55 protein-coding genes, 2 tRNA genes and 1 pseudogene (2 of these 58 cut by a window edge) are annotated in these 56042 nt (G+C 73.7%); 25 read left to right on the top strand and 33 right to left on the bottom strand.

Translation table 11 applies throughout. The annotated features are described in order from the left end of the window. On the top strand, positions 1–909 hold the 3' portion of the coding sequence (locus AB0B02_RS21185) for a diacylglycerol kinase family protein (RefSeq protein WP_281937750.1). The gene continues 42 nt to the left of window position 1, outside the view; 909 of the gene's 951 nt are visible here — the last part of the coding sequence; its start codon lies off the left edge, out of view; it ends in the stop codon at positions 907–909. A 442-nt stretch (positions 910–1351) separates the two neighbouring features. Next, a complete protein-coding gene (locus AB0B02_RS21190) occupies positions 1352–1609 on the top strand; it encodes a WhiB family transcriptional regulator (RefSeq protein ID WP_013288358.1) in 258 nt (85 codons plus the stop codon). A gap of 122 nt (positions 1610–1731) precedes the next feature. Here the strand turns inward: AB0B02_RS21190 and AB0B02_RS21195 are convergent, their stop codons facing one another. From AB0B02_RS21195 to AB0B02_RS21210, 4 genes are read right to left on the bottom strand one after another with little or no spacing between them, the layout of a single operon-like run. After that, on the bottom strand, positions 1732–2469 hold the full coding sequence (locus AB0B02_RS21195; protein ID WP_281937752.1) for a CbiX/SirB N-terminal domain-containing protein: 738 nt from the start codon (positions 2467–2469) through the stop codon (positions 1732–1734). Continuing rightward, positions 2451–3209 carry a phosphoadenylyl-sulfate reductase gene (locus tag AB0B02_RS21200; protein WP_281937753.1) on the bottom strand — a complete coding sequence of 253 codons (759 nt, stop codon included), beginning with the start codon at positions 3207–3209 and terminating at the stop codon, positions 2451–2453. Before AB0B02_RS21200 ends, AB0B02_RS21195 begins: the two co-directional genes overlap by 19 nt. Beyond that, positions 3206–3364 carry an IS1 family transposase gene (locus tag AB0B02_RS21205; RefSeq protein WP_174530537.1) on the bottom strand — a complete coding sequence of 53 codons (159 nt, stop codon included), beginning with the start codon at positions 3362–3364 and terminating at the stop codon, positions 3206–3208. The genes AB0B02_RS21200 and AB0B02_RS21205 overlap by 4 nt, the downstream gene beginning before the upstream one ends. Beyond that, positions 3361–5070 carry a nitrite/sulfite reductase gene (locus tag AB0B02_RS21210; protein ID WP_357302698.1) on the bottom strand — a complete coding sequence of 570 codons (1710 nt, stop codon included), beginning with the start codon at positions 5068–5070 and terminating at the stop codon, positions 3361–3363. The genes AB0B02_RS21205 and AB0B02_RS21210 overlap by 4 nt, the downstream gene beginning before the upstream one ends. A gap of 478 nt (positions 5071–5548) precedes the next feature. Here AB0B02_RS21210 and AB0B02_RS21215 point away from each other — a divergent pair, with 478 nt between their 5' ends. Then, entirely contained in the window at positions 5549–7489 is a 1941-nt protein-coding gene (locus tag AB0B02_RS21215) for a glycosyltransferase family 39 protein (protein ID WP_357302701.1), read from the top strand. Between the two features lie 16 nt (positions 7490–7505). On the opposite strand, the gene AB0B02_RS21220 is transcribed toward AB0B02_RS21215, so the two are convergent. Next, the gene (locus tag AB0B02_RS21220) at positions 7506–9068 is read right to left on the bottom strand and encodes a PAS domain-containing sensor histidine kinase (RefSeq protein WP_281937760.1); all 1563 of its coding nucleotides are present in this window, start codon (positions 9066–9068) and stop codon (positions 7506–7508) included. Between the two features lie 24 nt (positions 9069–9092). Next, positions 9093–10121: an SIS domain-containing protein gene (locus AB0B02_RS21225; protein ID WP_281938589.1), complete on the bottom strand. Its 1029-nt coding sequence runs from the start codon at positions 10119–10121 to the stop codon at positions 9093–9095. A gap of 187 nt (positions 10122–10308) precedes the next feature. On the opposite strand from AB0B02_RS21225, the gene AB0B02_RS21230 reads away from it, so the two are divergent. Further along, a complete protein-coding gene (locus AB0B02_RS21230) occupies positions 10309–11922 on the top strand; it encodes a tetratricopeptide repeat protein (RefSeq protein ID WP_357302704.1) in 1614 nt (537 codons plus the stop codon). 44 nt (positions 11923–11966) lie between these two features. On the opposite strand, the gene AB0B02_RS21235 is transcribed toward AB0B02_RS21230, so the two are convergent. Next, on the bottom strand, positions 11967–13556 hold the full coding sequence (locus AB0B02_RS21235) for an MDR family MFS transporter (protein ID WP_357302707.1): 1590 nt from the start codon (positions 13554–13556) through the stop codon (positions 11967–11969). Positions 13557–13675: 119 nt separating this feature from the next. Between AB0B02_RS21235 and AB0B02_RS21240 the strand changes: the two genes are divergently transcribed. Continuing rightward, positions 13676–14245, top strand: coding sequence for a helix-turn-helix domain-containing protein (locus AB0B02_RS21240; protein ID WP_357302710.1), 570 nt, complete (start codon positions 13676–13678; stop codon positions 14243–14245). Between the two features lie 15 nt (positions 14246–14260). On the opposite strand, the gene AB0B02_RS21245 is transcribed toward AB0B02_RS21240, so the two are convergent. Together AB0B02_RS21245 and AB0B02_RS21250 are read right to left on the bottom strand one after the other, a co-directional pair. Beyond that, a complete protein-coding gene (locus AB0B02_RS21245; protein WP_357302713.1) occupies positions 14261–14800 on the bottom strand; it encodes a GNAT family N-acetyltransferase in 540 nt (179 codons plus the stop codon). Next, the gene (locus AB0B02_RS21250; protein ID WP_091068708.1) at positions 14797–15012 is read right to left on the bottom strand and encodes a biotin/lipoyl-binding carrier protein; all 216 of its coding nucleotides are present in this window, start codon (positions 15010–15012) and stop codon (positions 14797–14799) included. The genes AB0B02_RS21245 and AB0B02_RS21250 overlap by 4 nt, the downstream gene beginning before the upstream one ends. 152 nt (positions 15013–15164) lie before the next feature. Between AB0B02_RS21250 and AB0B02_RS21255 the strand changes: the two genes are divergently transcribed. Then, positions 15165–15314, top strand: a complete 150-nt coding sequence (locus AB0B02_RS21255; protein WP_281937770.1) for a hypothetical protein — start codon at positions 15165–15167, stop codon at positions 15312–15314. 113 nt (positions 15315–15427) lie between these two features. Here AB0B02_RS21255 and rsrA read toward each other — a convergent pair whose 3' ends face one another. From rsrA to AB0B02_RS21280, 5 genes are all read right to left on the bottom strand, one after another. Beyond that, a complete protein-coding gene (gene rsrA / locus AB0B02_RS21260; protein WP_107161067.1) occupies positions 15428–15715 on the bottom strand; it encodes a mycothiol system anti-sigma-R factor in 288 nt (95 codons plus the stop codon). Between the two features lie 2 nt (positions 15716–15717). Next, complete coding sequence (locus tag AB0B02_RS21265; RefSeq protein ID WP_281937771.1) at positions 15718–16524, bottom strand: sigma-70 family RNA polymerase sigma factor; 807 nt, start codon at positions 16522–16524, stop codon at positions 15718–15720. A 344-nt stretch (positions 16525–16868) separates the two neighbouring features. Further along, complete coding sequence (locus AB0B02_RS21270) at positions 16869–17483, bottom strand: alpha/beta family hydrolase (protein WP_281937773.1); 615 nt, start codon at positions 17481–17483, stop codon at positions 16869–16871. Between the two features lie 136 nt (positions 17484–17619). Continuing rightward, positions 17620–18012 carry a WhiB family transcriptional regulator gene (locus AB0B02_RS21275; RefSeq protein ID WP_107161005.1) on the bottom strand — a complete coding sequence of 131 codons (393 nt, stop codon included), beginning with the start codon at positions 18010–18012 and terminating at the stop codon, positions 17620–17622. Between the two features lie 211 nt (positions 18013–18223). Further along, positions 18224–18931: an SOS response-associated peptidase gene (locus tag AB0B02_RS21280; protein ID WP_357302720.1), complete on the bottom strand. Its 708-nt coding sequence runs from the start codon at positions 18929–18931 to the stop codon at positions 18224–18226. Between the two features lie 102 nt (positions 18932–19033). On the opposite strand from AB0B02_RS21280, the gene aroA reads away from it, so the two are divergent. From aroA to AB0B02_RS21300, 4 genes are all read left to right on the top strand, one after another. Then, on the top strand, positions 19034–20335 hold the full coding sequence (gene aroA / locus AB0B02_RS21285) for a 3-phosphoshikimate 1-carboxyvinyltransferase (protein WP_281937777.1): 1302 nt from the start codon (positions 19034–19036) through the stop codon (positions 20333–20335). A gap of 204 nt (positions 20336–20539) precedes the next feature. Then, complete coding sequence (rsgA, locus tag AB0B02_RS21290) at positions 20540–21439, top strand: ribosome small subunit-dependent GTPase A (RefSeq protein ID WP_281938591.1); 900 nt, start codon at positions 20540–20542, stop codon at positions 21437–21439. A 60-nt stretch (positions 21440–21499) separates the two neighbouring features. Then, entirely contained in the window at positions 21500–22318 is an 819-nt protein-coding gene (gene hisN / locus AB0B02_RS21295) for a histidinol-phosphatase (protein ID WP_357302724.1), read from the top strand. Positions 22319–22378: 60 nt separating this feature from the next. Next, positions 22379–23332 carry a hypothetical protein gene (locus AB0B02_RS21300; RefSeq protein ID WP_357302842.1) on the top strand — a complete coding sequence of 318 codons (954 nt, stop codon included), beginning with the start codon at positions 22379–22381 and terminating at the stop codon, positions 23330–23332. Here AB0B02_RS21300 and AB0B02_RS21305 read toward each other — a convergent pair. Then, positions 23233–24483 (bottom strand): glycosyltransferase, encoded by a 1251-nt coding sequence (locus AB0B02_RS21305; protein WP_357302727.1) that lies wholly within the window; start codon positions 24481–24483, stop codon positions 23233–23235. The two genes, AB0B02_RS21300 and AB0B02_RS21305, sit on opposite strands and share 100 nt — an antisense overlap. 192 nt (positions 24484–24675) lie before the next feature. Between AB0B02_RS21305 and AB0B02_RS21310 the strand changes: the two genes are divergently transcribed. The 3 genes from AB0B02_RS21310 to AB0B02_RS21320 all read left to right on the top strand — a co-directional run bounded on the left by AB0B02_RS21310 (position 24676) and on the right by AB0B02_RS21320 (position 27058). Further along, complete coding sequence (locus tag AB0B02_RS21310; protein WP_357302730.1) at positions 24676–25677, top strand: SDR family oxidoreductase; 1002 nt, start codon at positions 24676–24678, stop codon at positions 25675–25677. Next, positions 25674–26405, top strand: coding sequence for an ATP-binding protein (locus AB0B02_RS21315; protein ID WP_357302733.1), 732 nt, complete (start codon positions 25674–25676; stop codon positions 26403–26405). The genes AB0B02_RS21310 and AB0B02_RS21315 overlap by 4 nt, the downstream gene beginning before the upstream one ends. 80 nt (positions 26406–26485) lie before the next feature. Then, positions 26486–27058, top strand: a complete 573-nt coding sequence (locus tag AB0B02_RS21320) for a DUF5709 domain-containing protein (protein ID WP_281937787.1) — start codon at positions 26486–26488, stop codon at positions 27056–27058. 1 nt (position 27059) lies between these two features. Here AB0B02_RS21320 and AB0B02_RS21325 read toward each other — a convergent pair whose 3' ends face one another. Together AB0B02_RS21325 and AB0B02_RS21330 are read right to left on the bottom strand one after the other, a co-directional pair. After that, on the bottom strand, positions 27060–27707 hold the full coding sequence (locus AB0B02_RS21325) for a response regulator transcription factor (protein ID WP_107161025.1): 648 nt from the start codon (positions 27705–27707) through the stop codon (positions 27060–27062). Next, a complete protein-coding gene (locus tag AB0B02_RS21330; protein ID WP_357302738.1) occupies positions 27704–28828 on the bottom strand; it encodes a DUF5931 domain-containing protein in 1125 nt (374 codons plus the stop codon). The genes AB0B02_RS21325 and AB0B02_RS21330 overlap by 4 nt, the downstream gene beginning before the upstream one ends. 115 nt (positions 28829–28943) lie before the next feature. On the opposite strand from AB0B02_RS21330, the gene AB0B02_RS21335 reads away from it, so the two are divergent. Continuing rightward, a complete protein-coding gene (locus AB0B02_RS21335; protein WP_281937792.1) occupies positions 28944–29411 on the top strand; it encodes an ATP-binding protein in 468 nt (155 codons plus the stop codon). 63 nt (positions 29412–29474) lie between these two features. On the opposite strand, the gene AB0B02_RS21340 is transcribed toward AB0B02_RS21335, so the two are convergent. Then, positions 29475–30413 carry a ribose-phosphate pyrophosphokinase gene (locus AB0B02_RS21340; RefSeq protein WP_281937794.1) on the bottom strand — a complete coding sequence of 313 codons (939 nt, stop codon included), beginning with the start codon at positions 30411–30413 and terminating at the stop codon, positions 29475–29477. A gap of 65 nt (positions 30414–30478) precedes the next feature. Here AB0B02_RS21340 and glpK point away from each other — a divergent pair, with 65 nt between their 5' ends. After that, positions 30479–31963 carry a glycerol kinase GlpK gene (gene glpK, locus AB0B02_RS21345; protein WP_357302743.1) on the top strand — a complete coding sequence of 495 codons (1485 nt, stop codon included), beginning with the start codon at positions 30479–30481 and terminating at the stop codon, positions 31961–31963. Further along, a complete protein-coding gene (locus tag AB0B02_RS21350; protein ID WP_357302746.1) occupies positions 31964–32473 on the top strand; it encodes a GNAT family N-acetyltransferase in 510 nt (169 codons plus the stop codon). Between the two features lie 108 nt (positions 32474–32581). Here the strand turns inward: AB0B02_RS21350 and AB0B02_RS21355 are convergent, their stop codons facing one another. Then, positions 32582–33319 (bottom strand): VOC family protein, encoded by a 738-nt coding sequence (locus tag AB0B02_RS21355; protein ID WP_357302749.1) that lies wholly within the window; start codon positions 33317–33319, stop codon positions 32582–32584. A gap of 60 nt (positions 33320–33379) precedes the next feature. Continuing rightward, positions 33380–34213 (bottom strand): phosphoribosylaminoimidazolesuccinocarboxamide synthase, encoded by an 834-nt coding sequence (locus tag AB0B02_RS21360; protein WP_357302752.1) that lies wholly within the window; start codon positions 34211–34213, stop codon positions 33380–33382. Between the two features lie 120 nt (positions 34214–34333). On the opposite strand from AB0B02_RS21360, the gene AB0B02_RS21365 reads away from it, so the two are divergent. Continuing rightward, positions 34334–35671, top strand: a complete 1338-nt coding sequence (locus tag AB0B02_RS21365; RefSeq protein WP_357302755.1) for an extracellular solute-binding protein — start codon at positions 34334–34336, stop codon at positions 35669–35671. Positions 35672–35732: 61 nt separating this feature from the next. Here the strand turns inward: AB0B02_RS21365 and AB0B02_RS21370 are convergent, their stop codons facing one another. From AB0B02_RS21370 to AB0B02_RS21390, 5 genes are all read right to left on the bottom strand, one after another. Next, on the bottom strand, positions 35733–35984 hold the full coding sequence (locus AB0B02_RS21370; RefSeq protein ID WP_281937804.1) for a hypothetical protein: 252 nt from the start codon (positions 35982–35984) through the stop codon (positions 35733–35735). Between the two features lie 105 nt (positions 35985–36089). Continuing rightward, positions 36090–36163 (bottom strand) — tRNA-Met (locus AB0B02_RS21375). A gap of 161 nt (positions 36164–36324) precedes the next feature. Further along, positions 36325–36398 (bottom strand) — tRNA-Met (locus AB0B02_RS21380). Positions 36399–36524: 126 nt separating this feature from the next. Then, entirely contained in the window at positions 36525–39506 is a 2982-nt protein-coding gene (locus tag AB0B02_RS21385; RefSeq protein ID WP_281937805.1) for a UPF0182 family protein, read from the bottom strand. Between the two features lie 127 nt (positions 39507–39633). Next, complete coding sequence (locus AB0B02_RS21390; RefSeq protein ID WP_357302760.1) at positions 39634–40647, bottom strand: PDZ domain-containing protein; 1014 nt, start codon at positions 40645–40647, stop codon at positions 39634–39636. Positions 40648–40762: 115 nt separating this feature from the next. Here AB0B02_RS21390 and AB0B02_RS21395 point away from each other — a divergent pair, with 115 nt between their 5' ends. Next, positions 40763–42034, top strand: coding sequence for a zinc-dependent metalloprotease (locus AB0B02_RS21395; protein WP_107161047.1), 1272 nt, complete (start codon positions 40763–40765; stop codon positions 42032–42034). 552 nt (positions 42035–42586) lie between these two features. On the opposite strand, the gene AB0B02_RS21400 is transcribed toward AB0B02_RS21395, so the two are convergent. Both AB0B02_RS21400 and AB0B02_RS21405 read right to left on the bottom strand, forming a co-directional pair. Then, entirely contained in the window at positions 42587–43189 is a 603-nt protein-coding gene (locus AB0B02_RS21400; RefSeq protein WP_357302763.1) for a hypothetical protein, read from the bottom strand. Positions 43190–43291: 102 nt separating this feature from the next. After that, complete coding sequence (locus tag AB0B02_RS21405; protein WP_107162024.1) at positions 43292–43813, bottom strand: M48 family metallopeptidase; 522 nt, start codon at positions 43811–43813, stop codon at positions 43292–43294. A gap of 475 nt (positions 43814–44288) precedes the next feature. Here AB0B02_RS21405 and AB0B02_RS21410 point away from each other — a divergent pair, with 475 nt between their 5' ends. The 3 genes from AB0B02_RS21410 to AB0B02_RS21420 all read left to right on the top strand — a co-directional run bounded on the left by AB0B02_RS21410 (position 44289) and on the right by AB0B02_RS21420 (position 47105). Further along, positions 44289–44456 (top strand): DUF5679 domain-containing protein, encoded by a 168-nt coding sequence (locus AB0B02_RS21410; RefSeq protein ID WP_007464795.1) that lies wholly within the window; start codon positions 44289–44291, stop codon positions 44454–44456. A gap of 179 nt (positions 44457–44635) precedes the next feature. Beyond that, the gene (locus tag AB0B02_RS21415) at positions 44636–45748 is read left to right on the top strand and encodes a TOMM precursor leader peptide-binding protein (RefSeq protein WP_357302767.1); all 1113 of its coding nucleotides are present in this window, start codon (positions 44636–44638) and stop codon (positions 45746–45748) included. A 10-nt stretch (positions 45749–45758) separates the two neighbouring features. After that, positions 45759–47105, top strand: coding sequence for an AarF/ABC1/UbiB kinase family protein (locus AB0B02_RS21420; RefSeq protein ID WP_281937815.1), 1347 nt, complete (start codon positions 45759–45761; stop codon positions 47103–47105). A gap of 307 nt (positions 47106–47412) precedes the next feature. Here the strand turns inward: AB0B02_RS21420 and AB0B02_RS21425 are convergent, their stop codons facing one another. The 3 genes and pseudogenes from AB0B02_RS21425 to AB0B02_RS21435 all read right to left on the bottom strand — a co-directional run bounded on the left by AB0B02_RS21425 (position 47413) and on the right by AB0B02_RS21435 (position 50449). Continuing rightward, on the bottom strand, positions 47413–47778 hold the full coding sequence (locus tag AB0B02_RS21425) for a WhiB family transcriptional regulator (RefSeq protein WP_107162030.1): 366 nt from the start codon (positions 47776–47778) through the stop codon (positions 47413–47415). 128 nt (positions 47779–47906) lie between these two features. Next, positions 47907–48161 carry a hypothetical protein gene (locus AB0B02_RS21430; protein ID WP_281937817.1) on the bottom strand — a complete coding sequence of 85 codons (255 nt, stop codon included), beginning with the start codon at positions 48159–48161 and terminating at the stop codon, positions 47907–47909. 124 nt (positions 48162–48285) lie between these two features. Further along, a pseudogene (locus tag AB0B02_RS21435) lies at positions 48286–50449 on the bottom strand (ATP-dependent DNA helicase UvrD2). A gap of 91 nt (positions 50450–50540) precedes the next feature. On the opposite strand from AB0B02_RS21435, the gene AB0B02_RS21440 reads away from it, so the two are divergent. Next, a complete protein-coding gene (locus tag AB0B02_RS21440) occupies positions 50541–50783 on the top strand; it encodes a mycoredoxin (protein ID WP_281937819.1) in 243 nt (80 codons plus the stop codon). A gap of 61 nt (positions 50784–50844) precedes the next feature. Here AB0B02_RS21440 and AB0B02_RS21445 read toward each other — a convergent pair whose 3' ends face one another. Next, on the bottom strand, positions 50845–52113 hold the full coding sequence (locus AB0B02_RS21445) for an MFS transporter (protein WP_281937821.1): 1269 nt from the start codon (positions 52111–52113) through the stop codon (positions 50845–50847). Positions 52114–52315: 202 nt separating this feature from the next. On the opposite strand from AB0B02_RS21445, the gene AB0B02_RS21450 reads away from it, so the two are divergent. The 3 genes from AB0B02_RS21450 to AB0B02_RS21460 all read left to right on the top strand — a co-directional run bounded on the left by AB0B02_RS21450 (position 52316) and on the right by AB0B02_RS21460 (position 54043). Beyond that, on the top strand, positions 52316–53287 hold the full coding sequence (locus tag AB0B02_RS21450) for a helix-turn-helix transcriptional regulator (protein WP_281937824.1): 972 nt from the start codon (positions 52316–52318) through the stop codon (positions 53285–53287). Between the two features lie 62 nt (positions 53288–53349). Further along, on the top strand, positions 53350–53577 hold the full coding sequence (locus AB0B02_RS21455) for a DUF397 domain-containing protein (protein ID WP_107162043.1): 228 nt from the start codon (positions 53350–53352) through the stop codon (positions 53575–53577). Positions 53578–53773: 196 nt separating this feature from the next. Next, the gene (locus AB0B02_RS21460) at positions 53774–54043 is read left to right on the top strand and encodes a hypothetical protein (protein ID WP_281937826.1); all 270 of its coding nucleotides are present in this window, start codon (positions 53774–53776) and stop codon (positions 54041–54043) included. A 240-nt stretch (positions 54044–54283) separates the two neighbouring features. Here the strand turns inward: AB0B02_RS21460 and nudC are convergent, their stop codons facing one another. Then, complete coding sequence (gene nudC / locus AB0B02_RS21465) at positions 54284–55231, bottom strand: NAD(+) diphosphatase (RefSeq protein ID WP_357302777.1); 948 nt, start codon at positions 55229–55231, stop codon at positions 54284–54286. Then, positions 55228–56042: the 3' portion of a pitrilysin family protein gene (locus tag AB0B02_RS21470; protein WP_281937830.1), read on the bottom strand. The gene runs 520 nt beyond the window's last position; 815 of the gene's 1335 nt are visible here — the last part of the coding sequence; its start codon lies off the right edge, out of view — the gene reads right to left on this strand; it ends in the stop codon at positions 55228–55230. The genes nudC and AB0B02_RS21470 overlap by 4 nt, the downstream gene beginning before the upstream one ends.

Here is a 56042-nt window from a genome sequence, read left to right on the forward strand (position 1 = left end):
AGTGAGCGCAGCCGGGACGTACTGGTCCGGGCGTTGCGTAGTGAAGTCGACCTGTCGGTGCGCTACACCCGCCGGCGGGGCCACGCCATGGATCTGGCCCGGGAGGCCGCCCAGGAGGGCGTCGACCTGGTGGTCACGCTCGGCGGTGACGGCACCGTCAACGAGGTGGTCAACGGGTTGATGGCGGCGGAGCCGCCGACGTTCCGCACCGGGCCGACCTCGGCCGAGCGGCTGCCGGCGCTGGCCACCGTGCCAGGTGGTTCGACGAACGTCTTCGCCCGCGCGCTCGGGCTGCCGCGGGAGTGGCCGGACGGCACCAGCATGATCCTGGAGGGGTTGCGCCTGGGCCGGTCCCGCACGATCGGGCTGGGCCGGGCGGACGACCGCTACTTCACGTTCTGCGCGGGCTTCGGGTTGGACGCGGCCGTCATCCGCCGGGTGGAGCAGGCCCGTAAACGGGGTCGGGTGTCCACTCCGGCGCTCTACTTCCGGTCCACGGCGAGCCAGTACTTCGTCGGCTCGGACCGCCGCCACCCGTCGATCACGTTGGAGCGTCCGGGTGAGGCGCCGGCGACGGAGCTGTCCACCGCCATCATCCAGAACACCGCGCCGTGGACGTACCTCGGCGACCGGGAGATCAACCCGAACCCGGAGGCGTCGTTCGACCTCGGGCTGGATGTGCTCGCGCTGCGACAGCTCAAGGTGGCCAGTACGGCACGGACAGTGACGCAGTTCTTCTCCCGGCAACCCGATCCGCACGGCAAGCAGGTGCTCCGCCTGCACGACCTGTCGGAGTTCACACTGCTCACGGCGCGTCCGCTGCCGTTCCAGCTGGACGGGGACTACCTCGGCGAGCGGGAAAAAGTCAGATTCACCTCCGTACCCGCCGCACTGAGAGTAATCTGCTAGGCCTCGGGTATCCCCGTCGGTTGACGCGGACCCCACCGCAAGGGTGAGGGCCGCCACGCCGAGGAAGGATGCCGGAAATGTCAGCAACGTCACGCAGACCGTACTATATTGATCCTCGACTGTGGCACGCCGGGTAACGAGAGCCCTCGCAAACCCGGACAAACGGGTGGTGAGGCCGCTCACTGTTCGGAGTTTTTCCGAGCGTCACCCTTGACATCGCTGTAGTTCGTGAAAGTATTCACAAGCGAACTCGTGTTACCGGGACATTGCCTGGATATGCTCGTCAGGTTGAGCTGTTCCAGCAGGTCCAGGGGCCCGCAGCCTGCTCACGCAGAGCCGAATTGGCGGATGCTGACCGTCACCGATCGGCAATGCGGATGCATATAGGAATAGCAACGAAGCGTTATCTGGCCACCCACTAAGAATGAGGAGTGTTGCCGCCATGGACTGGCGCCACGATTCGGTCTGCCGCGACGAGGACCCGGAGCTGTTCTTCCCGATCGGGACGTCCGGCCCGGCTCTCCTGCAGGTGGAGCAGGCCAAGGCCGTCTGCCGGCGCTGCCCCGTGACCGACCAGTGCCTGCAGTGGGCGCTGGAGTCCGGTCAGGACGCCGGAGTCTGGGGCGGGATGAGCGAGGAGGAGCGCCGCGCGGTCAAGCGCCGCGGCGGTCTCCGGGTGCTGCGCGCTCACTCCGCCTGACCCACTCACGCCGCACGCCCCGGCCGGGATCCCGGCCGGGGCGTTCTGCTGTCCGGAAGCCGGTCAGGCCGGGGCGGCTGCTCTCCGGGCTGCTCGACGAGTGCGCCGACGACGAGCGCCGGTCAGGCCGCCGCCGTCACCCGCCGCCACACCAGTTCGGCAAGCTCCGGGAGGTCGGCGAGCGGGTCGGCGACCGCCACCGCGCCGGCTGAGCGGGCCGCCGCGCGTACCCCGTCGTGGAACCGGCCCGGCGCCAGGAAGTAGGCGGCCACCGCGACCCGGCGGGCGCCCGCCGCGCGCAACCGCCGCACCGCGCCCCCCACCTCCGGAGGCGCCGCCGAGGCGTACGACACCCGGCAGGGCACGCCCAGCCCGGTGCCGAGCGCCGCGGCGACCCGGCCCACCGAGGCCCGAGCGGCGGGATCCCGGGTGCCGGCCGCGGCCAGCACCACCGCGTCCGCGTCCGCCCCGGCGGCCTCGCCCAGTCGGCGCCGCAGGCCGGCCAGCAGCCGACCGTCGACCACGCAGCCGGTCGGCCCCAGCACCTCGGTCACCCGCACGTCGAGGCCCGCGCCGGCCGCCGCGACCGCCGCCGGGATGTCCACCTTCCGGTGGTACGCGGCGGTCAGCAGCAACGGCACCAGGACCACCCGGGAGTGCCCGTCGGCGGCCAGTCGCCGCAGCACGTCGGCCGGCCCGGGATCGGTGTGGTCGAGCCAGGCCGGCAGCACCGGCCGGCCGGGACAGCCGACGCCCACCGCCCGGGCCAGCGCCCGCGTCGCCTCCGCCGCGCGCGGGTCACGGCTGCCGTGCGCCACCAGCACCACCGGTGACGCGTCGGTCAGGTGTGCAGGCCGCACTCGGTCTTCTCGAACATCGCCCAGCGCCCGGCCCGCGGGTCCTCCCCCGCCTTCAGGCGACGGGTGCACGGCCAGCAGCCGATCGAGCCGTAGCCCTTGGCGAACAGCTCGTTCACCGGGATGTCGTGGCGGGCCACGTACGCGTCCACCTCACGCTGCGTCCAGGCGGCGATCGGGTTCACCTTGACCTTGCCGCGACGCGGGTCGAACCCCACCACCGGCGTGTTCGCCCGGGTCGGCGACTCGTCCCGGCGCAGCCCGGCGGCCCAGGCGTCGTACCCGGCCAGCGCCCGTTCCAACGGCTCCACCTTGCGCAACTGGCAGCAGTCGTCCGGGGACCTGTTGAACAGGCGGGGCCCGTACTGGCCGTCCTGCTGGCCGACGGTCATCCGGGGGCGGATCGAGCGGACCCGCACCGGCATCCGCCGGGCCACCTCGTCACGCACCCGGAGCGTCTCCGGGAAGTGCAGCCCGGTGTCGAGGAACACCACGTCGACGCCGGGCGCGACCCGGGAGACCAGGTGCGCCAGCACCCCGTCGGCCATCGAGCTGGTCACGCAGAACCGCTCGCCGAACGTCTGCACCGCCCAACGGGCGATCTCCAGCGCGGGCGCGTCCGCCAACTCCCGCCCGGCCTCCTCGGCCAGCGCACGCAGCTCCGCCGGGTCCCGCCGGGCCGGGTCGGCCGGAGCGGCGCCGCCGACCAGACCCAGGCCGGCGGCGGAGACCAGGCCGGTCACCGGGCCACCGCCCGGCCCAACAGCCCGGTGAACTTCACCGAGAAGACCCGCGCGCAGGCGTGGCACTCCCAGGCACCGTGCCCGGCCTCGTGCGGTCGCAGGTCCTCCTCCCCGCAGTACGGGCAGTAGAGAGGCGCAGATCGAGCGTCACTCACCGAAGCTCCTCCTCGTCGACTCTGATGACCCAGTTGGCGAAGCTCTCGCCGTCGGTCCGGCCGGCCAGGTAGCGGCGGGCCAGCCGTTCCACGTACTCCGGAAGCTCGTCGGCCGTGGTCTTCAGGCCGCGCAGCTTGCGGCCGAAGCCGGCGGTCTGGCCCTGCGCCATGCCGAGGCCGCCGCCCAGGTGCACCTGGAAGCCCTCGACCTGCCGCCCGTCCGGACCGACCACGAGCTGGCCCTTGAGCCCGATGTCCGCGACCTGGGTGCGGGCGCAGGCGTTCGGGCAGCCGTTCAGGTGGATGGAGATGTCCGCGTCGAAGTCCCGCAGCCGCTCCTCCAGCCGGGCCACCAGCTCCTCACCGCGCCGCTTGGTCTCCACGATGGCCAACTTGCAGAACTCGATGCCGGTGCAGGCCATCGTGCCGCGCCGCCAGGCCGACGGCCGGGCCTCCAGACCGATCCCGCGCAGCGCCGTCACCAGCTCCTCGGTCCGCTCCGGCGCGACGTCCAGCACCAGCAGCTTCTGGTACGGGGTGAGCCGCACCCGGTCACTGCCGTGCGCCTCGACCACGTCGGCCAGCGCGGCGAGCTGGGTGCCGGACACCCGGCCCACCACCGGGGCCGCGCCGACGTAGTTCGCGCCGTCGCGCTGCGGGTGCACGCCGATGTGGTCGACCGGCTTCGCCGGCAGCTCCGCGGCCGGCCCGTCCAGCAGCGCCCGGCCCAGGTACTCCTTCTCCAGCACCTCGCGGAAGTGCTCCACGCCCCAGTCCGCGACCAGGAACTTCAGCCGGGCGCGGTTGCGCAGCCGGCGGTAGCCGTAGTCACGGAAGATGCCGACCACGCCGGCCCACACGTCCGGCACCTCGTCCAGCGGCACCCAGACGCCGAGCCGCTTGGCCAGCATCGGGTTGGTGGAGAGCCCGCCGCCGACCCAGACGTCGAAGCCGGGGCCGTGCTCCGGGTGCTCGACCCCGAGGAGCGCGATGTCGTTCGCCTCGTACGGCGTGTCGACCAGCCAGGAGATCGACGTCTTGAACTTGCGGGGCAGGTTGGAGAACTGCTTGTCGCCGACGTACCGGCGGACGATCTCGTCGATGGCCGGGGTCGGGTCGAGCACCTCGTCCCGGGCCACGCCGGCGACCGGGCTGCCGAGCACGATCCGGGGGCAGTCGCCGCACGCCTCGGTGGTCTGGAGGCCGACCGCCTCCAGCCGGCGCCAGATCTCCGGCATGTCCTCGACCCGGATCCAGTGGTACTGGATGTTCTGCCGGTCGGTGATGTCGGCGGTGTCCCGGGCGAACTCGCGGGAGATCTCCGCGACCACCCGGAGCTGGGCCAGGCTGAGCTGACCGCCGTCCACCCGCACCCGGAGCATGAAGAACTCGTCCTCCAGCTCGTGCGGCTCCAGCACGGCGGTGCGCCCGCCGTCGATGCCGGCCTTGCGCTGGGTGTAGAGCCCCCACCAGCGGAACCGGCCGCGCAGGTCCTGCGGGTCGATCGAGGCGAAGCCCCGGTGGGCGTAGATGTTCTCGATCCGGTCCCGCACGTTCAGCGGGTCGTCGTCCTTCTTGATCCGCTCGTTGGGGTTGAGCGGCTCACGGTGCCCGAGCGCCCACTGGCCCTCGCCGCGCGGCCGGCGGGGCGCCCGGGCGACGGGAGCCGAAGCGTCCGAGCGGGTGGGGGTGCTGCTGACCGCCATCGCGGCGTCCTCCGTTGTCTGCTGCGGTGCCTGGGAGCGCGGACGCGGCGGCCGGCCCTGGGAGGGCCGTGGACGGCGGTGTCGCTGACGGCCGGCGCGGAGCGCCCGAGACAAATGGGTCGGGCGTCGTCAGTGGGCCGGACAGATCGCGCTGCGCACGCGGCCGTAGTCAACGTGGCGACGGGCCACGAAGCGGCGGACGACAGCGGCGGTCATGCGCATCATGCTGCCACACCGCCGGACCACCGGCTAGCGGCCGACCCGCTGATCCCACATCACGGGCGTCCCATCTCAATCGACACCCGTCCACCTCTCACCCCCCGTGACCAGCATCACTCCCCCCAACCCGCACTTCTCCCCCACCCGACCCATCCCGCCCACCCCGCCCCACCGCCCCGGCCCTCGGTGGGTGGCCCGACCCGGGTGGAATCGGTGGAGCGGGGCGGCGGGGGCGGGCGGGCGTGTGACGCTGCGGAGTGTGAGCGCGTTCACCGAACCCGCGCCGGGCCGGACCCGGCCCGGTTGGCCGGTGTGGGCGGTCCCCGGGCCGGTCACACTGGCGATCACGCTGGTCGGGCTCGGGCACGCGCAGCCCTGGCGGGACGAGTTGGCCACCTGGAGCGCCGCCACCCGCCCGCTGCCGGACCTGGCCCGGCTGACCCGCACCATCGACGCCGCCACCGGGCCGTACTACCTGCTGATGCACGGGTGGACCGCGCTGGCCGGCACCTCCCCCGCGGCGCTGCGGCTGCCCTCCGCGCTCGCCATGGCGGCCACCGCCGCGCTGACCGCCCGGCTCGGCGCGCGTCTCGCCGGCGACCGGGCCGGGCTCCTGGCCGGCCTGCTGTTCGCCGTCCTGCCGGCCACCTCGCGCTACGGCCAGGAGGCCCGCCCGTACGCGCTCGCCACGCTGCTCGCCGTGCTCGCCACGCTGCTGCTGGTCGACGCGTTGTGCCGGCCGTCCCGGCGGCGCTGGGCCGGGTACGCGGTCGCGGTCGCCGCCCTCGGCCTGCTCCACCTGATCGCGCTCACCCTGCTCGCCGCGCATGCCGTGGCGGTGCTGCTGACCGCCGCCCGCGGCCCGACCGCCGCCGGCCTCGGCCCGCCCCCACAGTCCCGCCGCGAGATCCTCGACGCGCCCCCGCCCAGCCGCGGACACCCACGGCGTTCCACCCACGCCGGAGATCGACCGTGGGTGGAACCCCATGGGTGTCACGGCGCTCCCCAGACACCCATGGCGTTCCACCCACCGGCGACATCGACCGTGAGTGGAACGCGATGGGTGTCGCGGCAGCCGGTGAGCGGCGAGCACGAAGCGCCACCCGGTGCGCCCGGGGTGGAACCGTGGCAGGTGGCCGGCGCGGTGCCGGTGCGCACCGGGTGCGCACCGGCACCGCGCCAGCGGGTGTTCGCATGGTGGCTGCTCGCGCTGGTCCCGGCCGTCGTGCTGGTCGCGCCGCTGGCGCTGGCGGCCCGCGGTCAACGCGGCCGGCAGCTCGACTGGGTGGACCCGGCCCGCCTGCCGGACCTGGTGTCGCTGCCGGGCGGGCTGGCGCAGAGCGGCGTGGTGGGTGGGTTCCTGCTGGGACTCGCCGCCCTCGGGGTGGTCCGGCTCGGTCGGCGGGCGCTGTTGCCCGGGGCGGCGGCGCTGCTGCCGGTGCTGCTGCTCTTCACCGCCGGCACGCTGGTCCCGCTCTGGGTGACCCGCTACCTGCTCTTCATCGTGCCGTTCGGCTGCCTGCTGGCCGGGGCCGCACTGGCCGCGGCGACGCCGGCCGGCAGCCGACCAGCCGTGGCGGGGCCACTCGGATCAGCGCCGCCCGAAACAGCACCACCGCGAGCAGCGCTGGCCGAGACAGGGCAGCCCGGGGCAGCACCGCCCGAAACAGCGCCGGGCGGAACAAGGTCGGGCGGAACGAGGCCGGGCGGAGCAGCCCCGGCTAAGACCGGGCTCGGGGCGGCGCTGGCCGTGATCGTCCTGGCCGGGCTGCTCGGGCTGCCCGATCAGGCGGCGTTGCGGCGTACCCACGAGTGGCCCCGCAGCGCCCCGGTCGACTACGCGGGCGCGGCCGGGATCGTCGCCGCCGGTGCGCGGCCGGGCGACGCGATCGTGTACTCCCCCCGGGACGGCTGGCTCTTCCCGGATCTGGGCCTGGCGTACCACCTGGGGTCGCGGCTGCCCCGCGACGTGCTGGTGGTCCGCGACCAGCGGGCGGACGCGAGCCTCTGGGCCACCGAGTGCGGCGACCCGGCGCGCTGCCTGGCCGGCGTGGACCGGGTCTGGCTGGTGGTCACCGGCCGTCGGGCGGACCCGCTGGCGGCGGTGCCCGGCGCGAAGGGCGAGGCGTTGCGGGACGGCTTCACGGTCCGCCAGGTCTGGCCCCGTCCGGGGCTCACGGTGGCGTTGCTCGCCCGGTGAGGCGGTCGCGCGGGCGTCAGGGCGGCCCCGCCCGGCCGGTGAGACGATCGGTGGTGCCGCGCGCCAGCGGGACGACGAGCACCGCCTCGGTGCCACCGGCGGGGCCGTTGCGCAGCTCGATGGTGCCGCGCAGCTCGCCGGTGACCAGCGCCCGGACGATCTGGAGCCCCAGGTTGCCGCCGCGCTCGGCGTCGAACTGCTCGGGCAGGCCGCGACCGTTGTCGGTGACCGAGACGTGAAGCTGCTTGCGGTGCCGGTGCACCGAGACCACCACCTCGGGTCGCGGCGCGTCCGCCGGGGCGGGGGCGACCTCCTCGTCGGCCGGCGGGAAGCCGTGTTCCACGGCGTTGAGGAGCAGCTCGTTGAGCACCATCACCAGCGAGGTGGCGATCTCGGCGGGCAGGACGCCGAAGCTGCCCCTGCGACGCATGCCCACGGTCACCTCGGTGGCGGCCACCTCGGTCGCGGCGCTGGCCACCCGGTCCACGATGCCGTCGAACTCGACCGCCTCGTCGCTGGACATGGAGAGCGTCTCGTGCACCAGCGCGATCGAGGCGACCCGGCGTACCGATTCCTCCAGCGCGACGCGGGCCTCCGGCATGGCGACCCGGCGGGCCTGGAGGCGCAGCAACGCGGCGACTGTCTGGAGGTTGTTCTTCACCCGGTGGTGGATCTCCCGGATGGTGGCGTCCTTGGTGATCAGGGCGCGGTCGCGGCGGCGTACCTCGGTGATGTCGCGGACCAGCACCAGCGCGCCGATCGGCACACCGGCGGGCATCAGCGGCAGCGCCCGGGTGAGCATGGTGGCGCCCCGGGCGTCGATCTCGCGCCGGGGCGGGGCCTCGCCGCGCAGCGCGGCGAGCACCGCGTTGCCGGCGTCGGTGCCCTCCAGGGGGTCGCCGGCGAGGCGGCGGTGCAGCTTGGCCAGGTCCTCCCCGACCAGGTGGGAGGCGAAGCCCAACCGGCGGTACGCGGACTGCGCGTTCGGACTGGCGTAGGTGACCTTGCCGTTGGCGTCGAGCCGCACCAGCCCGTCGCCGACCCGAGGCGCCGAGGTGGTCTCGCCCGGGTGCCGGGGCGGCGGGAACGTGCCGTCGGCGATCATCTGGGCCAGGTCGTCGGCGGTGGTCAGGTAGTTGAGTTCGAGCTGGCTCGGGGTCCGCGCGGTGGAGAGGTTGGTGTCCCGCCCGACCACGGCGACCACCTCGCCGCTCTCCCCGTCGCCGGTGCGCAGTCGCACCGGGATGGCCTCGTGCCGGGCCGGCACGTCGCCGTACCAGACCGGGTCGCCCTCCCGCCAGATCCGGCCCTGCCGGTGGGCCACCTCCAGGTGCGCCACCTCGGGCCCGCCGACGATGCGGCCGACCTGGTCGTCGAGGTAGGCGGTCGGGGCGGTGGTGGGGCGGACCTGGGCCACGCAGAGGAAGGTGCCGTCGCCGTCCACCGGCACCCAGAGCAGCAGGTCGGCGAAGGAGAGGTCGGACAGCAACTGCCAGTCGCCGGCGATCCGGTGGAGGTGGTCGATGTCGGCCGGCCGGAGCGTGGTGTGCTCCTCGGCGAGGTCACGGAGGGTGGACACGCCCCACAGCGTGCCACGCCCGGCTCACATCGTGGTCGTGACCTTCTTCAACCCGCGCGGCGCGTCCGGGTCCTCGCCGCGGGTCAGCGCCAGCGCCAGCGCGAGCCGTTGCAGCGGCAGGATGTCGAGCAGCGGCGCGTACCGCTCGTCGACCTCCGGGACCGCCATCCGGGTCTCCCCGACGTCGGCGGAGCCGACCACCACCACGTCGGCCCGGCGTTCGCCGAGCCGGGGCAGCACCTCCCGCATCGACGTGCCGCCGGGGCCGGAGCCGACCACGGCGAGCACCGGCACGTCCGGGTCGGTCATGGCGAGCGGGCCGTGCAGCAGGTCGGCGCCGGAGAAGGCGAGCGCCGGCAGGTACGACGTCTCCATCAGTTTGAGCGCCGCCTCCCGGGCGGTCGGGTACGCGTAGCCCCGGCCGGTGGTGACGAGCTGGGCGGCGAACCGGTAGCGCGGGGCGAGCCGGGCCGGGGTGTCGTCGGCGAGCGTGCGCGCGGCCAGCTCGGGCAGGCGGGCCAGCGCGGCCCGCTCGTCGGCGGGCAGCACGCCGTCGCCGGCGCGTACGCCCTCGACGAGCATGAGCAGCGCGAGCAGCTCGGCGGTGTAGGTCTTGGTGGCGGCGACCGCCCGCTCGTGGCCGGCGGCCACGTCGACGCTCAGCTCGGCGGTCTCCACCAGCGGCGAGTCGGGGTTGTTGGTGACGGCCAGGGTGAGCGCGCCGGAGGCGCGGGCCACCCGGAGCACCTCGGCTAGGTCGGGCGAGCCGCCGCTCTGGCTGACGCCGACGACGAGCGCGTCGGACAGGTCGGGGCGGGCGCCGAAGACGGTGATCGCGCTGGGCGAGGCGAGCCCGGCGGGCAGGCCGAGGCGGATCTCGGTGAGGTACGCCGCGTAGAGCGCCGCGTGGTCGGAGGTGCCCCGGGCGGTGAAGACCACGTGCCGGGGTCGTCGCTGCGCGACGGCCGCCGCGACCCGGGCGATGGCGTCCGCGTGCTCGGCGGTGAGCAGACGCTCGTAGCCGGCCGGCTGCTCGTCGATGTCGGCGGCCATGCCGGCCCCTGGACGTGTCACCCCGCACCCCCTTCTGCGCGGTTGCCGCGCGTTCGGTGCTCAGTCTTGCACGTTTGCGCCGCAACCAGCAAAGCAACGAGCAGTAGTGCGCAGTGGATCACCATCCGTCGGCAAGATCCCCTAGGCTTGCCCGGCTGACCGACCGACCCGCTGGCGAGAGGACGACGTGCCCGAGGACGACGCCGCGCTCTCCGCGGAGGAGGAACTCGCGCTGGCCCGGCTGGCGCTGGGCGAGGGCGACCTCCGGCACGCCGCCGACCACGTGGCCGCCGCGCTGGTGCGCTCCCCCACGCTGCCCGAGGCGCACGAGACGCTCGCCCGACTCGCCGCGGCCAGCGGCGGCGACCTGGATCTCTTCCCGCTCGGCCAGCACGCCTTCGTCGGCGCCGTGGTGGCCCGGGCGCACCTGCTCGCCGCCGCCGGCCGCCCCGCCGAGGGGCTCGACCTGCTGGCCGCCGCCACCGGCTACGCGCCCGGCGCGCCGTGGGCCGCCGTGCCCTGGGTGACCGCCGCCGACCTGCCGGAACGGCTCAACCCGGAGCGCGCCGCCCGGATCCTCATGCAGGTCTGCGCCGCCGCGCCCGACCCGGTCCCGCGTCGGCTGCGCGAGCCGCTCCAGCCGTACCTCACGCTGGCCCGCAACGCGATCACCGTGCATCCGGACCACCCACTGCTGCTGGGTGCGGCGTCCGCGCTGGCCCGGCGGCTCGGCGAGGTCGCCCTCGCGGTCGCCTGGGCCACCCGGGGGGTACGCGCGGAGCCCACCAAACTCGGCGAGGTGTGGCTCGGGTACGCGTACCGCAGCGCCGGCCGGACCGCCGACGCGCTGGCCGCGCTGGAACGTGCGGTCGCGCTCGACCCGGACGACCTGGCGGTCTACGCCGACATCGCCGGCACCCTGGCCGACCACGGCCGGCTCGACGCGGCGCTGGGCTGGGTCGACCGGGCGCTGGCCAAGGACCCGACGTTCGACTGCGCCGTGCACACGGCGTACCGGCTACGTTTCCTGCGCGACGGGAACGTGGACCACCTGGTGGCGCTCGCCGACTTCGTCCGCGACCACCCGGACGACACGCACGAGCACGGCGACCTCGCCGAGTGCTGCCGTGGACGGCCCTGGCTCGGCCAGGTGACCCCGGCCACCGCCGACCGGCCGCCCGCGCCGGACGACGCCACGCGCCCGTCGGCCGACGCGGTGCTGCGGCTCCAGCAGGTGGCGCACCCGGCGTGGCCGCATCCCCCGGCCGCGTACGACGCCGCCGTCGGGCTGGCCACACTGGACCTGACCGACCTGCTCGGCCTGCTGGCGTACCCGCCGGACGCGCCGCCGACCGCGCTGGGCCGGGTGCTCGGCGGTCAGGACCCGGCGCTCTGGGCCCGGTGCGCGCAGGTCTGGGCGTGTCTCGGCCTGCTGCACCACCGCACCGACGAGCCGTGGGCGGAGTCGACCCGCCGCCGGGTGCTGCGGGACCTGGCCGGGGGCGAGCCGGGTGCGGTGGCCGAGGCGGCGCTGTTCGCCCTGATCACCGCCGCCTGGGTGGACCCCGCCGTACGCGCCGACGTGGCCGCGCTGGTGGCCGGGCGGCTCGCCGGGGTGGCGGCCGGTCGGATCCGCCGCACCCCCGCGGCGGTGTCGCTGGCGCATCTGGCGCGGGCCACCCCGGCCCTCGACGCGCCCGCCCGCGCGACGGCCGACGCGCTGGTCGCCGCCGCCGACGCCGGCCCGCTGCGCCGGCTGTGGCGACGCGTCACCGGCCTGTTCCGCCACGGGTGGCGTTAGGAGGGGCCCCGGCACATCGCCAGGCGTTAACCGGGGCCCTCTCCTTACACCGGGGCCTTGCCGAGGGCGATCTCGGCCTCGGCCTCGGGAGTCGTGCCGGCGGGCGGGGCGTCGTTCGTCGCGCGCAGCGGCACCTCCTTGATGAACCAGGCGAGCACCGGGACCGCCACGGTGATGAAGACGGCCCAGAGGAACACGTGCGAGATGGCGTCGGAGAGCGCGCCGAGCACCAGTTCCCGGGCCGGGCCGGTGAGCTTCTTCAGCGCCTCCAGGTTCATCGCACCGCCCTCACCGCCGCCGTTGCCGGCGAAGGCCGGGCCGGCGGCCGAGTCGGCCAGCCGGTTGGCGAAGACGGCGCCGAAGAGCGAGACGCCGAACGAGCCGCCGATGGACCGGAAGAACGTGGCCGCGCCGCTCGCCGCGCCCAGGTCCTTCTGCTCGACGCTGTTCTGGGCGATCAGCATCGACGTCTGCATCAGGAAACCCATGCCGACGCCGAGCACGACCATGTAGAGCGAGGACTGGGTCTTGCTGGTGTCCAGGTCGAGCAGGCTGAGCAGTCCCATGCCGACGGCCATCACCACGCCGCCGACGATCGGGAAGGCGCGGTAGCGGCCGGTCTTCGTGATCATGCGGCCGACCACCAGCGAGACCACCAGCATGCCGAACATCAGCGGGAGCAGCAGCAGGCCGCTGTTGGTGGCCGAGGCGCCCTGCACGGTCTGCTGGTAGAGCGGCAGGAAGTTCATCGCGCCGAACATGGCGAAGCCGAGCAGGAAGCCGATCACCGAGATGAGCGCGAAGTTGCGGTTGGCGAACAGGCCCAGCGGCAGGATCGGCTCGGGCACCCGCCGTTCCACGAGCGCGAACGCGACAAGTGCGACCACCGCCAGCGCGGCCAGCCCGAGGATCTGCGGCGAGGCCCAGTCGTACTCGTTGCCGCCCCAGGTGGTGACCAGCACGATCGCGGTGATGCCGACGGAGAGCAGCGCCGCGCCCAGCCAGTCGATCTTGTGCTCGGTGCGGTACTTCGGCAGGTGCATGGTGGTCGCGAGCAGCAGCAGCGCCACGCCGCCCAGCGGCAGGTTGACGTAGAACGCCCAGCGCCAGGAGAGGTGGTCGGTGATGAAGCCGCCGACCAGCGGGCCGGCCACCATGGCGATGGCCATGATGCCGGCGATCATGCCCTGGTAGCGGCCCCGCTCACGCGGCGGGACCAGGTCCCCGATGATCGCCATGACGCCTACCATCAGGCCGCCCGCGCCGAGGCCCTGGACCGCCCGGAACGCGATCAGCTCCATCATCCCGCTGTCGGTGCCGCCGAAGACGCCGGAGCCGGACATGCCGCACAGCGCGGAGCCGATCAGGAAGACGACCACCGCGGTGAGGAAGACCGCCTTGCGGCCGTAGAGGTCACCGAGCTTGCCCCAGATCGGGGTGGAGACCGTGGTGCCCAGCACGTACGCGGTGACCACCCAGGTGAAGTGGTCCGCGCCGCCGAACTCGAACACGATGCGCGGCAGCGCGGTGCTGACGATCATGTTGTCGAGCATCGCGAGCATCATCGCGATCATCAGGCCGAACAGGACGACGCGGACATTGGGTCTCGCGATGTCCGGGGCTGGTTGACTCATCGGTAGGCTCCCCCGCAGATCGGTGGTCGACTTACTTGCCGCCCGGCTAGTTAACTTACTAGCCGCACGGTAAGCTGACGACGGGACGAACGTCAAGCGGATAGGAAGGTGTCGGTCGGGTGAGCGAGAGCACAGGCGGCACGCGGCAACGGATCCAGGCCGTCGCGCTGGAGCTCTTCACCGAGCAGGGTTACGAGAAGACCTCGCTGCGGGAGATCGCCGAGCGGCTCAACGTGACCAAGGCCGCGCTCTACTACCACTTCAAGAGCAAGGACGAGATCGTCACCAGCTTCGTCGACGACCGGCTGCGCCGGATGGACGAGCTGATCGCCTGGGCCGCGGAACAGCCCGCCACGCTGGCGACCCGGCGCGCGCTCATCGCCCAGTACGCCGACGCCATGTTCGCCGGCGAACTGCCCAAGGTGATGCGGTTCTTCGAACAGAACCAGACCGTGCTCAAGAGCCTCGCCGCCGGTCAGCAGATGCGTGACCGGATGATGCGGCTGGCCGGCGAGCTGAGCCGCGGCGACGACTCGCCGGCCGCCCAGCTACGCGCCGCGCTCACCCTGTTCGCGGTGCACAGCAGCTGGTTCGCGGTGCGCGCACCGGGCGTCACCGACGAGGAACGCAAGAAGATCGCCCTCGAGGTGGCCGAGGAACTGCTCGCAAAGATCGGCGACAAGGGCTGACGCTCCGCCCCGCGGTCAGGGCGCGTCGGTGAGGGCGCGGCGGTCGGCGGGGGTGGTCAGCACTCGGCGCAGGCCGAGCAGCTCGATCCCGGGCTGCGGGGCCCAGTCCTTCTCCGGCGCGCGGACGAACCCGAACCGGTCGTAGAGGCGCCACGCGGTCGCCGCCATGCCGGCGCGTACGCAGATCACCACCGCCGAGCAGCCCAGTCCGGCGGCGCGCGCCACGCACGCCTCGACAAGCGCCACGCCGGCGCCCCGGCCCTGCGCGGCCGGATCCACGGCGAGCATCCGGAACTCCGCCTCACCGGGCCCGGCGAGTTCCGCGTACGGGGTGCCGGGCAGCACGAACGTCACCGCGCCGAGCACCGCGCCGGTGCCGCCGTCCACGGCCACCAGCACCTCACCGGTCGCCGCCCGGCCGGCCACGTCGGCGAGCACCGGCGCGTACCCGGTCTCGCCCTTGAGCTGGCCGTCCGCCTCGTACGCGGCCACCGTCAGGCGGGCCACCGCCGGGAAGTCCGCCGGCTCGGCGCGGCGGACGAGCGGGCGGGTCAACCGATCACCGCGATCAGGTCGCCGTCCTGCACCACGTCGCCCTCGTTGACCGCCAACTGCTGCACCACGCCGTCGGACTCGGCCACCACCGGGATCTCCATCTTCATCGACTCCAGGATCACCAGCGTGTCGCCCTCGGACACGGTGTCCCCGGCCGACGCGACGACCTTCCAGACGTTCGCCACCATCTCGGCGCGGATCTCCTCGGCCATCTTCCGGCCCTCCCTCTCCCCGACAGTCCTGCGAACGGTCATCCAATCATGACGCCGGTCACGTCGAATCTCGGACCACCGGCGCTCCGACTCGCCCCACCCCGTCCCGGGCGCGGTCGGCGGCACTAGCATCGTCCGGGTCGGCACCCGGGGTGACCCGGGGACCGTACGCGACCTCCGCCGCGCTCGCCCGCGGCCGGACCGTGACCAGCACTAGGAGGCAGAGCATGGCGAAGAAGGCCCGGAAGAAGAAGGCCCGGAAGAAGAGCAGCGCCAACCACGGCAAGCGTCCCAACTCCTGATCACCCGATCAGCGCGAGGGCCGCATCGGCCCTGAACCGGTCCGTGGGCCGGACACACCGGTGGCCCGGGTCCGTGCGGACCCGGGCCACCGGCGTGTGGTCGGTCGTGCTCGTCAGTCGGCCAGCTCGCGGGACTCGGTGGTCTCGAAGACCACCAGCTCGGTCAGCCGCAGCCGCAGTCGCTCGCGCAGCTTCTCCGGCGCGGCCTCGTTGCCGCAGCAGCGGGCGACAAGCGCCTTGACCTCCTGCTCGATGCCGTACTCGCGCAGGCACGGCCCGCACTCCTCGAGGTGGTGCCGGATCAGCGTCCGGCGCTCCTCGGCGCACTCCAGGTCGAGGTAGAGGTAGACCTCGGCGAGCACCTCGTGGCAGTCCGTCTCGTGCGGTTGTCCACAGCTCACGGTCACACCTCCCGGCTGGCGGCAGCGGTCGAACCCTTCGACGGCGACGCACTGAATCCGCGCTCCGCCGCGTATCGCTCGAGCAGCTTCCGCAAATTGCGTCGGCCACGGTGCAGGCGGGACATCACGGTGCCGATCGGCGTGCCCATGATGTCGGCGACCTCCTTGTAGGAGAAGCCCTCGACGTCGGTCAGGTAGACCGCCAGGCGGAACTCCTCCGGCAACTGCTGGAGGGCCTCCTTGACGTCGCTGTCCGGCAGCCGGTCGAGCGCCTCGGTCTCGGCCGAGCGCAGACCGCTGGACGTGTGCGACTCCGCCTCGGCGAGCTGCCAGTCCGTGATCTCGTCGGTCGGCGCCTGCACGGGCTGGCGCTGCCGCTTCCGGTAGGAGTTGATGTAGGTGTTGGTCAGGATCCGGTACAACCAGGCCTTCAGGTTCGTGCCCTGCTCGAACTGGTGGAAGGCGGCGTACGCCTTCAGGTACGTCTCCTGGACCAGGTCCTCGGCATCCGCCGGGTTGCGGGTCATCCGCAGCCCGGCAGCGTAGAGCTGGTCGACGAAGGGCATCGCGTCCCGCTCGAAGCGGGCCCTCCGCTCGTCCGTCTTCTCGGTGGTCAACCGCACATCCCCTCGCCTCGGATGCTTTCCCGCCGAGGATACGCGTACCCGCCTGGCGGCAGATTCACTTCCCGAGTGTGTGCCGGTGCTCACGGCCGACACCGACGCGGGCCACTCCGGCGCGTCGAGCAGCCGCCTGAGCTGCTGTTCGTCCCGTTCGTCCCGCTTCCGGCTCCGTGTCTCGATCGGCACCGGTCACCCCCCTCACGCTGGCGATGTCTTCCAAAGGGCTCAACGCGACCCACCGCCCCCGACATTCCGCCGCCGTCCCGCCGCCACCCCGACGCTGCGGTGATCATGAAGTTGACCTGCCGATTCGTCCGTTGCGCGCACGCCAACTCCGGGATCGACGCGACGGAGCAGGGGGCCGGGACAGGGGGTGGGGGCTCGCCGTTCCTGGTCCCAGCTTCGGCCGCGACCGGGAGCTGGGACCAGGAAGGGCCTGGGAGGTGGCCCCGGGGCCGCCCGAGTCGGGCGGCCGGCGCCACCCGGTGCAACGATCACCGCCGGGCCGGGTCACGCGCCACGGCCGGCGCTCAGGACAGCCAACCCCGGGCGGTGAGCCAGTCCCGGACCACGGCAGCCGTGCCGGCCGGGTCGATCCGCAGGTCGTGCCGCTCCCTCGGCCGGATCACCACCTCGACCCCGGGCCCGGGACCGGGTACGCCGAACGGATCCCGGTCGCCGTTGACCACCAGCGTGGGCAGGCCGGTGCCCAGCTCGGCGGCCCGCGACCGGTCCGGCCGGCCGGGCGGGTGCAACGGGAACGCCAACGCCACCACGCCCACCGCCCCGACGGCGCGGGCGGTCCGGCAGGCCACCCGGGCGCCACTGGAACGACCACCCACCGCCCAGCGGCCGGCTTCCGGCAGTCGCCGGCGCAGCTCGGTCAGCACGGCGGTCCACGCCTCGTCGAGGTGCCCGGCCGGCGCCGGCGCGCGCCGGCCGGCGACCCGGTACGGCTGGGTGACCAGGACCACTCCCGCTCCGGCGGCACGGACCGCGTCGCGGACCGCCACCAGATCGGGCGCGTCGACGTCGCCGCCCGCGCCGTGCCCCAGCACCAGCACGGTGCCGCCGGCCGTGACCGGCGGGTCGAGCCGGATCCGGGCCGGCCCTCGGGGCGTGTCGATCTCGTCGTCGTGCGGCACCGGCCCATTCTGCGCACACCGGTCCGCCCGGCGAGAGCCCGACGGGCGAGACGCCGACACGGAAGCATGTCGCCGGGCGCCGCACACGTGCCGTCGCCCGCGCTCCGGAGGACCGGACCGCGGGCGACGGTCGACATCAGCTCAACGGCACCAGCGTGAGCAGGCGGTCCCGGACCGGCGGCCCGGGTTCGTCGGCCGCGTCCGGATCCGGCTGCACCTCGCTGCGCCAGGCGACCAGCATGGCTCGTCGCTCACGCGGCGTGGTGCCGCCCCAGACGCCGTGGCAGTCGCCCACCTCCAACGCCCAGGCCAGGCAGGAGCCCTGGACGTCGCAGGTGCGACAGAGCGCGACTGCCGCATCGGCTGGTTCGTTCGGAGCCGGAAAGAACGTCTCCGGATCGACGCTCTGGCAGGTGCCCCTGGTGCGCCACGCCTCGTCCTGTCGTCGCTCGCGCAAGGCCCGCAGCAGTCGCGGATCACGCCGCGCGGCGGCCACCTCGTGCGGGCGTGGCATGCGTGCCCGTGTCAATACACCCACCTCCCCCGTGGGACCGGCGAAGATCTTTCAGAGATCGATGGTTGTCATTCGCCCCGTGCGAACAGACACCCATCACCGGCGCTGTGTTCTATCGCATTCGGACACGCGGGGACAAGACTCTTCGGTAAACATGACTAAACGGCCGGGCGACGTTTCAGGCGCAACCCCGGCAAATCAGCACGCGACAATGTGCTGGGCGTGGTCAGAACAGCGTCGGCTCGGCGCCCGCCTCCGCACCCTCCGGAACGACCCGGGCGATCAGCTCGGGACCGTCGTTGCGGACGTCGCCGACCGCCGGGGAGACCGGACGGATCTCCAACCCGGCGAGTTGCCCGGCGTCGGGCGGGACGAGCAACGCGGCCGGCTCGTCGGTCGGGCCGAGCCAGGCCGCCCAGCGCTCCCGGGGCAGCAGCAGCGGCATCCGGTCGTGCACCTCGGCCAGCTCGCCGAGCGCCGCGGTGGTCAGCACGCTGAACGTGAGCCGGGCCGAACCGGCCGACTCCCACACCGACCAGATGCCGGCGAGGGCCAGCACCGAGCCGTCCCGCGGGGTCATGAAGTAGGGCTGCCGGCCGCCGTCGGGACGGCGGACCCACTCGTACCACCCGTCGGCCGGCACCAGGCAGCGGCGGCGGGCGAACGACGGCGCGTACGCCCGGCTGGTGGCGATCGTCTCGGCCCGCGCATTGATCATGCGGGCGGCGCCGGACGCGCTGCGGGACCAGGACGGGAGCAGACCCCACCGGCCCAGCGAGAGCAGCCGGTGCCCCTCCGGCGCGAGCCGGACCAGCGGCGCCCGATCGGTCGGGGCGACGTTGTAGTCGGGCCCGACCTCGCCGGTCGAGTCGACGGACTCGAACAGCGCGCTCAGGTCGCCCGCGCTCCGGGTCGTCGCGTACCTCCCGCACATGGCGCCCACGCTAGCCCCACCCGGCCGTTCCGGCTGTCCCGCCCAACGGGAGCGGGCCCGCGGGCCGATCCCACCGGGCCGCCGGCTTGGCAGAATGTGAGCGTGGGGAATCTGACCGCTACGCGTCCGCCGCAGCCGTGGACCGCGCCGACCGCGAGTGACCCGGTCGCCGCGACGCTGCGCCTGCCCGGCTCCAAGTCGATGACCGCCCGGGCGTTGGTGCTCGCGGCGCTGGCCAGCGGGCCGTCGACGCTCGACCGGCCGCTGCGCGCCCGGGACACCGAACTGATGGCCGGCGGCCTGCGCGCGCTGGGCGCCCACATGTCGGTCTCCGACGACGACCGCTGGCTGGTCCGGCCGCACCAGCCGGTCGGTCCGGCGCACGTCGACGTCGGCCTGGCCGGCACCGTGATGCGCTTCCTGCCCCCGGTGGCCGGGCTGGCCGCCGGGCGGGTCACGTTCGACGGCGACCCGCACGCCCGCACCCGCCCGCTCGGGCCGCTGATCGGCGCGCTGCGTGCGCTCGGCGTCCGCGTCGACACCCCGCCGACCGGCAGCCTGCCGCTCGTCGTCCTGGGCGCCGGCCGGGTGACCGGTGGCGAGGTGGTCATCGACGCCTCCGCGTCCAGTCAGCTGGTCTCCGGGCTGCTGCTGGCCGCGCCCCGCTTCGACCGGGGCGTGGTGGTCCGGCACCAGGGCCCGCCGGTGCCGTCCGCGCCACACGTGCGGATGACCGTGCAGATGCTGCGGGCCGCCGGGGCCGCCGTGGACGACACCACCCCCGACGTCTGGGTGGTCGAGCCGGGCCCGCTCACCGGGCGCGGCTGGGAGATCGAGCCGGATCTCTCCGGCGCCGCGCCGTTCTTCGCCGCTGCGCTGGTCACCGGCGGCGAGGTCACCCTCCAGGGCTGGCCGCGCAGCAGCCTCCAACCGGTCGAGCGGCTGCGCGCGCTGCTGCAGCGGATGGGCGCCGAGGTGACGCTGGGCACCGGCGGGCTGACCGTGCGGGGCACCGGCACGGTGCGCGGGCTGGACGCCGACCTCTCCGACGTCGGCGAGCTGACCCCGGTGCTGACCGCGCTCACCCTGCTGGCCGACGGCCCGTCCCGGCTGACCGGGATCAGCCACATCCGGGGCCACGAGACCGACCGGGTCACCGCCCTGGCGACGGAGTTCACCGGGCTCGGCGCCGACATCACCGAGACCCGCGACGGGCTGGAGATCCGGCCCCGGCCGCTGCGCGGCGGGACCTTCCGGACGTACGCCGACCACCGGATGGCGCACGCCGCGGCGGTGGCCGGGCTGGCCGTCCCCGGCATCGAGGTCGACGACGTGACGTGCACCTCGAAGACCATGCCGGAGTTCCCGGCACTATGGTCGGGGATGGTGACCGGCAAGAACTGACGGTGGGGGGACGCCCTGGCGACCAAGCGGCGGGAGTACGACGAGGACGACGTGCGGGTGCGCCCCGGCCGGTCGTCCCGCCCGCGCACCCGCACCCGGCCCCGGCACGCCGACGCGGTCGACGGGTTCGTGATCGCGGTCGACCGGGGGCGCTACACCTGCGTCCGGCCGGACGCCGGCCCGGACGACCCGGTCGTCACCGCCATGCGCGCCCGCGAACTGGGCCGCAAGTCGGTGGTGGTGGGCGACCGGGTGGGGCTGGTCGGTGACGTCACCGGCGCGCCCGGCGCGCTGGCCCGCATCGTGCGCATCGCCGAACGCACCTCGGTGCTGCGGCGTACCGCCGACGACGACGAGTCCACCGCCGAGGGGCGGCTGGAGCGGGTGGTGGTGGCGAACGCCGACCAGCTCGTGATCGTCAGCGCGCTGGCCGACCCGCCGCCGCGCACCGGGTTCATCGACCGCTGCCTGGTCGCCGCGTACGACGCCGGCATCGAGCCGTTGCTCTGCCTCACCAAGGCCGACCTGGCCGGCCCGGAGGCGGTGCTCGGCTACTACACCGAGCTGGAGCTGCCGTACGTGCTGATCCGCCCCGGCGCCGACCTGGCCGACCTGCGCGCGCTGCTCGCCGGCCGCGTCTCGGTCCTGGTGGGGCACTCCGGGGTGGGCAAGTCGACGCTCGTCAACCGCCTCGTCCCGGAGGCGGAACGGGCGGTCGGCACGGTCAGCGCGATCGGCCGGGGCCGGCACACCTCGACCAGCGCGGTGGCGCTGCGCCTGCCCCCACCGCCCGACCCGGGCGCCGGCGGCGACCCGGGCTGGATCGTCGACACCCCCGGCGTCCGCAGCTTCGGGCTGGCGCACGTGTCCGCGGAGAGCCTGCTGCACGGCTTCGCCGACCTGGTCGAGGCGACCGTCGACTGCCCGGCCAACTGCCCGCACGGCGCCGACGAGGCGGACTGCGCACTGGACGCCTGGGTGGCCGCCGGCAAGGCGGACCCGCGCCGGCTCGCCTCGTACCGGCGGCTGCTGGCCTCGCGGCTCGGCGAGGGTGACGTGCGGGAGCCCGAGCGCAACCCGGGCGATCCGCTCGCCGGGTCCTGACCGGCGGGCCGGCGGCCACCCGCCGGCACCGGCCACGCGTGCCGCACTACCGTGTCGACCATGACCGGGTACGCCGACGACCTCGCCCTCGCCCACCTGCTCGCGGACGCCGCGGACGCCGTCTCCGCGGCCCGGTTCCGCGCGCTCGACCTGCGGGTGGAGTCGAAGCCCGACCTGACCCCGGTCTCCGACGCGGACACCGCCGTGGAGCGGGAGATCCGGGCCCTGCTGGCCGCCCACCGACCCGCCGACGGCCTGCTCGGCGAGGAGTACGGCGAGCAGCCCGCCGCCGGCCCGGACGGGCGGCGTTGGGTGGTCGACCCGATCGACGGGACGAAGAACTTCGTCCGGGGGGTGCCGGTCTGGGCCACGCTGATCGCGCTGCTGGAGCACGACCGGCCGGTGCTCGGTCTGGTCTCCGCGCCGGCGCTCGGCCGGCGCTGGTGGGGCGCGCTCGGCGCCGGCGCGTTCGCCGGTACCGGCCCGGCGGAGGCCACCCCGATCCGGGTCTCCGGCGTCACGGCGCTGGCCGACGCGAGCGTCTGCTACTCGTCGCTGACCGGTTGGGAACAGGCCGGGCGGCTGGACGCGATGCTGCAACTCATGCGGGACACCTGGCGCAGCCGGGCGTACGGCGACTTCTACGGCTACATGTTGTTGGCCGAGGGGGCACTGGACGTGATGGTGGAGCCGGAGCTGTCGCTGTGGGACGTCGCCGCGTTGGTGCCGATCGTCACCGAGGCCGGCGGCCGGTTCACCGACCTGGCCGGGCGCCCCGCGCCGGCCGGCGCGGGCTCGGCCGACCTCAGCGCCGTGGCCAGCAACGGCCCACTGCACGACGACATCCTGGACCGGCTCGGCCGGCCAGCCGAGCGCTGACCGGGCCTGAGCCTCTATCCTCGCCAGGTGGTCTCCTCCGGTTGGTGCTTCCTCGCGGCGATGATCGTCGCGTACGGTTTCGCCAACCTGCTCCAGTCGGTGGCCGCCGCGCGGACCACCGTGCACCACACCTTCGACCCGGGGCTGCTGCTGCGGCTGGCCAGCCACCGAACGTACCTGATCGGCTTGACCTGCCAGATCATCGGTTTCGTGCTGGCCTTCCTGGCCCGCCGGGACCTGCCGCTGTTCCTGGTCCAGGCCAGTGTGGCGGCCGGGCTGGGGGTGACCGCGGTGCTCGGCGTGCTGGTGCTCAAGTGGCGCCTGCCGGCCGCCGAGGTCGGGCTGCTGGTGCTGCTGTTCGGCGGGATCACCGCGCTGGTGCTGTCGGCCGAGCCGGCGCCGTCCCGGCAGCTCGGCACCGCCGGGCTGGTCGGCCTGGTGGCGGCGCTCGGCGCGATCGCGGCGGCCGGCTTCTTCGCCGCCCGGCTGCACGGCGCGCCCGGGTCGGTGGTGCTCGGGTCACTGGCCGGGATGGCGTTCTCCGCCGCCGCGGTGGCGGCCCGCCCGCTGGCCTCCGCCGACTCGACCGAGGCGTTCGTCCGTGATCCGCTGCTCTACCTGCTGATCGCCCACTCGCTGGTCGGCCAGCTCCTGCTCGGTCTGGCCATGCAGCGCGGTTCGACCACCGCGGCGGTGGCCGCGATGGACGCGGCCGGCGCGGTGCCCGCGGCGATCATCGGGGTGCTGCTGCTCGGCGACAAGATCTGGCCCGGCCGGGAGTGGCTGGCCGGGCTCGGCTTCCTGGTCACGTTGGCCGCCGTGGTCGGCCTGACCCGGTACGCCCAGCCGCAGCACCACCACCCGGCCGTCCGGGACCGGGGGCCGGCGATGATCGGTGCCGGGGTGGTGCCGGCTCAGGCCGCCTCGACCGGCCCACGTTCGGCGACCACCTCGACCGGCGGCGTCGGCTCCACCGGGGTGGCCGGTCGGCGACGCCCGATCACCCGCTCGTAGAGCCGCTCCAGCGCCGCCGCGGTCCGCTCCCAGGTGTAGCTGCACCGCACCCGGTCCACCGCGGCGTGCCCGTACGCGAACCGCCCGGCGTTGTCGGTGAGCACCCGACGCAGGGTGACCCCGAGCGTGCGGATGTCGCCCGGCGGCACCAGCTTGCCGGTCACCTCGTCGACCACCGCGTCGGCGATGCCGCCCATGGCGTAGCCGACCACCGGCACGCCGCAGGCCATCGCCTCCAGCGACACCCGCCCGGCGGACGAGTAGTGCGGCGTGCAGGCCACCACGTCCGCGGAGCGGTACCAGGTGGCCATCTGGTCGTGCGGGACGGCGCCGACCAGGTGGATCCGCTCCGCCACGCCGGCCCGCTCGGCCAGTTGGCGTAGCCGGCGTGCCTCCGCGTGCCCGGCCAGCCGCTCGGCCGGCGGCCCACCGGCGATCACCAGCTCCGCGTCGCCGACCAGCCGCATCGCCCGGATCAGGTCGTCCTGGCCGTGGCCGGGGGTGAGCCCGCCGACGGAGAGGATCCGGGGCCGCTGGTCCCGGGGCGCGGCCTCACCGTCCGGGTGGAAGTACCGGGTGTCCACGCCGGTCGGCACCATCGCCACCGAGGTGCGTTGCAGGCCCATCCGGGTCAGCTCGTCGACCTCGTCGTTGCACTGGGCGACCGCCACGTCCACGGCCCGGGTCAGCGCCCGTTCCAGCGGGATCCGCTGGCCCGGCCCGGCGTAGCCCCGGCCGAGGTGGCGGAGCTGCTCGACGCCGAGCGAGTGGAAGGTCTGCACGACCGGGATGTCGGTCGCGCGGACCGCGTGGGCGGCGGCCAGGCCACCCACCCAGTAGTGCCCGTGCACCACCTCGGGCGTCCAGTCGCCGGACCACTCGCCGGCCAGCCAGCGGCCGAACTCGGCCACGTACGGCACCAGCTCGACGGTGGGCAGCGGATCGGGCGGGCCGACCGGGACGCGTTCCAGGCGGTAGCCGTCCAGCTCGGCCAGGGCCGGTTGGGCGGCGGCGTCGCGGCGTTCGTACACGCGGACCTCATGGCCTCGGGCGGCGAGTTCCGCCGCCACGCGCGCAATGTGCTCCTGAGTCCCGACGGTGGGACCGTCGGTGGACGAGCCGGCGTGCGCACAGACAAGGCCGACGCGCATGGTGCACCTCCATGCGTTCTAGCTGGCGGGATCTCCCGTTCAGAGCGTCCCATTAACCCGGGCCCGGTGCCCGCAAACCTGGCAGATCGGCACCGCGAGCCGGCGTCGCGTGGACGGGACACCGGTTCCGACCGAACCTGATCAGCGCGTTCCGGTCGGCATGACCGGCCGGCTGCGGGGTACCGCTCGGGAATGCCGCTGACCCGCAGTCTCGCCGAAGCCACCGTCGTCCTCACCGGTGCCTCCAGCGGGATCGGCGCGGCCACCGCCTACGCGCTGGCCGGGCGGGGCGCCGCCGTGGTGCTGGCGGCTCGCTCCGAGGACGCGTTGCGGCGCGTCGCCGCGCACTGCCGGGAGCTGGGCGGGCGGGCGCTCGTGGTGCCCACCGACGTGACGGACGCGGAGGCGGTGGAACGGCTGGCCGCCCGCGCGGTGGCCGAGTTCGGCCGGATCGACGCCTGGATCAACAACGCGGCCGTCGGCACGGTGGGGCTGTTCGACGAGATCCCGGTGGCCGAGTTCCGCCGGGTGGTCGACGTGAACCTGCTCGGCACCGTGCACGGGACGCGCGCCGCGCTGCCCCACCTCGCCGCGGCCGGCGGCGGGGTGCTGGTGAACAACGCGTCGGTGCTGGCCGAGGTGGCCATGCCGTACCAGTCCGCGTACAACGCCACCAAGCACGCGATCCGGGGGCTGACCGACACGGTGCGGCAGGAGCTGCGGGTGACCGGGCGAGGGCACATCTCGCTCTGCACGGTGCTGCCGGCCACCATCGACACGCCGTTCTTCCGGCACGCGGCCAACCACACCCGGCGGGAGCTGACGCCGCCGCCGCCGGTCTACCCGCCGGAGCTGGTGGCCGAGACCGTGGTCCGGTTACTCCGGCGGCCACGACGCGAGGCGTACGCGGGCGGCGCGGCGCGGTTGATGGGCCTCCAGTGGCGGCTCGCCCCGGCGTTGGCCGAGCGCGCGCTCGGCTGGTACACCGCGCGCACCCAGTTCGGCCCCGGCGTACGCCAGGACGCCGACGGCAACGTCTTCACGCCCGACGCGACGGGGGCCCGGACCGACGGCTGGTCCGGCCGGCGCGGGCAACTGCTGCGGCTGACGGCAGCCTTCGGGCTGGCCGCCGCCGGCACCGCGGTCGGCACCGTCGCGGCGATCAGCCGCCGGTCCCGGACGGAACGATCATGAGTCCCGTCGACCGGACCGATGCGCGTACGGCGACCGGCGTGCACAATGGGACGATCATGCCGACGGACGCGCGTTGCCTGGTGGAGCCCGACGAGTCCTCCGCGACGGTCAGGCTGACCGGCGTGCTCGACCGGGCCGGCGCCGAGGCCGTGCGCGGCGCGCTGCTCGCCCGGTGCTGGCAGCGACCGGGCCCGGTGCGCGTCGACCTGTCCGGGGTCCGCATCCCCGACCCGGGGGTCCGCGACGTGCTCGACGGGGTCCGCGCCGAGGTCGCCGACTGGCCGGCCGCCGAGTTGCTGCTCGATCCGGCCGGGCCGCCGAGCCCCGAGCCGCCCGAGCTGCTCGACGCCGACCTGCCGCCGGTGGCCGAGTCCGCCCGACAGGCCCGGGCGCTGGTCACCGACGGGTGTGTCAGGTGGGGCCTGCCGGAGCTGGTGGAGCCCGCCTGCATCGCGGTCACCGAGATGGTCAACAACGTGGTCGCGCACGCCGCGACGCCGATGACGCTCCGGCTGGCGGCGCGCGGCGGCGCGCTGCACGTGGCCGTCCGCGACCACTCCGCCGGGCGTCCCGCGTTCGCCGGGTCGGCCCCGGTCGACTCCGTCGGCGGCCGGGGGCTGCTGCTCATCGACACGGTGGCCCGCCGTTGGGGCAGCACCGCGCTGCCCGACGGCAAGGTGGTGTGGTGCGTGCTGTACGCCGAGGACGAGGCCGCCTTCCGCAACTGAGGCACGGTTTCGCCCTGTTGCTCCCGATCCACCCACCTGGTCGCGGTTAATACGGCAAGGGCAGTGGGTAGTTCACCCGCATGCGCGACGACGAGTACCCCACCCCCGTTTCCGATCCCGAGGCGGAGGGCCTGCCCGACACCGCCGACGACGACTCGACCGCCAACGACGACGTGCTGACCGGGCGCGAGGCGGACGGCCCGGAGCCGGCCCAGATCCCCGGCGACCGCACGCCGGTCGCCGTGGACCGGTTCGGCACCACGGCCGAGGAGCAGCTCGACGGCGAGTCGCTGGACTACAAGCTCGACCGCGAGCAGTACGAGCGTCCCGCCGACGACCCGCTCGCCGGCCCGGTCGACCCGGCCATCGCGGCCGAGGCGGACAGCGAGGAGGCCGCCGCGCAGGCCCAGCTCGACGCGGACGTGATCGACCCGGGCCCGGTCTCCGACCCGCACTCCCCGGTCTCGGTCTACGACCACGGCCAGCTCGGCACCGTGGCCGACCACGAGGTGGGCCGGCTGGTCGAGCCGGACGAGGGTGCGCACACCGACCAGGAGACCGACAACGTCGCCTACGACGCCGGCGCGGCCGGCGGCGGGGCGAGCGCGGAGGAGCTGGCGGTGCACGAGACGCAGCCGCCGCCCGCGCACTGAGTCACTCGTCCAGGCCCCGCTCGATGGCGTACCGGGTCAGCTCGACCCGGTTGTGCAGTTGGAGCTTGCCGAGGGTGTTCTGCACGTGGTTCTGCACGGTCCGGTGGGACAGCCGGAGCCGCTCGGCGATCTGCTTGTAGGACAACCCCTTGGCGACCAGCCGCAGCACCTCGGTCTCCCGATCGGTGAGCCGGGGTGCGTCGTCGTGCGGGGCCGGTGGCGCGGCGGCCAGCCGGCGGTACTCGCCCAGCACCAGCCCGGCCAGACCCGGCGTGAAGACCGGCTCGCCGGCCGCGGTGCGGCGCACCGCGTCGAGGAACTCGGCCGGGGCGGCGGACTTGACCAGGTAGCCCGTCGCGCCGGCCTTGACCGCGTCCAGCACGCTCTGCGGCTCGCCGCTTGCCGACAGCATGAGCACCCGCACCTCGGGCAGCGCGGCACGCAGCCCCCGGACCACCTCCACCCCGGAGACGTCCGGCAGTTGCAGGTCGAGCACGACCAGGTCGGGACGGGCCGCCGCGGCCACCCGGACCGCCTGCCGCCCCTCGCCGCTGGTCGCCACCACGTCCAGGCCGGCCTCGGTGAGATCGCGGGCCACCCCTTCGCGCCACATCGGATGGTCGTCCACCACCATCACCCGGATGCTCATCGGCGACGGCTCCTCGGCACGGTCAGCTCGATCTCGGTCCCGGCGCCCGGGGCGGAGACGATCCGCACCTCGCCGCCCAGGTCCGCCACCCGGCCCCGGATGGACTGGGCCACCCCGAGCCGGCCCTGCGCGGCGGCCTCCGCCAGCCGCCCCTCCGGGATCCCCGGCCCCTCGTCGCGTACCGAGACGGTCACCGTCTCCTCCTCGTCCTCGATCAGCACCCAGGCCCGCCCGCCGGCGTGCCGCGTCACGTTGTCCAACGCCGCCCCGACGGCCGCGGCCAGTTCCCCGGCCGCCTGGGCCGGCAGCGGCACCGGCGTGGCCGGCGCGGCCACCTGGACCTCGGTCGAGGCGTACCGGTCGAGCAGGTCACGCAGGTCGCGGTCGGCGCCGGCCTGCTCCGGCACCGCGTACACCCGGCCGATCAGCGCCCGCAGCGCGGCCTCCTGCTCGCCGGCCAGCCGGGCCAGCTCGGCCGCCTCACCGTCCAGGTCGGCGCCGCGTCGACGCACCAGCGCCAGCACCTGGAGCACGGAGTCGTGGATGTCGCGGGCCAGCCGTTCCCGCTCGCGGGTGGCCGCCTCCAGCTCCACCGCCCGCTGCAACCGGGCCTCCGCCTGGACCGCCAGCCGGGCCACGTGCCCGACCACCACGCCGGCCAGCAGCAGCAGGATCGCCCCGGTGAACGCGGACGGGTTGATCGGGTCCCGGGTGGCCAGGTCCGCACCGCCGAGCACCAGCGCGGCCACCGTGCCCCGCCGCCGCCCGCCGGCGACCGCCCAGGCCAGCACCGGCCCGGCCAGCCAGGCGGAGGTCAGGACCGGCACGCCGGCGGCGAGCGCCGGCCGGCCGACCACCCACGGCGTGGCCAGGATGATCCCCAGCACCACGCCGAGGTCGGCCAGGAGCAGCGGCCAGCGTCGCCCGGCCGGACGCCGGTAGCCGGCCGTGGTCACGCCGCTCCAGGCGAGCATGCCCAGCAGGACGCCGCCGGCGGCCACCGGGTGCGCGTACTGGCTGCCGTCGCGCAGCACCAGCACTCCGACGTACGCCAGCGAGGCGAACCGGAACACCGCGATGGACCGCCAGAGCGGGCCGACCAGGCCGGGGGACGACGGCATGCGCGTCACCCTGCCACAGCCGGTCACGCGCCGACCGCCGGGTGCGGGTCGAGAAATCCTGACGTACGGTGGAAAAGCCGCGAAAGTTGTCGAGGAGCACTGCCGGGACGGGGTCATGACAAACGCAGAACTCCCCGCACCGCGTACGGTTGTGCCCATCGAACCTTCCCTTCTGATCGCCGAAGCCTTCGACCAGGCTCAGGTGACCGAGCTGCGGCACTCGGTCACCTCCTGCGCGCACGCCGCCGGGCTCGCCGGCCAGCGGCTGGACGACTTCGTGCTGGCGGTCAACGAGCTGATCACCAACGCGGTCCGGCACGGCGGCGGGCGGGGCCGGCTACGGCTGTGGCGTCGCGGCGGCGACCTGGTCTGCGAGGTCGCCGACCACGGCCACGGGATCAGCGAACGACGGTTGCACGACCGCGACCGGCCGGCCCCGGAGACCGCCGGCGGCTGGGGCCTCTGGCTGGCCCGGGAGCTGAGCGACACCATGGAGGTCGAGACCGGCGACGCCGGCACGGTCGTCCGGATCACCGCCGCGTTGACCACCCGGCAGCCCGCCGCCCGGCCGCTGGACGGCTGACCGGCCGGCTGGTCTTCCCGGCTCGCCGCAGCGGCGGTGGACGACCGTCCGGCCACGGCGCGGTCAGCCGAAGAGCGCGCTCACCGACTCGCCGTTGTGGATCCGCCGCATCGCCTCGGCCAGCGCCGGCGCCACCGAGAGCACCTCCAGCTTCGGCACCCGCTTCTCGGCCGGGATCGGCACCGTGTTGGTGCAGACGATCTCCAGCACGCCGTCCTGCGCGCTCAGCCGTTCCAACGCGCCGCTGGAGAAGAGGCCGTGCGTGCAGGCCAGGCGGATCGAGCGGACCTGCCGCTCGCGCAGGTGCGAGATCAGCTCGATCACGGTGCTGCCCTTGGCGATCTCGTCGTCCAGCACGATCACGTCCCGGTCCGCCACGTCCCCGATGATGGTGCTGATCTGCACCCGGTCGTCGCTGAACCGCTGCTTCGCGCCGGCCGCGACCGGCGTGCCGAGCATCCGGGCGAACGCCGCCGCCTCCTTGGCGTTGCCCAGGTCCGGCGAGACCACCACCGCGTTGCTGAGGTCGTACCCCTTGAAGTGGGCGGCCAGCTCGCGCAGCGCGTGCAGGTGGTCCACCGGGACGCTGAAGAAGCCGTGCACCTGCGGCGAGTGCAGCGTCATGGCCAGCACCCGGTGCGCGCCGGCCGACGTGAGCAGGTCGGCGACCAGCCGCCCGCCGATGGAGATGCGTGGCGCGTCCTTCTTGTCCGACCGGGCGTACGCGTAGTGCGGCAGCACCACGGTGATCCGGCCGGCCGACGCGCCCCGCGCCGCGTCGATCATGAGCAGCAGCTCGACCAGGTGCTCCTGCACCGGCGGCACCAGCGGCTGGATGAGAAAGACGTCCCGCTCCCGGCAGTTCGCCTGCAACTGCACCTCGAGGCAGTCGTTGGCGAACCGGGACACCCGCACCGGGTGCAGCGGAACGGCGAGGTGGGCGCAGATCTCGGCGGCGAGGTCCGGGTGGGCGGTCCCGCTGAACACGGCAATGTCACGCACGTCTGGTGATCGTACGGGCCGCCCGGTGGGAGACGGGGGACGCGCCCGGCGGGTACGGTGCCTGCGTGACCGGAGAGTTCGTCGCCGCCATCGACCAGGGCACCACCTCCTCGCGGTGCATCGTCTTCGACGCCGACGGCGAGATCGTCGCCGTGGCCCAGCGCGAACACCGGCAGATCTTCCCGCGACCGGGCTGGGTCGAGCACGACGCGGAGGAGATCTGGACGAACGTGGAGCACGTGGTCCGGGAGGCGCTGGCGGGCGCCGACCTCGGTCCCGAGCACCTGGCCGCGGTGGGCATCACCAACCAGCGGGAGACCACTGTGGTCTGGGACCGGGCCACCGGCCGGCCGGTGGCCAACGCCATCGTCTGGCAGGACACCCGCACCGGCCCGCTGCTGCGCGAGCTGGCCGAGGCGTACGACGAGGAGCGACTGCGCACCCGCACCGGCCTGACGCTGGCCACGTACTTCGCCGGCCCGAAGCTGCGGTGGCTGCTCGACCACGTCGACGGGCTGCGCGAGCGGGCCGAACGCGGCGAGGTGCTGTTCGGCACCATGGACAGTTGGCTCATCTGGAAGCTGACCGGGCGGCACGTCACCGACGTGACGAACGCCAGCCGCACCCTGCTGATGGACCTGGAAACGCTCGACTGGGCCCCGGAGCTGCTCGACGCGCTCCGCGTCCCGGCCGCGATGCTGCCCGAGATCCGCTGCTCGGCCGAGGTCTACGGCACCGCCGAGGGGGTGCTCGCCGGGGTGCCGGTGGCCAGCGCGCTCGGCGACCAGCAGGCCGCGTTGTTCGGGCAGACCTGTTTCCGCCCCGGCGAGGCCAAGTGCACCTACGGCACCGGCAGTTTCCTGCTGCTCAACACCGGTGCCAGCCCGGTGCCGTCGCGGCACGGCCTGCTCACCACCGTGGCCTACCGGATCGAGGGCCAGCCGGCCGCGTACGCGTTGGAGGGCGCCATCGCGGTCACCGGCTCGCTGGTGCAGTGGCTGCGCGACAACCTCGGCCTGATCTCCACCGCGCCCGAGGTCGAGGAGCTGGCCCGCACCGTCGACGACAACGGCGGCTGTTACGTGGTGCCGGCCTTCTCCGGCCTGTTCGCGCCGCACTGGCGCAGCGACGCGCGGGGCGTGATCGCGGGCCTGACCGGCTACATCACCAAGGGGCACCTGGCCCGGGCGGTGCTGGAGGCGTCCGCGTTCCAGACCCGCGAGGTGGTGGACGCCATGAACGCCGACTCCGACGTGGCGCTGCGCCGGCTGCGGGTGGACGGCGGGATGACCGGCAACGAGCTGCTGATGCAGTTCCTCGCCGACGTGCTCGACGTGCCGGTGGTGCGCTCCCGGATCACGGAGACCACCTGCCTCGGCGCCGCGTACGCGGCCGGTCTGGCGGTCGGCTTCTGGCCCGACCTGGACACGCTGCGGGACAAGTGGCGCTCCGACGCCCAGTGGGAGCCCGCCATGGACCCGGCCCACCGCCGACACGAGCTGCGCCAGTGGCACAAGGCCGTGCAACGCACCCTGGACTGGGAGGACTAGGTGTCCGGCCCGGAGAGGCCGGGGACCCGGCTGACGGTCAGGCCGGCGAGCGTGGCGGATGTCGCGTCGCTGGTGGAGTTGCGCCTGGCCAACGCCCGGACGCATCCTGCTCTCGACGCCGGCACCTACCGCGTTCCACGGCGTGACGCCGTGGTGCGCCACTTCGCGGCCGTGCTGGCCGACGCGGCCGGACGGGACGCCGTCCTCGTCGCCGAGACCCACGACCGCCGGGTGGTCGGAATGGTCGAGGTGCTGCGGTGTGCCGATCCGCCGGAACACCAGATCCTGCGTCCGGAACCTTCGGCGCAGGTCCACACCGTCGTGCTGCCCGATGCCAGAGGGCTCGGGGTGGGAACGGCGTTGGTGGCGGCGGCCGAACGGTGGGCACGCAGCCGGGGGATCACGTACCTGTCGGCCGGCATCCACCACCGCAACGCCGATGCGGTGCGCTTCTACCGCCAGCACGGCTACGCCGACGCCGGCCTCTCCCTCGGCAAACCCGTGCCCTAGCCCTCTCTCCCCCGCGATCTTGCACTTGCTGCCCCGACTTTCCGGCCATTCCGGACGGGTCGCGGGCCGAAAGTGCAAGATCGCGGGTGTGGCGGAGGCGGGCTGGGGTCAGGCCGGGGTGAGGAGGCAGAACTCGTTGCCCTCGGGGTCGATCAGGACCGTCCACGGGATGTCGGCGCGGCCGAGGTCGACGCGGGTCGCGCCGAGCGTCTCCAGGCGGGCCGCCTCGGCCGCCAGGTCGGCGCCCGGGTAGGGGCGGACGTCGAGGTGCACCCGGTTCCACCCGGTCTTCGGGTCGGGGTTGCGGACGAACTCCAGGTAGGGGCCGACGCCTGCGGCCGAACGCAGTGAGGCGTGTCGGTCGGTCACCTCGTGCACGGTCCAGTCCGTCGCCTCGCCCCAGAAGCGGGCCATCTCCCGCGGGTCGGCGCAGTCGACCACCACCGCGGCGATCGGGCCGGTGTCCCGGTAGACGGTGCGCGGCTCCAGCACGCAGAACTCGTTGCCCTCCGGGTCGGCCAGCACCGTGAACGGGACGTCACCCTGGCCGATGTCGACAGGCATCGCGCCCAGCTCCGTCAGGCGCGCGACCAGCTCCACCTGATGCTCCGGCGACGTGGTGGCCAGGTCGACGTGCACCCGGTTCTTTCCCGTCTTGGGCTCGGACGAGACGACGAGGTCGACGCAGACGGCGGACGGGTCGGGATAGCCGAAGCCCTCGGGTTCGAGGTTGGTCACGCCCGGCCCCTCGCTGGCGAGCCCCCAGCCGAGCGCCTTCGCCCAGAACGCGCCCAGCGTGGCGTCGTCCCGGGCCTTCATGGTGATCTGCACGAGCCTCGTCGACATGCCGACGAGACTAGACCGCCCTCACCTGGGCGACGAAGCGGCCGAATGGCGGTGTCGCGGTCAGTCCCAGCGGTTGCCGGTGAGCTTCTCGTACGCCTCGACGTAACGGGCGCGGGTCGCCTCCACCACCTCCGCCGGCACCTCCGGCGCCGGCGGGCGCTTGTCCCAGCCGCTCTCGACGGCCCAGTCCCGCACGTACTGCTTGTCGAAGGAGAACTGGACCCGACCCGGCTGGTAGGACTCGGCCGGCCAGAACCGGGACGAGTCGGAGGTGAGCAACTCGTCGCCGAGCATCAGCGTGCCGTCCGGCGTCCAGCCCAGCTCCAGCTTGGTGTCGGCGATCAGGATGCCCCGGTCGGCGGCGATCTCCGCACCACGCCGGTAGACGTCGATGGTGATCTCCCGCAGCCGTTCCGCGGTCTCCGGTCCCACCTTGTCGACCACCTGCTCGTAGGTGATCGGCTCGTCGTGCTCGCCCTTGGGCGCCTTGGTCGACGGCGTGAAGATCGGCTCGGGCAGGATCGACGCCTCCACCAACCCTCGGGGCAGCGGCACGCCGGAGACCGCGCCGGTGCGCTCGTACTCGGCGAGGCCACCACCGGTCAGGTAACCCCGGGCCACGCACTCGACCGGCACCATCTCCAGCCGCCGGCACCGGATCGCCCGGCCGGCGAACTCCGCGGGCACCTCGGTGGCGGAGACGACATGGTTCGGCACCAGGTCCGACAACTGCTCGAACCACCACAGCGAGAGCGCGGTGAGCAGGCGGCCCTTGTCCGGGATCGGGGTCGGCAGCACCACGTCGTAGATGGAGACGCGGTCGGAGGCGACCAGGATCAGGTCCGCGCCGTCGGCGTAGACGTCCCGGACCTTGCCCGAGTGCAGAAGTTCCACGGCGCTAAGTACACCACGGCGCAGTGCGTCGACCGGAGCGCCCACCGGCCGTCCCGCCCGACGTTGACACCCCCGGCCGGGGCCGGTGGAATGATCCGTCCACCCACCTTCGGAGAGACCGTGCGCGCTCAGTGGTCCGTACCCCGTCCCGGCCTCGACCGGCGACGGTTCCTCGGCGCGCTCGCCGGGCTGCCGCTGCTCGCCGGCGGGCTGAGCGGCGGGCTGGCCGGTTGCGGCCCGGCGGAGGACGAGGCGGTGGCCGACGACGGCCCGATCGAGCTGTCGGTGTTCTGGTGGGGCGGCAACCGCCGGGCCCAGGTCACCGAGCAGGCGTTACGCCTCTACACCCAGCAGAATCCCCGGGTCAGCTTCCGGATCACCTGGCAGGGGCTGAACGGCTACTACGACCGGCTCGCCACCCAGGCCACCGGCGGCAACGTGCCGGACCTGTTCCAGATCGACGACACGCTGCTCACCGAGTACGACCGCCGCGACATCCTGCTCGACCTCACCCGCCACACCACCGACGATCGACTCGACCTGCGCGGCCTGCCGGAGCAGTTGGCCCGGTACGGCCAGGTGGACGAGCGCACCGTGGCGGTGCCCGCCGCGCAGACCAACGCGGCGCTGGTGTTCAACCGGGACCTGCTGCGCCGGCTGGACGAGCCCGAGCCGCGCACCGGCATGTCCTGGCAGGAGTACGCCCGCTGGGCCGCCCGCGTCACCCGGGCCTCCGGCAACCGGGTCGCCGGCACCATGGATCCCTCCGGCGACTACCGTGCGCTCTGGCTCTGGCTGCGCGGGCAGGGCAGCGAGCTGTACCAGGGCCGGCAGCTCGGCTTCAGCTCGGCCGAACTGCTCGACTGGTTCGAGTTCTGGGAGGTCGCCCGCTTCGACCGGGCCACCCCGAGCGCCGCCCTGGTCGAGCAGGCGGACAGCGGCGAGCTGGCCCGGCAGCTCGTGGTCACCGGCCACGCCGCGGCGTCCTTCGCCTGGTCACACCAGTTTCCGGAGCTGCAACGGCTGACCGAGGACGAGTTGGGCGCGGTCGCCTTTCCCGGTACGCCTGCCGCGCAGTGGCCCCGCGCCTCGATGTACTGGGCCGGCTTCCGCGGGACCCGCCATCCGGGCGTGGTGGTGGACGTGCTCAACTTCCTGACCACGAACGTGGCGGCCGGCCGGGTCCTCGGCTTCGAACGCGGTCTCAGCCCCGGCACGCAGGTCCGCGCGTACGTCGCCGCGGACGTGACCGACCGGGCCGAGAAGCGGGTGGCGGCCCTGGGCGTGGAGCTGGAGGGGCTGGCCGGCCCCGCGCCCGCGCCGCCGCCGAAGGGGCACGCCACGGTGCGGACCCTGCTGATCGACGCGGCGGAGAGCATCCGGGGCAAGCGGGCCGGGGCCCGCACCGCGACCTCACGCTTCATGGCCCGGGCGAACGCCGCGCTCGCCGGAGGGTAAGGCGGGGCCCCCGCTTAACGCATTCGGTAGAGGAGGGGCCCCCGCTTAACACCGAGCGGCGTCAGCGCGGCGGACGGTTCCGCCGGTTCCGCATCAACATGAACACCAGCAGCACGATCCCGCCGACCACCACCAGGCAGCAGAGCAGGCCGAGGACGCCGAAGCCACCGCCCCGGGAACGCCGTCGTGCGGCCTCCACCACGACCTCACCGGTCCCGGTCGACGCCCAGGCCGCAACCGGTACGAAGACCGAGAGCACGACCGTACCGATGACCGCGCTCAGGCGGCCCCACCATCTGTTCCATCCAGCCATGCCCCCATCCTCGCCGAGGCGCGCAACCGGGGCACGCCGGACGGGACGGAAAGATCCGGATACGGCGAAGGCCCCGGAGTTGACTCCGGGGCCTTCGCGATCACGTAGCGGGGACAGGATTTGAACCTGCGACCTCTGGGTTATGAGCCCAGCGAGCTACCGAGCTGCTCCACCCCGCGTCGGTATGTGTACAGCCTATCGCATCCGGATCGTGGAGATCAGCCGGGTCCCCGATCCCGCCGGAACCCGCGCCGGACCGCCGAACCCGGGTCGGGCACCGGCACCGGCACCGGGGAAACGGCGAAGGGCCCGGAGTGAACTCCGGGCCCTTCGTTGCGAGTAGCGGGGACAGGATTTGAACCTGCGACCTCTGGGTTATGAGCCCAGCGAGCTACCGAGCTGCTCCACCCCGCGTCGGCTCGTTAAGCCTAGCGCACCGCCCCGACGAGGCGCAAAACGGGTGCCCGGCACGACCCGGGCCCGGGTTCCGGTGACCGTCGGGGCCACCGGACCACGGGCCCGGAGTGTCGTCCCGCGAGGTCAGCCGCTCGGCGACGGCGAGGCCGAGGCCGGTGCCGACGGCGAGGCGCTGCCCGAGGGCGCCGGGTTGCCGGACCCGTTCGCCGCCGCCTGGGCCTGCTGGAACGCGGTCATCGCCTCGTCCAGCGCCTTCAACGCCCGCCCGTACCGCTCGAAGTCACCCGACGTCTGCGCGGCCTTGACCTCGGCGATGGCGGTCTGCACCTTGCCGGCCGCGTCAGCCAGCTCGCCGGTGAGCGGCGGCGGGGTGTTGTTGCCGCCGGTCGGTGGTGGGGTGTTGCCGTCGTCGCTCGGCGGCGGGGTGCCCGAGCCGGCCCGCTTACCCTGCTCGACCAACTGTTTGATGCCGTCGCTCAGGTTGTTGGCGAGCACCACGTACGAGCCGCCGTCACCGTACGAGAGCAGCACCTTCTGCAACAGCGGGTACGCGTCCTGGCTGCTGCTCTTCACGTAGACCGGCTCGACGTAGAGCATGCCGTCGGCGAACGGCAACGACAGCAGGTTGCCGTACTGCACCTGGGCCTGGTTGGAGGAGAGCAGGTTGAGCTGCTGACGGATGTCGCCGTTGTTGGTCATCTGTTGGTGGACCTGGGTCGGCCCGGAGATCCGGGTCTGGTCCGGCAACTCCAGCACCTCCAGGCGCGGCTGCCCGTCCACGTACGAGCCGGAGACCAGCGCGGCCAGGTTCTGTCGCCCGTTCGGGGTGACCGCCGAGGTCAACTGGAACCGAGGCCGGTCCTGCCCGGGGAACTGCGTGAACAGGTAGTAGGGCGGCTGCTTCTGCCCGCTGTCCGGCGCGTCCGGCACGTTCGGCACCTGCCAGAAGTCCTGGCCGGAGTAGAAGTCGCCCGGGTCGGTCACATGGAACTTGGTGAGCAGGTTGCGCTGCACTTTGAACAGGTCAGCCGGGTAGCGGAAGTGCTCGGCCAGCTCCGGCGGGATGTCGCCCTTGGGCAGCACGACGTCGCCGCCGAACGCCTTGTTCCACGCCTTCAGCACCGGGTCGGTGTCGTCGTACGAGTAGAGCTTGACCGTGCCGTCGTACGCGTCGACGGTCGCCTTCACCGAGTTGCGGATGTAGTTGACGTTCTCCCGGGCGAGCTGGAACGTGCCCCGGCCGGTCAGCTCGTCGGCGGTCTCCGACTGGAGGTTGACCCGCTCGGCGTACGGGTAGGTCGCCGCCGTGGTGTAGCCGTCGATGATCCACAGCACGCGGCCGTTGACCACGGCCGGGTACGGGTCGCCGTCGAGCGTGAGGAACGGCGCGACCTTCTCCACCCGGTCGCGCGGGTTGCGCACGTAGAGCAGCTTCGAGTTCTCGTTGACCGCCTCGGAGAGCAGGAAGTTCGACTCCTGCTCCTTGATCGCGTAGAGCAGCCGCCGGGGGAACGAGCCGATCTTGACGCCGCCCTCGCCGGTGTAGGTGTAGTACTGCTCGCCGCCGGTCTGGGTGGGCCGGTCGAACTCGACGTTGCGGTCGCCCTTCTGCCCCACGATCGCGTAGTCGTCGGGCTCCATCCGCTCGCCGTAGTAGATCCGCGGCTGCTGGGCCGGGATCTCCTCGGTCGGCGAGGAACACGCCTCCTGCGCCTTCTCGCCGAGGAAACCGGAGACGAAGTACGGCTGCCCGCCGCAGACCACCTGGTTCGCCGGCGCGGCCACCAGGCCGTACCCGTGGGTGTAGACGGTGTGCCGGTTGATCCAGTTGCTCTGCTGGTCGGTCAGCTCCCCGTAGTTGATCTCCCGGACGCCGACCACGTAGTCGGAGGTCTTCTCCTTGACCGCGTACCGGTCGATGTCCAGCTTCGAGCCGAAGTCGTAGAAGCCACGCACCTGCTGGAGCTGCGTGTAGGTCTCGGAGACGAGCTGCGGGTCGAGCAACCGGATATTCGACACCACCGAGGTGTCGGTGGACAGGCTGGCGGGTGGCACGAGGTTGCTGGCCGCGTACGGTGTGGTCTTCGTGCCGTCGAGGCTGAACGCGGACCGGGTCGCCTTGATGCTGCGTTCGATGTACGGCGCCTCCTTGTCCCGGGCGCTCGGCTTCACCTCGAACGTCTGCACCGCCCACGGGTAGATGCCGCCGATCGCCACCGCGGAGACGCCGAGCAGGGCCAGCGAGATGCCGGGCCAGACCAGGTTCCGCATCACCGCGTTGGAGAACACGATGATCGCGACGGCCACCAGGACGGAGATCCAGGCGAGGATCTCCTTCGCCGGGAGCAGCGCGTTCACGTCGGCGTAGCCGGCGCCGTAGAGCTTCGCGCCCTCGTTGTACTCCAGCAGCATGGCGCGCCGGTCCAGCACGTACGCGACGGCCTTGAGCAGGACGAAGACGGCGACCAGCGTGCTCAGGTGGGCGCGGGCGGAGTTGGTCATCCGGTCCCCGACGCCCTGGAGGCGGACCCCGCCGAAGACGTAGTGCACGGCCAGCGCGCCGAGCAGGGCCAGCACCACCGCGGTGAAGCCGACGCCGAGCACGTAACGCCAGAACGGGAGCTGGAACACATAGAAGCCGACGTCGACGCCGAACTCCGGGTCCTTGACGCCGAAGTTGCCGCCGTTGCGGAACAGCAGCCACTGGGCCCACCGGGTCTGCGCGGAAAGCCCGGCGAAGAGCCCGACGACGGCGGAGACCAGCGCGATCCAGGTGCCGAGCCGGGGGCTCAGCAGCATCCGGTAGCGCTCCAGCGTGGCCTGCTCGGCCGAGTGCGGACGCATCCGGGGCCGCAGCCGGTACGCCAGCCAGAGGTTACCGGCGATGATCACCGCCATCCCCACGCCGACCACCAGGAACAGCAGCAGCCGGGTGGCGAGCACGCCGGTGAAGACCTGGGTGTACCGGACCTCGTCGAACCAGAGCCAGTCGGTCCAGGCGTTGACCCCCCACCCGAGCAGGGTGAACAACACGAACACCCCGACCAGGACCCCGATGGTGACGCGTCCGCGTCGACTCATCCTCGGCAGGGGACTGCTACGCATGACCACTATTGGCTCCGCACGTTTGAGGTGATCGGCTCCGACCAGGCACCCAAGAGTACGGGGTGTTCCTGAACACGTCGGGTCAAGGTCACGTCACGATCGCCCCGGGGCCGGTGACCGGTCCTGCTCAGCAGCGTGTCGGCTGCCCCCCGGAACGCAGCGTCTCCAGCGCCTTGAGCGCGTCGTCGAGCGTCGCCACCCTGAGCAACGGCAGATCCGGTTGCGGGTTACGGACCGCCTCGGCGCAGTTGTCCGCCGGGACCAGGAAGACCTTCGCGCCGGCGTCCTTGGCGCCGACCAGCTTCTGTGCGATGCCACCGATCGGGCCGACCCGGCCCTCGTCGTCGATGGTCCCGGTGCCGGCGACGATCTTCCCGCCGGTCAGGTCGGCCGGCTCCAGCTTGTCGATGATGCCCAGCGTGAACATCAGGCCGGCGCTCGGCCCGCCGATGTCCCCGAGGTCGATCTTCAGCGTGAACGGGTGCGGCTGCTGCTGGTCGATCTCGACTCCGATGCGCGGCCGGCCGTCCTGCTCGCGGCTGGTCACCGTGGCGGTGCCCGGGGTGCCGCCCCGGGTGTAGCCGATCTTCAGCGCGGTGCCGGCCGGCTTGGCCCGGATCAGCTCGGTGAGCTTGGCCGCGCTGGTCACCGGCGCCCCGTCGACCGAGGTGAGCACGTCGTCCGCGCGGAGCACGTCCGCCGACGGCCCACCCGGCGTGACGGTCTTGACCAGCACCCTGATCGGGTAGCCCAGCTCGCGCAGGGCCGCCGTCTCGGCGCTGGTCTGCGAGTTCTGGAAGTCCTCCGCGTTGCGCTTCTCGACCTCCTCCTGCGACTCCCCCGGCGGATAGACCAGCTCGCGGGGCACCACCGCCTCGTCGGAGGAGAACCAGCCGGCCAGCGCCGACCGCAACCGGACCGTGGGCTGCACACCGACCGTGGTGAGCCGGAGCTGCCCGGCGGAGGTGGACGTCGCGCGGCCGGAAACCTGGATAATCTCCTTGCCGTTCTCACTGCCGAGCGTGTTGACGGTCGGGCCGGGGCCGAGCACCACGTACGGCAGGGGCACACTCAGCACGCCGACGCTGAGCAGGGCGGTGAGCAGGGCACCGAGCAGGACGGTCACGCCGCGACGTCTCATGCGCCAGAGCGTACCGATCCGTCCCCCACCGTCCGGCGCGGTGACCGACGGACTTCGCCCTCAGCGCAACGCCGACGGGCCCGACCTGCGGCGGGGCCCGCGTACCGTAGACGTCGTGCCTGATATTCCGTTCGGCTTCGCGCTCCCGGGTGGGCAACCACCAGACCCCAACGATCCCGCGCAGATGCAGCAGTTCATGTCGCAGTTGCAGCACCTGCTGTCCGCGCCGGGCAGCGGGCCGGTCAACTGGGACCTCGCCCGACAGGTCGCCGCGAGCCAGCTCGCCGCCACCGGCGACCCGGCGGTCTCGCCGTTCGAACGCAACGCGGTGGAGGAGGCGCTCCGCATCGCCGACCTCTGGCTGGAGCCGGCCACCTCGTGGCCCTCCGGCATCCGCTCGTCGGTCGCCTGGAACCGCAACGAGTGGATCTTCAAGACGCTCGACGTGTGGCGCAAGCTCTGCGACCCGGTGGCCAGCCGGATGGTCGGCGCGATGGGCGACCTGGTGCCGCCGGAGGCCCGCGCCCAGCTCGGCCCGATGCAGTCGATGGTCGCCACGCTGGGCGGCGCGCTCTTCGGCGGCCAGCTCGGCCAGGCCCTCGGCTCGCTCGCCGCCGAGGTGCTCTCCGCCGGCGACATCGGCCTGCCACTGGGCCCCGCCGGCGCCGCCGCGCTCATCCCCGCCAACATCAAGGCGTACGGCGAGGGCCTGGAGCTGCCGGAGGACGAGGTACGCCTCTACGTGGCCCTGCGCGAGGCCGCCCACCAGCGCCTCTTCCAGCACGTGCCGTGGCTGCGCGGGCACGTGCTGACGGCGGTGGAGAACTACGCCGCCGGCATCCGGGTCAACCGGGAGGCGATCGAGGAGGCGATGGGCCGGGTCGACCCGACCGACCCGGAGTCGATGCAGGCGATCGCCCTGGAAGGCATCTTCACCCCCGAGGACACCCCGGCGCAGAAGGCCTCCCTGGCCCGACTGGAGACCGTCCTCGCGCTGGTCGAGGGCTGGGTGTGCCACGTGGTGGACAGCGCGGCCGGTGACCGCCTGCCCAACGTCGTACGCCTCGGCGAGGCGTTCCGCCGCCGCCGCGCCGCCGGTGGCCCCGCCGAGCAGACGTTCGCCGCCCTGGTCGGCCTCGAACTGCGACCGCGCCGGCTGCGCGAGGCGACCGTGCTCTGGGCGGCGCTGACCGAGCAGCGCGGCATCGCCGGCCGGGACGCGATCTGGGGCCACCCCGACCTGCTGCCCTCGGACGACGACTTCGCCGCCCCGGAGGCGTTCGCGGCGACCGGCAGCGACCTCGACGAGGAGCTGGCCAACTTCGACTTCTCCGCGCCGGGCGCGCCGGAGGAGCCGACCCCGGGCGAGGACGACGGCCGGTCCTGACGCCACACGTCGGCAGGGGCCGCACGGACGTCCGTGCGGCCCCTGCCCGTCCTGCGGGTCACCGCCGCGCCCCACCGTGCGCCGCCCGCCGCCGCCCGCCGCCGCCCGCCGCGGCGCCCCGCCGCCGCTCGCCGCGGCCCGCCGTGCGCCGCCCGCCGCGCCTCACGGTGCACCGTCGGGAGCCCGCGGCGCAGCGTCGCGGACGGTGACCGGGGTGCGTCCCGTCGACGACCTCGACCGCTGCCGGTCGCGGAAGGTACCCCCGGGTGCCTACGGACCTGATGGCGTAACCGACTCACCGCGGCAGCGGTCGCGGAGGCCGCTGTCGATCCGCGAGCCGGCCGGGCCGCGACGCGCCCTCGCCACCACGCTTGACCCGTCCACGCCCTCAAGGTGGTAGGCGCGGAGAAGGGATGTTCCGGCCGCTCAGGCACCGTGCGGACGACGCCCAGGGCCCCGGTCCGGCCACCGAGCGAGGCCGGCTGGCGAGGTCCAGAGCAGGGCGGGCCGGAGCAGGCGGACGAGCCGGAGCAGTCGGGCCCGAGCGGGCGGTCAGCTCGGGTGGCCGGAGAGCAACGCCCGGGTCGCGTCCCATCCCTCGAACGCCGGATTCAGGGCACCGAGGTCGGCCGGGCCGCGCAGGCGTCGCCAGCCGGCGGTCACCGCCACGTCGCCGGGCCGGGGCGCGGCGGCCCGCACCTCGCCCGGCACGGCCGTGTCGAGGTCCAGCGCCGGCACCCACTTCGGTACGGGCAGGCGCGCGGCCACCCCGAGCAGGCCCGGTCCGCCCCCCTCCGCCGGGGCGACGGCCACCGGCCGGCTGGACAGCGGCCGGAGCAGCTTGCCGAGGGTGAGACCGGGCACGTCGGGCGCGTCGGCGGCGATCACGGCAGCCTGGTCGTAGCCGGTGAGCGCCGCGAAGACGGCGTTCGGGGTGGGCTCGGGCACCTCGTGCACGGAGGTGCCGGGCCAGACCACCGCGTCGGCCAGCCATCGGTCCGCCGGGGTGACCGCCACCGCGGTCTCCACCTCGTTCAGCGTGGCCAACAGATCCACCACGTCCTCGGCGAGGGCGGTCCGCCACCGGGCCGGCTCGATTCCCGGCGGCGCCCAGGTCACCGGGCCGAGCAACGCCACCACCACACGTCGGACCATTCGCCGACCCTAGCCCCGCACCCACCATCCCGCCCCCACCACCTCCGCTGCGCGGCACATCCCCACCACGCCCCTCACCCCGGGTCAGGGTGGAGGGGCGGGTCAGGGGAGGCCGGCGGTGGCGGCGACGCCCTCCAGGTAGCCGCGGGCCCGTTCGGCGCGGGGATAGCGGGCGACCAGGGCCCAGAACTGGGCGTTGTGGCTGGGCACGATCAGGTGCGTCAGCTCGTGCAGCAGGACGTAGTCGATCACCCAGTCGGGCATGTCCTGGATCCGGTGGGAGATCCGGATGGTGCGGTCGGCCGGGGTGCAGGAACCCCAGCGGCCGTTCTGGTTGGTCACCCAGCGGACGCTCGCCGGCTCCGCGGCCGACCCGTGTTCCGGCAGGTAGAGGCCGATCAGGCGGGTGGCCCGGGCGAGCAGTTCGGCGTCCGAGCGGGCGAACCGGCCCTCCCGGGCGGCCAGCCGGGCCAGCATGCGGTCGACCCACTCGCTCTCCTCGGCCCGGGAGAACTGGTCGGGGATGAGCACGACGACGCGCTCCCCGTCCCGGTACGCGGACACCGTGCGTCGCCGGCGCTGGCTGCGCCGCACCTCGACGACGGGCTTCCGCGTCCCGGCCATTACCGGGCCGCGCAGCCTCGGTTGACTGTCACGAGGGAAAGGTAATGCGTACTGACCAGGGCTCCGCAAGAGTAAACAAGACGACACGCGCCCGGAAAATGGCGATTGGTTGTCAGGAGTCCTGAAAAATTTCTTTGCGACGGTAGGTAACCATCACCCGCCGGCCGTCGCTCACGTTAGGTGATCTACGACGGGCCGGTGGCGGCGGGGCCGCGCGAAGGGGATCTGAGCGCATTTACCCGGCGTGTCCCCCCGAAACTCACTTATCAGACGTTACTCGACGTGCACACTCTCGTCGTCGACTTGCTCACAGAGTCGGCGTACAGCTGACATGGAACCACCCAGACCTGGGTAGGGTCCGCCAACCAGTGATCAGGAGACTGATCACGGAGAACCCCCGGCGCCGGTCCACGTGTGGCCCGTCGCAGGGATAACCCGCCGGGACACCTCCGGCGGACGAGACGAGGAGGCTACCGTGGCCGACCAGGCCCAGACCTACAACGGTTACTGCGTCAAGTGCAAGGAGAAGCGGGACTTCGAGGGGCACGTGGAGGTCTCGAAGACCGGCATGAACATGGCCAAGGGCAAGTGCCCGGTGTGCGGCACAACAGTGAACCGCATCCTGGGCAAGGCGAAGGTCTGACCCGTCCGGGTCGTCCGGGGGAGGGGTGGCCACGGCCGCCCCTCCCCCGTCGCGTATCCGACATCACTACCGGCGAGTTGTGGAAAACCGGCGCACTCCTGTGGACAACGCTGGCTGCGGCACGGTGAGCCTGTGGACAACGATCGACTGAGCGCACGGACACGGTCACCATTCGTGGCGTGACGCATCCAACTCCACTCCCCCGCCCGACGCTGCTGCCCGGCCTGACCAGGCTGTGGCGCGACCGGCGCACGCTCCAGCTGGGCATGGAGCCCGGCCCGGCGGTGCTGGTCGAGGTGGCCACCCCCGGCACCACCCACCTGCTCGACCTGCTCGACGGCACCCGCAGCGAACGTGCCGTCCTGGCCGCCGCCACCGCCGCCCGGGTGCCGGCGGGCGAGGCGCGTGCCCTGCTCGACGCGCTCCGGGACGCCGGTCTGGTCGTACCCGCGCAGACGCTGCTCCCCCGCGACCTCACCGGGCCGGTCCGGGCCCGGTTGACCGCGGAGGCGGACGCCCTGGCCCTGGCCGCGCGCGACCTGCCCGGCACGCCGGCGCGGCTGCTGCGCCGCCGCCGGGCCGCCCGGGTGCTGGTGACCGGTGCGGGCCGGCTCGGCGCCGCGGTCTCCGTGGCGCTGGCCCAGGCCGGGGTGGGGCACGTCGTACCCGAGCTGTCCGGCCCGGTCCGCGCCGGCGACCTGGTCGGGACCGGCCTGACCGGCGCGGAGCTGGGTCGACCGCTGGCCGCGGCGGTGGGCGCGGCGCTGGGCCGCTGTGCGCCGGGCACGGCCACCGGGCCGCTGCGGTCCGGCCGCCCCGACCTGGTGGTGCAGCTCGGCGTCGGCCGGCCGGCCGAGGCGCTCGCCATCGGGTACGCGCACCGACGACAACCCCACCTCCTGCTCGACCTGCGCGGCGGGGTACCCGTGGTCGGGCCGCTGGTCCGCCCGCCCGCCGGTCCCTGCCTGCGCTGCCTCGACCTGCACCGTGCCGACCGCGATCCGGACTGGCCGGCGCTCGCCGCCCAGCTCGCGACCGACCGGGGCGAGCCGGGCTGCGCGGCCACCACCCGGCTCGCCGCGGTGGCGTTCGCGGCGGCCGAGGTGCTGGCCCAGCTCGACGGCGGCACCCCGGAGACGCTCGGCGCGGCGGTGGAGGTGCGGGGGGCCGGTCGTCTCCGGCACCGCCGGTGGCCCCCGCACCCCTCCTGCGGCTGCTGCGGGCGTCGCCCGATCCGGTCGGCCCTACCCGCTCCCGGGCGCACGGCAGCAGCGAGCCCCTCGCGTCGGTAACAATGGCCGGGTGACCGACATCCCGCGCCGCGCCGTGTCCCGCACCGCCAAACTCGCCGCCCTGCCGCTCGGATTCGCCGGTCGAACCGTCCTCGGCATGGGCAAGCGGGTGACCGGCCTCGCGTCCGACGTCATCTCCGCCGAGATCCAGCAGCGCACCGCCGAGCAGTTGTTCAGCGTCCTCGGGCAGCTCAAGGGCGGTGCGATGAAGTTCGGTCAGGCCCTGTCGGTCTTCGAGGCGGCGCTGCCCGAGGAGGTCGCCGCGCCCTACCGGCAGGCGCTCACCAAGCTCCAGGAGGCCGCCCCGCCGCTGCCCGCGGCGACCGTGCACAAGGTGCTGGCCGAGCAGCTCGGGCCGGACTGGCGGGACCGGTTCGTCTCCTTCGACGACACCCCGGCCGCCGCGGCCAGCATCGGCCAGGTCCACCGGGCGGTCTGGCGCGACCCGGGTTACGGGCCGGACGGCGGCCCGCTGCACCGGGACGTGGCCGTGAAGATCCAGTACCCGGGCGCCGGCGAGGCCCTGCTCGCCGACCTCAAGCAGCTCTCCCGGCTGGGCGGCATGTTCCGGGCCATCCAGCCGGGCCTGGACGTCAAGCCGCTCCTGGCCGAGCTGCGCGAGCGGATCACCGAGGAGCTGGACTACGAGCTGGAGGCCGAGTCGCAGCGGGCCTTCGCCGCCGCGTACGCGGACGACCCGGACATCTTCATCCCGGAGGTGCTCGACGCCGCGCCCCGGGTGCTGATCACCGAGTGGGTGGAGGGCATCCCGCTGTCCACGATCATCCGGGAGGGCACCGAGGAACAGCGGAACGAGGCCGGGCGCCTGATGGCCGAGCTGCACCTCTCCGCGCCGGAGCGGGTCGGGCTGCTGCACGCCGACCCGCACCCGGGCAACTTCCGGCTGCTGCCCGACGGCCGGCTCGGCGTGATCGACTTCGGCGCGGTGGCCCGGATGCCGGAGGGCACGCCCGAGCCGATCGGCCGGATCGCCGCGCTGGCGCTGCGCGGGGACGCCGCCGGGGTGGTGGACGGGCTGCGCGACGAGGGCTTCGTCAGCCGGACCGAGCCGATCGACGCCCAGGGGGTGCTCGACTTCCTCCGCCCGATGCTGGAGCCGATCGCCGCCGACGAGTTCCGCTTCACCCGGGCCTGGCTGCGGGGAGAGGCGGGCCGGCTGGCCAGCCCCCGCTCCCCCGCGTACCAGCTCAGCCGGCAGCTCAACCTGCCGCCGTCGTACCTGATGATCCATCGGGTGACACTGGGGTCGATCGGGGTGCTCTGCCAGTTGGAGGCGAAGGCGTCCTACCGGGCCATCCTGGAACGCTGGCTGCCCGGCTTCGCGGCGGTGGCCTGACGACACGGGCACGTCGAAGGGGCGGTGACCATCGGGTCACCGCCCCTTCCTCAGTTGTTCGATCTAGAGAACGCCCAGGTCGCGAGCCGACTGGCCGCGACTCCGCATGGCGACGGTACGGGCGGAACGGGTTGCCTCAGTGCTCGTGGTGGTGCGACCGGCCTGAGGCCGGCGCATTCGAGCCCTGGACAACGCTTCGTGGAGTAGTTGCATCTCGGTTCCGTTCGGCAGGTGCAGCACTGGTTTCTCTCTCTCGTTCGGCCGGTGGAGGGACACCGGCGTCGGTCGGCTTCGGAACGTAGGTGTGTCAGGCTGCCAGCCGGACGGCGCTACGCGACTCGGACAGCCCGCTGGCCGCCAGTCGCGCCTCCGCCTCGACCCGGAGCTGGGCGTCGCGGGCGAGGTCCTCCTTACGCGGACGGCCACGGGGCCGCTTGCGCGGGACGACCGCGCCACGCTCGAAGATCTCGCCGCCCCAGACGCCCCAGGGCTCGGCCCGCTCGACCGCCCCGGCCAGGCACTCGACGCGCAGCGGGCAGTCCCCGCAGAGCGACTTGGCCAGTTCGAGTTCGGCGGGCTGGTCGGAGAACCACAGGTCGGGGTCGAACTTCCGGCAGGGCAGGTTCGCCTCCACCTCGACGCTCACGTCGAGTGGGGCCAACGCCAGACTCATCCTCCGGTCACCTCTCTCTCACTTCGATCTCGTGGATCGCATTCGGTACTTCGGCGGGGCAAAAAACTGAGGCCGCGGATCCCGGTAGCGGGTTCCGCGGCCTCGAGGTGAGCCGGTGGTCTGATGGATCAGACCGGTCTACCTCGAGGTGGAACGCCGCGGACATCGGTGCGCTTCTTGCCGCCATCGACGCCCATGCCCGTGAAGCCACTGGTCCCCTCGACTCCGCGCAGCGGTGCGACGGTCAGGTTCAGCTCGGCCTGAACCTGGGCCTGGTGCACCTGCGGAGCCGACGGTCGAGCGGCAAGGGCCACCCGGACAGCCGACAGCGGAGCGCAGGCAGCTGGCATCGCCGCCGGACGCTCGTAGGTGTAAATCTCCATTGGTGCCACCTCCCTGACTTTCCTCGTGCCGACCATGGACTCATCCCCCGTGAGCAGCCAGAACGGCGCCGCTCGCGTGGTGTGTCCTGAGGCTATTCCTCGCCCTCGGGGGAGGGCAAACGATTTACGGACTGATTTCCAAAGTTTTCTGCGGGCAGAACGTCGTCCACCGTGGCGCCGGCCACCAGGGCCAGCACCGGGTCGCCGTACAGCCCCACCTTCCGGGGCCCGATGCCGGCGATCGCGACCAGCTCCTCGGTGCGTCCCGGCTTCCGCTCCGCCAGCGCGGTGAGCGTGGCGTCGGTGAAGACCACGTAGGCCGGCACCCGCTGCACGCCGGCCACCCGCTGCCGCCAGTCGCGCAGCCGCTCGTACAGCTCCTCGTCCAGGTCCGACGGGCAGGTCGGGCAGCGGCCCAGCTTGCGGTCCGCGCCGGCGAGCAGCGTGGCGCCGCAGATCCGGCAGGAGACCACCTGCGGTCGTCGCCGCTCGGCCCGCCGCGCCGGGCTGCCGGCGCCGGCCCGCTCACCGCCGCCCGAGCGGTCGAGCTGCGGCAGGAAGCGGGACGGCCGCCGGGCCCGGCCGCCGGGCGAGCGCGCCGCCGCGTACGACAGCCAGAGCCACTCCCGGGCCCGGGTGATGCCCACGTAGAGCAGCCGCCGCTCCTCCTCGACCTGCTCGGGCGTCTTCGCGTACGTGGTGGGCAGCGTGCCCTCGGCCAGCCCGACCAGGAACACGGCGTCCCACTCCAGGCCCTTCGCCGAGTGCAGCGAGGCCAGCGTCACGCCGTCCACGGTGGGCACGTGCTGCTGGGCGGCCCGCCGGGCCAGTTCCTCGGTGAAGTCGGCCAGCGTCACCTGACGTTCGACCGTGGCGGCCTCCCCGATCGGCAGCACCTCGGGCGTGGCCGCGTACTCCTCGGCGAGCTGGAGCAGCGCGGCGAGCGCCTCCCAGCGCTCGCGGGCGGCGCCGCCGGCCGGCGGCGCGTCGGGTGCCCAGCCGACCGCGGCGAGCCCTTCCACCACGGCGGCCGGCAGCGGCGTCTCCCCGGGGATGGACCGGGTGGCGGCGCGCAGCGCGATCATCGCCTGGCGCACCTCGGGCCGCTCGAAGAACCGCTCCGCGCCCTGGAGCACGTACGGCACCTCGGCCTCGGAGAGCGCCTTCTCGTACGCCTCGGACTGCGCGTTGGTGCGGAACAGCACCGCGATCTCGCGGGCCGGGGTGCCGCCGGCCACCAGCGCCCGGCAGCGGGCCGCGACGGCGGTGGCCTCGGCCGGCTCGTCGGTGAAGATCCGCAGTTCCGGCTCGGGGCCGGGCCGGCGCTGGCCGTGCAGCTCCAGCCGCAGCCGCGCCTCGGCGCCCCGGGCCTGCGAGATCACCGCGTTGGCCAGGCCCACCACCTGCGGGGTGGAGCGGTAGTCGCGGACCAGTCGCACCACCGTCGCGCCACGGTGGTGGCGGGGGAAGTCGACCAGGTACGACGAGGTCGCGCCGGTGAACGAGTAGATCGTCTGGCTGGCGTCGCCGACCACGGTGAGGTCGTCGCGCCCGCCGAGCCAGACGTCCAGCAGCCGCTGCTGGAGCGGGTTGACGTCCTGGTACTCGTCGACCACGAAGTGGCGGTACTGGCTGCGCACCTGCTCGGCCACGTCCGGGTGCTCCTCGATCCCCCAGACCGCGGCGCGCAGCATGTCCTCGAAGTCGATCACCCCGTTGCCCCGCTTGAGCCGCTCGTACGCGACGAACACCTCCGCCACCCGCGCCGGCTCGTACGGCGTCTCGCGCCGCGCCTTGGCCGCCGCGACGACGTATTCGTCCGGCTCGACCAGGGAGGACTTGGCCCACTCGATCTCGGCGGCGAGGTCCCGCGCGGCGGCCCGGTCGGTGCGCAGGCCCAGCTTGGCGGCGGCCAGCGTGACCACCCGCACCTTGCTGTCCAGCAGCTCCGGCATGGCCCGCCCGGCCAGCAGCCGGGGCGCGAAGTAGCGGACCTGGCGCAGCGCCGCCGCGTGGAACGTGCGCGCCTGGACACCGCCCACCCCGATCACCGTGAGACGGTTGCGCATCTCGGCCGCCGCGCGGGCGGTGAACGTGACCGCCAGCACGTGCCGGGCGGAGATGTCGCCGGACAGCGCCCGGTAGGCGATCCGCGACGTCACCGCCCGGGTCTTGCCGGTGCCGGCGCCGGCCAGGATGCAGACCGGGCCGGCCGGGGCGGTCACCGCCGACCGTTGCTCCGGATCGAGCCCGGCCAGCACCCGTTCCGCCGCTGAGTGAACCCCCACGACAGGGAATCATCCCAGCCCCGTCCGACGTTGCAGCGATTAGCCTGGCCTGATCGGACCGGGCGCGGGCCCACTCTTGGAGGACCAGACCATGTTGACGATGTATTCCACCACGTGGTGCGGCTACTGCCACCGGCTGAAGTCGCAGCTCGACCGGGAGGGCATCGCGTACGAGGTGGTCGACATCGAGCAGAACCCGACGGCGGCGGAGTTCGTGATGGGCGTCAACGGCGGCAACCAGACCGTGCCGACGCTGCGCTTCGCCGACGGCAGCGCCCTGACCAACCCCTCGATCAACCAGGTCAAGCAGCATCTCGCCGCCCTGCCCGGCTGACCTGCCCGCACCCGCCCCGGTCGGCCGTGCCCGGATTCCGGGTGCGGCCGACCGGCGCCGGTCACGGCGTCCGGCGCCGGCGGCTGGCGGCGAGCAGCTCGTCGTCGAGCGGCCGACGGGGCGTCGGGAGACGGGCCGGGTCGGCCGTCCCCGGCAGGGTGAGGCGACGACCCCGCCAGAGGTAGAGTCCGCCGCCCGTGGTGACGGTCCCGACCAGCACGAACAACAGCCGGTAGTCGAAGACGCCGACGAGCAGCGCGCCGGTGCCGATGGAGACCGCCTGCGGCCCGCTGACCAGCGCCCGGGACGCGGCGGTGACCCGGCCCAGCAGCCCCGGCGGGGTCCGTCGTTGGACCAGCGTGTACAACCCCACCATGGTCAGCGGCAGCGAGACGCCGGCCAGCAGCAACGCCACCACCCCGAGCCAGAGCCGGGGGTACGCCAGCGCCAGCGCGGCCGGGCCGAAGAACGTCACGCCGGTGGCCAGCGCGCCCAGCTCACCGAGCCGGCGGACCACGGCGGCGGAGAGCAGCCCGCCGACCAGACCGCCCACCCCCTGCACCATGAACAGCACACCGACGAACGCCGCGTCGCGGTGTAGGCCCAGGTCGACGTACGCGAAGATCAGCGACTCGGTGAAGCCCATCACCAGCGAGGCGACGCCGTAGCCGACCAGGGCCCGGCGCAGCGCCGCCTCCCGGGCCAGGTGACGCAGCCCGGCGCCCAGTCCGGCCGGCCAGCGGCTCCCGGGCCCGGTCGGTGTGCTCTCCTCCGCCCGGAGCAGCCCGACCACGGCGGCGGCCACCAGGAAACCGGCCATGGCCAGGAGCACCAGCAGCCAGCCACCGACGGCGGCGTAGATGCCGGCCCCGGCGAGCGGCCCGACCAGCCGCAGCCCCTGCCGGACGGTCTGCAGGGCCCCGTTCGCGTCGGCCAGCAGGTCGGCCGGCACCAGGTGCCGGATCAGCCCGTTGAGCACGGCGGTCAGCGTGATCGAGGAGAGGCCGTAGAGTGCCGCGACCAGGTAGATCACCCAGACGTCCCCGCGGTCGCGCACGGTGAGCAGCGGGCCGAGGAGCACGGCGGCGAGCAGGTTGGCGGCGATGAAGAAGGGCCGGCGGCGGTAGCTGTCGACCACCCAGCCGACCAGCGGGGCGAGCGCCATCGGCGCGATCACGGCGAAGATGGTGGCTCCGGCCATGCTGTCCGAGCCGGTCAGGTCCTTCACCCAGACGGCGAGCGCGAGCAGCAGGATCGACTCCGCCGCCAGGCTCGCCACCATCGCGGCGAAGAGCAGGCGGAAGTCGGGGCGGCGCAGGACGGTGCGCATCGGTTTCCCTCCGGCAGGTGCGCCCGTGGGCGCGTCGGGGCGGGCGCCGGCGAAGGCGCTCTCCACAGTCCTCTTTTTGTCTCTCGTGACACGCCCTCGCCGGACCTGCCGACACCGGTCGCGCCGTCCATACTGACCGTGGGGGGCGAATTCCATACAGTTACCGTCGCGTCTCGCGACGGTCGACGGGAAAGAGGACGCCGTGCCTCCTGCCGCACCAGGCCCGTTTCTACGCCGTCGCCGCCTCGGCATCGAGCTGCGCCGGCTCCGCGAACAGGCCGGTCTCACCGGTGACCAGGTCATCGAGGGGATCGGCTGGGCCTCCGCCTCCAAACTGTCCCGCCTGGAGAACGGCCGCAGCCGGCCCGACCCGGACGACGTGGACGCGCTGCTCACGCTCTACGGCGTCGCCGCCGGGCTGCGCGCGGAGCTGACCGGGATCGCCCACGAGGCCGGCGACATGCGCGGCTGGCTGCGCAACTTCCCGGTGATGACCCAGCAGCAGCGCGCCTTCGCCGAGCTGGAGGCGGGCTGCGCGGAGATCTCCGAGTACAACCCGGTGCTGGTGCCGGGGCTGTTGCAGACCCCCGGCTACGCCCGGCACCGGATCCTGTCCGCGGCCCGGGTGGCCGAGGAGGCGGGCGACCCGGAGTCGGAGAATCCGGAGGCCGAGGTGGGCGCCCGGCAGGCCCGCCAGTCGTTGCTGGTCCACGTGCCCCGGTACACCGCCGTGCTGGAGGAGGCCGCGCTGGACCGGCGCGCCGGGCCGCCGGACGTGCTGCGGGACCAGCTCGTCCACCTGTGCGAGCTGGCCGACATGCCGAACGTGGAGCTGCGCCTGCTGCTCCGGGACACCCGGGTCGGCGACTGGTACGTCCCGCCGACCGCGTTCTCGCTCTACCGGTTCGCCGACCCGCTCGATCCGGAGACGCTGGCCATCGAAAGTGGCTTCACCGACGTCATGTCGACCGAGGTGAACACCCTAAATCGCTATAAAGTGGTGTTCGAGTGGCTATGCAAGTCGGCGCTCTCCGCATCGGACACCCGCTCCTGGCTGACCGAGGCGACCGGACGGCCGACCGGCACGGCAGTCGAGTCCACCGCGGCGTACGGGCCGGCAACGGCGCCGACCCAGCGCCGTCGTGACTCGGGGCGCCTCACGTCGGAACGGTGATCCCCGCGCCGACGTCGGCGTCGCTCGTCCCCATCGGAGCACCTCACCAGGAGCAGGACACCATGAACCAGATCCACACCAGCACGACCTCCCTCGCCGGCGCCGCCTGGCGCAAGAGCACCCGCAGCCAGACCTCGAACTGCGTGGAGGTCGCGCCGCTCGGCACCGGGCCGGCGACCATGGCGTTGCGGGACAGCAAGGACCCGAGCGGGCCGGTGCTGCTGTTCAACCGGGCCGGCTGGCTCGGCTTCATCGCCGGCGCGAAGAACGGCCAGTTCGACCTGAACTGATCCGGCGAGGGCCCGGGGGCCGTCGGCGTCACGCCGGCGGCCCCTCGCACGTCCACCCCGGACAACCGTCCTGACCTGCCATCATCCGAACGGTCGAGCCCTCTCGTTTCACTTGCTGGGACGACCTGCCGGCGTACGATGTCGCTTGAGTGACGTGGAAGTTCCACCGCGTATCCGTCCACTTCCGGGGGACACCATGCGGTTCCTGATCGTCCGCACCGAGATCCGCAACGCCGGCGACGCCGACATCGCCGCCGCCTGGGCCGGCGGGGGACGGCTGCGGGACGAGACCCGTGCGCCGGAACCACGTCGTCAGGTCGTGCACGCCGAGAACCGGGACGCCGCCCTCCTGCTCGCCCGCGCCCTGTCCGCCGTCGGGGCGGTCCGCGCCGGCCGGCACCGGGTCAAGGTGCTGCCCATCGAGGAGCCCACCCCCGGCCGCCCCTACCGATGGGACGGCGGATGACCGTCCGCTGACGTCCGTCGTGGCCGGACCGGCTCCCCCGCCGTGCTCCACGCCTCACCCGGCCACGACGGCCCGTGTTCCCGGCCCCGGACCGCCGCGGCAACGACGGTCCCGGGCCGGGACCGCGTAAGGAGGGGCCCCCGCTTAACGCCTACGGCATAGGCGGGGCCCCTTCTCAACGCACCGGCTCGGGGTTGGCGGCTCGCCGCGGCGGGGCAGCGTCCGGGCCGGCCGCCCCGGTCAGCAGTGGCCGTCGAGCCAGCGGTGCACCAGGAACAGCGCGATCGACGACGGCGGGGGCAGCAGCAGGCGGTCCCCGCCGTCCACCCGGACCGACTCGCCGGCCAGCGCGGCGCCGATCTCCCGGCGGTTGAACCACCGCGCGTCCGCGATCTCGGTCGGGTCGACCCGGATCGGCTCGTCGGCGTCGGCCCGGGCCAGGAAGCCGAGCATCAGCGAGCCGGGGAACGGCCAGGCCTGGCTGGACACGTACGCGATCTCCCCGACCCCGACGCCGGCCTCCTCGCGGACCTCGCGCAGCACGGCGGCCTCGGCCGACTCGCCGGGCTCGACGTAACCGGCCAGGCAGGAGTAGCGGCGCCGACCCGGGGTGCTCGGCCAGGCGGCGTTGTTGCCCAGCAGACAGCGGCCCTCCGGGCCGTCCACCCCGTCGTGCACCAGCACGATCATGGCCGGGTCGGTACGCGGCCAGGTCCGGTGGCCACCCGGGTCGACCCGGGACCAGCCGGCCTCGTCGACCTGCGTCGGCTGCCCGGTGGACGCCGAGTAGCCGTGCCGCAGGTGCCAGTTGAGCAGCGCCAACGCGGTGGTGAAGAGGCCCGCGTCCCGGTCGGTCATCAGGTGGCCGACCTCACGCAGGTGCGCCCGGCGGGTGCCGGGCAGCGCGGGCAGCGGGCTGTCCACCGCGAACACCGGCACCCCGTCCGGCTCCACGCCGAGGAACATCGGCACCGAGCGGGGCACCTCGGGCAGCTCACCGGCGCCGACCAGAACCAGCTCCGGCGGGGCCGCCTCGCCCCGGACCAGGGCGCGGCCCTCGTCGGTCGAGTCCAGCACCAGCACCCGGGCCTGCTCCCACGCCTCGGCCAGCCAGGCCGGGTCGGTACGCCGGTGCGCGGCCCGGTCCACCGTGGACCGGGCCAGCGGCGGCGCCGACTCGCCGCTCACGTGGATGCGCCCTCCGTGCGCACGGGGACGAGCGCGGCGAGCGAGTCGGCCACCCGGGCCGCGTCGCCGAGCACCACGGTGACCGCCTTCGCCGGGGCGAGGTACCGGGCCGCCACCTCGGCGATGTCGTCCACGGTCGCGGCGGCCAGCCGGGCGGCGTGCTCGGCGAGGTAGTCCAGCCGCAGCCCGTTGCCGGCGTACGCGCTGGTCAGCGACGCCAGGCCGGCCTGGGTGGACATGCCGAGCTGGAGCGTGCCGAGCGCGTACTGGCGGGCCTGCTCCAGCTCGTCCGGCTTCGGCGGCACGGTGGCCAGCCGGCCCAGCTCGTAGCTGGTCTCCAGCAACGCGGGCGCGGTCACCTCGGTGGCCACCTCGGCGCCGGCGACCAGCACCGACCCGGCCACCGAGTGCTCGACCACGGAGTGCGGCCCGTACGTGTAGCCCTTGTCCTCCCGGATGTTCTCCACCCAGCGGGACGAGAAGTAGCCGCCGAAGAGCAGGTTGGCCAGTTGCAACGCGGCGTGGTCGGGGTGGGTGCGGGGCACCGCCGGCAGCGCGAGGCGCAGCGAGGACTGCACCGAGCCGGGCCGGTCGACGAGCAGCAGCGGGCCGGGCTCCAGCGGCGGCGCGGGCGGCAGCTCGGCGACGTGACCGTCGCCCCGCCAGCCGGCGAGCGCGGCCTCGGCCGCGTCCAGCGCCCGCGCCGGCTGCACGTCGCCGACCAGCACCAGCACCGCCCCGGCCGGGTGCACCCGCTCGGCGTGCAGCCGACGCAGCGCGGCCGGGCGGACCGCCCGGACCTGATCGGGCT

Source organism: Micromonospora sp. NPDC049240 (assembly GCF_040647835.1).
Taxonomy (GTDB): Bacteria; Actinomycetota; Actinomycetes; order Mycobacteriales; family Micromonosporaceae; genus Micromonospora.

Coding starts and splice junctions, on each gene's coding strand:
- AB0B02_RS21455 (WP_107162043.1), top strand. CDS start 53,350: ATGAACCAGATCCACACCAGCACGACCTCCCTCGCCGGCGCCGCCTGG.
- AB0B02_RS21430 (WP_281937817.1), bottom strand. CDS start 48,161: ATGGAGATTTACACCTACGAGCGTCCGGCGGCGATGCCAGCTGCCTGC.
- AB0B02_RS21305 (WP_357302727.1), bottom strand. CDS start 24,483: ATGCGCGTCGGCCTTGTCTGTGCGCACGCCGGCTCGTCCACCGACGGT.
- AB0B02_RS21210 (WP_357302698.1), bottom strand. CDS start 5,070: ATGGCGGTCAGCAGCACCCCCACCCGCTCGGACGCTTCGGCTCCCGTC.
- AB0B02_RS21385 (WP_281937805.1), bottom strand. CDS start 39,506: ATGCGTAGCAGTCCCCTGCCGAGGATGAGTCGACGCGGACGCGTCACC.
- AB0B02_RS21310 (WP_357302730.1), top strand. CDS start 24,676: ATGCCGCTGACCCGCAGTCTCGCCGAAGCCACCGTCGTCCTCACCGGT.
- AB0B02_RS21390 (WP_357302760.1), bottom strand. CDS start 40,647: ATGAGACGTCGCGGCGTGACCGTCCTGCTCGGTGCCCTGCTCACCGCC.
- AB0B02_RS21405 (WP_107162024.1), bottom strand. CDS start 43,813: ATGGCCGGGACGCGGAAGCCCGTCGTCGAGGTGCGGCGCAGCCAGCGC.
- AB0B02_RS21445 (WP_281937821.1), bottom strand. CDS start 52,113: ATGCGCACCGTCCTGCGCCGCCCCGACTTCCGCCTGCTCTTCGCCGCG.
- AB0B02_RS21250 (WP_091068708.1), bottom strand. CDS start 15,012: ATGGCCGAGGAGATCCGCGCCGAGATGGTGGCGAACGTCTGGAAGGTC.
- AB0B02_RS21460 (WP_281937826.1), top strand. CDS start 53,774: ATGCGGTTCCTGATCGTCCGCACCGAGATCCGCAACGCCGGCGACGCC.
- AB0B02_RS21335 (WP_281937792.1), top strand. CDS start 28,944: ATGACAAACGCAGAACTCCCCGCACCGCGTACGGTTGTGCCCATCGAA.
- AB0B02_RS21300 (WP_357302842.1), top strand. CDS start 22,379: ATGATCGTCGCGTACGGTTTCGCCAACCTGCTCCAGTCGGTGGCCGCC.
- AB0B02_RS21370 (WP_281937804.1), bottom strand. CDS start 35,984: ATGGCTGGATGGAACAGATGGTGGGGCCGCCTGAGCGCGGTCATCGGT.
- AB0B02_RS21225 (WP_281938589.1), bottom strand. CDS start 10,121: ATGGCCGCCGACATCGACGAGCAGCCGGCCGGCTACGAGCGTCTGCTC.
- AB0B02_RS21280 (WP_357302720.1), bottom strand. CDS start 18,931: ATGTGCGGGAGGTACGCGACGACCCGGAGCGCGGGCGACCTGAGCGCG.
- AB0B02_RS21355 (WP_357302749.1), bottom strand. CDS start 33,319: ATGTCGACGAGGCTCGTGCAGATCACCATGAAGGCCCGGGACGACGCC.
- AB0B02_RS21320 (WP_281937787.1), top strand. CDS start 26,486: ATGCGCGACGACGAGTACCCCACCCCCGTTTCCGATCCCGAGGCGGAG.
- AB0B02_RS21235 (WP_357302707.1), bottom strand. CDS start 13,556: ATGAGTCAACCAGCCCCGGACATCGCGAGACCCAATGTCCGCGTCGTC.
- AB0B02_RS21315 (WP_357302733.1), top strand. CDS start 25,674: ATGAGTCCCGTCGACCGGACCGATGCGCGTACGGCGACCGGCGTGCAC.
- AB0B02_RS21400 (WP_357302763.1), bottom strand. CDS start 43,189: ATGGTCCGACGTGTGGTGGTGGCGTTGCTCGGCCCGGTGACCTGGGCG.
- AB0B02_RS21325 (WP_107161025.1), bottom strand. CDS start 27,707: ATGAGCATCCGGGTGATGGTGGTGGACGACCATCCGATGTGGCGCGAA.
- AB0B02_RS21440 (WP_281937819.1), top strand. CDS start 50,541: ATGTTGACGATGTATTCCACCACGTGGTGCGGCTACTGCCACCGGCTG.
- AB0B02_RS21330 (WP_357302738.1), bottom strand. CDS start 28,828: ATGCCGTCGTCCCCCGGCCTGGTCGGCCCGCTCTGGCGGTCCATCGCG.
- rsgA (WP_281938591.1), top strand. CDS start 20,540: ATGCGCGCCCGCGAACTGGGCCGCAAGTCGGTGGTGGTGGGCGACCGG.
- AB0B02_RS21190 (WP_013288358.1), top strand. CDS start 1,352: ATGGACTGGCGCCACGATTCGGTCTGCCGCGACGAGGACCCGGAGCTG.
- hisN (WP_357302724.1), top strand. CDS start 21,500: ATGACCGGGTACGCCGACGACCTCGCCCTCGCCCACCTGCTCGCGGAC.
- AB0B02_RS21425 (WP_107162030.1), bottom strand. CDS start 47,778: ATGAGTCTGGCGTTGGCCCCACTCGACGTGAGCGTCGAGGTGGAGGCG.